Source organism: Arthrobacter sp. PvP103 (assembly GCF_017833075.1).
Classification (GTDB): domain Bacteria; phylum Actinomycetota; class Actinomycetes; order Actinomycetales; family Micrococcaceae; genus Arthrobacter.
In genome coordinates this window covers 972,525-1,029,806 of the sequence record NZ_JAFIBQ010000001.1, presented here as the reverse complement: position 1 = coordinate 1,029,806, position 57,282 = coordinate 972,525, and the positions used below count along the sequence as shown (strand labels likewise).

The 57,282-nt window shown below is 64.6% G+C and carries 53 protein-coding genes (2 of these 53 running past the window's edge); 28 read left to right on the top strand and 25 right to left on the bottom strand.

The window, feature by feature from the left end; genetic code table 11:
• From JOE41_RS04680 to JOE41_RS04625, 12 genes are all read right to left on the bottom strand, one after another.
• Positions 1–82, bottom strand: the beginning of a protein-coding gene (locus tag JOE41_RS04680; RefSeq protein ID WP_209751168.1) for a TadE/TadG family type IV pilus assembly protein. 308 nt of this gene lie to the left of the window's left edge; the window shows 82 of its 390 coding nt (coding positions 1–82); its start codon is at positions 80–82; its stop codon lies off the left edge, out of view.
• Between the two features lie 118 nt (positions 83–200).
• Positions 201–440 (bottom strand): Flp family type IVb pilin, encoded by a 240-nt coding sequence (locus JOE41_RS04675; protein WP_209751166.1) that lies wholly within the window; start codon positions 438–440, stop codon positions 201–203.
• Positions 441–835: 395 nt separating this feature from the next.
• A complete protein-coding gene (locus JOE41_RS04670) occupies positions 836–1,714 on the bottom strand; it encodes a type II secretion system F family protein (RefSeq protein ID WP_209751164.1) in 879 nt (292 codons plus the stop codon).
• Between the two features lie 11 nt (positions 1,715–1,725).
• Positions 1,726–2,667 (bottom strand): type II secretion system F family protein, encoded by a 942-nt coding sequence (locus JOE41_RS04665; RefSeq protein WP_209751162.1) that lies wholly within the window; start codon positions 2,665–2,667, stop codon positions 1,726–1,728.
• A gap of 2 nt (positions 2,668–2,669) precedes the next feature.
• On the bottom strand, positions 2,670–4,151 hold the full coding sequence (locus tag JOE41_RS04660) for a CpaF family protein (RefSeq protein ID WP_209751160.1): 1,482 nt from the start codon (positions 4,149–4,151) through the stop codon (positions 2,670–2,672).
• Positions 4,148–5,347, bottom strand: coding sequence for an AAA family ATPase (locus tag JOE41_RS04655; RefSeq protein WP_209751158.1), 1,200 nt, complete (start codon positions 5,345–5,347; stop codon positions 4,148–4,150). Before JOE41_RS04655 ends, JOE41_RS04660 begins: the two co-directional genes overlap by 4 nt.
• Complete coding sequence (locus tag JOE41_RS04650; protein ID WP_245200627.1) at positions 5,347–6,081, bottom strand: Flp pilus assembly protein CpaB; 735 nt, start codon at positions 6,079–6,081, stop codon at positions 5,347–5,349. Before JOE41_RS04650 ends, JOE41_RS04655 begins: the two co-directional genes overlap by 1 nt.
• Before the next feature lie 93 nt (positions 6,082–6,174).
• Positions 6,175–7,221 carry a Tad domain-containing protein gene (locus tag JOE41_RS04645; protein ID WP_209751154.1) on the bottom strand — a complete coding sequence of 349 codons (1,047 nt, stop codon included), beginning with the start codon at positions 7,219–7,221 and terminating at the stop codon, positions 6,175–6,177.
• Entirely contained in the window at positions 7,209–7,616 is a 408-nt protein-coding gene (locus JOE41_RS04640; RefSeq protein ID WP_209751152.1) for a TadE/TadG family type IV pilus assembly protein, read from the bottom strand. Before JOE41_RS04640 ends, JOE41_RS04645 begins: the two co-directional genes overlap by 13 nt.
• Before the next feature lie 107 nt (positions 7,617–7,723).
• On the bottom strand, positions 7,724–7,915 hold the full coding sequence (locus JOE41_RS04635; protein WP_209751150.1) for a Flp family type IVb pilin: 192 nt from the start codon (positions 7,913–7,915) through the stop codon (positions 7,724–7,726).
• A gap of 122 nt (positions 7,916–8,037) precedes the next feature.
• Positions 8,038–8,232: a Flp family type IVb pilin gene (locus JOE41_RS04630; RefSeq protein WP_209751148.1), complete on the bottom strand. Its 195-nt coding sequence runs from the start codon at positions 8,230–8,232 to the stop codon at positions 8,038–8,040.
• Positions 8,233–8,454: 222 nt separating this feature from the next.
• A complete protein-coding gene (locus JOE41_RS04625) occupies positions 8,455–9,138 on the bottom strand; it encodes an A24 family peptidase (protein ID WP_245200931.1) in 684 nt (227 codons plus the stop codon).
• 322 nt (positions 9,139–9,460) lie between these two features.
• On the opposite strand from JOE41_RS04625, the gene rplM reads away from it, so the two are divergent.
• Both rplM and rpsI read left to right on the top strand, forming a co-directional pair.
• Entirely contained in the window at positions 9,461–9,904 is a 444-nt protein-coding gene (gene rplM, locus JOE41_RS04620; RefSeq protein WP_011692756.1) for a 50S ribosomal protein L13, read from the top strand.
• Positions 9,905–9,942: 38 nt separating this feature from the next.
• A complete protein-coding gene (rpsI, locus tag JOE41_RS04615) occupies positions 9,943–10,449 on the top strand; it encodes a 30S ribosomal protein S9 (RefSeq protein WP_043482963.1) in 507 nt (168 codons plus the stop codon).
• A gap of 53 nt (positions 10,450–10,502) precedes the next feature.
• On the opposite strand, the gene JOE41_RS04610 is transcribed toward rpsI, so the two are convergent.
• Entirely contained in the window at positions 10,503–12,329 is a 1,827-nt protein-coding gene (locus JOE41_RS04610) for a glycosyltransferase family 39 protein (RefSeq protein ID WP_209751143.1), read from the bottom strand.
• 163 nt (positions 12,330–12,492) lie between these two features.
• Here JOE41_RS04610 and glmM point away from each other — a divergent pair, with 163 nt between their 5' ends.
• Entirely contained in the window at positions 12,493–13,839 is a 1,347-nt protein-coding gene (gene glmM, locus JOE41_RS04605) for a phosphoglucosamine mutase (protein ID WP_209751141.1), read from the top strand.
• Here glmM and JOE41_RS04600 read toward each other — a convergent pair.
• The 4 genes from JOE41_RS04600 to coaA all read right to left on the bottom strand — a co-directional run bounded on the left by JOE41_RS04600 (position 13,836) and on the right by coaA (position 17,519).
• Complete coding sequence (locus JOE41_RS04600; RefSeq protein ID WP_209751139.1) at positions 13,836–15,020, bottom strand: hypothetical protein; 1,185 nt, start codon at positions 15,018–15,020, stop codon at positions 13,836–13,838. The genes glmM and JOE41_RS04600 overlap by 4 nt on opposite strands.
• Positions 15,021–15,150: 130 nt before the next feature.
• Positions 15,151–15,546 (bottom strand): large conductance mechanosensitive channel protein MscL, encoded by a 396-nt coding sequence (mscL, locus tag JOE41_RS04595; protein WP_043429950.1) that lies wholly within the window; start codon positions 15,544–15,546, stop codon positions 15,151–15,153.
• A 93-nt stretch (positions 15,547–15,639) separates the two neighbouring features.
• Positions 15,640–16,539 (bottom strand): D-alanyl-D-alanine carboxypeptidase family protein, encoded by a 900-nt coding sequence (locus JOE41_RS04590; RefSeq protein WP_209751137.1) that lies wholly within the window; start codon positions 16,537–16,539, stop codon positions 15,640–15,642.
• A 5-nt stretch (positions 16,540–16,544) separates the two neighbouring features.
• The gene (coaA, locus tag JOE41_RS04585; RefSeq protein ID WP_197024893.1) at positions 16,545–17,519 is read right to left on the bottom strand and encodes a type I pantothenate kinase; all 975 of its coding nucleotides are present in this window, start codon (positions 17,517–17,519) and stop codon (positions 16,545–16,547) included.
• A gap of 124 nt (positions 17,520–17,643) precedes the next feature.
• On the opposite strand from coaA, the gene glmS reads away from it, so the two are divergent.
• From glmS to JOE41_RS04545, 8 genes are all read left to right on the top strand, one after another.
• Positions 17,644–19,536 (top strand): glutamine--fructose-6-phosphate transaminase (isomerizing), encoded by a 1,893-nt coding sequence (gene glmS, locus JOE41_RS04580; RefSeq protein ID WP_209751136.1) that lies wholly within the window; start codon positions 17,644–17,646, stop codon positions 19,534–19,536.
• 5 nt (positions 19,537–19,541) lie between these two features.
• Positions 19,542–19,889 carry a holo-ACP synthase gene (locus JOE41_RS04575; protein ID WP_011692749.1) on the top strand — a complete coding sequence of 116 codons (348 nt, stop codon included), beginning with the start codon at positions 19,542–19,544 and terminating at the stop codon, positions 19,887–19,889.
• 57 nt (positions 19,890–19,946) lie between these two features.
• Positions 19,947–21,461 (top strand): NAD(P)H-hydrate dehydratase, encoded by a 1,515-nt coding sequence (locus JOE41_RS04570; RefSeq protein ID WP_209751134.1) that lies wholly within the window; start codon positions 19,947–19,949, stop codon positions 21,459–21,461.
• Between the two features lie 92 nt (positions 21,462–21,553).
• Positions 21,554–23,809, top strand: coding sequence for a glycogen debranching protein GlgX (gene glgX / locus JOE41_RS04565; RefSeq protein WP_011692747.1), 2,256 nt, complete (start codon positions 21,554–21,556; stop codon positions 23,807–23,809).
• Positions 23,806–26,169 (top strand): malto-oligosyltrehalose synthase, encoded by a 2,364-nt coding sequence (gene treY, locus JOE41_RS04560; protein WP_209751132.1) that lies wholly within the window; start codon positions 23,806–23,808, stop codon positions 26,167–26,169. Before glgX ends, treY begins: the two co-directional genes overlap by 4 nt.
• Positions 26,166–27,920, top strand: a complete 1,755-nt coding sequence (gene treZ / locus JOE41_RS04555) for a malto-oligosyltrehalose trehalohydrolase (protein ID WP_209751129.1) — start codon at positions 26,166–26,168, stop codon at positions 27,918–27,920. The genes treY and treZ overlap by 4 nt, the downstream gene beginning before the upstream one ends.
• 105 nt (positions 27,921–28,025) lie before the next feature.
• Positions 28,026–29,063: an L-glyceraldehyde 3-phosphate reductase gene (gene mgrA, locus JOE41_RS04550; protein WP_011692744.1), complete on the top strand. Its 1,038-nt coding sequence runs from the start codon at positions 28,026–28,028 to the stop codon at positions 29,061–29,063.
• A 199-nt stretch (positions 29,064–29,262) separates the two neighbouring features.
• Positions 29,263–30,348 carry an inositol-3-phosphate synthase gene (locus JOE41_RS04545; RefSeq protein WP_043429946.1) on the top strand — a complete coding sequence of 362 codons (1,086 nt, stop codon included), beginning with the start codon at positions 29,263–29,265 and terminating at the stop codon, positions 30,346–30,348.
• 151 nt (positions 30,349–30,499) lie between these two features.
• Here the strand turns inward: JOE41_RS04545 and JOE41_RS04540 are convergent, their stop codons facing one another.
• Entirely contained in the window at positions 30,500–31,156 is a 657-nt protein-coding gene (locus tag JOE41_RS04540; RefSeq protein ID WP_245200626.1) for a MerR family transcriptional regulator, read from the bottom strand.
• Positions 31,157–31,222: 66 nt separating this feature from the next.
• Between JOE41_RS04540 and JOE41_RS04535 the strand changes: the two genes are divergently transcribed.
• The gene (locus JOE41_RS04535) at positions 31,223–31,732 is read left to right on the top strand and encodes a DUF2306 domain-containing protein (protein ID WP_209751127.1); all 510 of its coding nucleotides are present in this window, start codon (positions 31,223–31,225) and stop codon (positions 31,730–31,732) included.
• Positions 31,733–31,777: 45 nt separating this feature from the next.
• Here the strand turns inward: JOE41_RS04535 and JOE41_RS04530 are convergent, their stop codons facing one another.
• The 3 genes from JOE41_RS04530 to mshA form a co-directional block, all read right to left on the bottom strand.
• Complete coding sequence (locus tag JOE41_RS04530; RefSeq protein ID WP_307800661.1) at positions 31,778–32,458, bottom strand: hypothetical protein; 681 nt, start codon at positions 32,456–32,458, stop codon at positions 31,778–31,780.
• A gap of 587 nt (positions 32,459–33,045) precedes the next feature.
• Complete coding sequence (locus JOE41_RS04525) at positions 33,046–34,743, bottom strand: formate--tetrahydrofolate ligase (RefSeq protein ID WP_209751125.1); 1,698 nt, start codon at positions 34,741–34,743, stop codon at positions 33,046–33,048.
• Positions 34,744–34,807: 64 nt separating this feature from the next.
• Positions 34,808–36,073 carry a D-inositol-3-phosphate glycosyltransferase gene (mshA, locus tag JOE41_RS04520; protein ID WP_209751123.1) on the bottom strand — a complete coding sequence of 422 codons (1,266 nt, stop codon included), beginning with the start codon at positions 36,071–36,073 and terminating at the stop codon, positions 34,808–34,810.
• Between the two features lie 145 nt (positions 36,074–36,218).
• Here mshA and JOE41_RS04515 point away from each other — a divergent pair, with 145 nt between their 5' ends.
• A complete protein-coding gene (locus tag JOE41_RS04515; RefSeq protein ID WP_209751121.1) occupies positions 36,219–36,755 on the top strand; it encodes a GNAT family N-acetyltransferase in 537 nt (178 codons plus the stop codon).
• Positions 36,756–36,780: 25 nt separating this feature from the next.
• Here the strand turns inward: JOE41_RS04515 and JOE41_RS04510 are convergent, their stop codons facing one another.
• Positions 36,781–38,169 (bottom strand): 6-phospho-beta-glucosidase, encoded by a 1,389-nt coding sequence (locus JOE41_RS04510; RefSeq protein WP_209751112.1) that lies wholly within the window; start codon positions 38,167–38,169, stop codon positions 36,781–36,783.
• Positions 38,170–38,285: 116 nt separating this feature from the next.
• Here JOE41_RS04510 and JOE41_RS04505 point away from each other — a divergent pair, with 116 nt between their 5' ends.
• Genes JOE41_RS04505 through tsaD form a run of 6 tightly spaced genes read left to right on the top strand, consistent with a single transcriptional unit; the run spans position 38,286 to position 43,546 of the window.
• A complete protein-coding gene (locus JOE41_RS04505; RefSeq protein ID WP_043429944.1) occupies positions 38,286–39,377 on the top strand; it encodes a PfkB family carbohydrate kinase in 1,092 nt (363 codons plus the stop codon).
• A gap of 42 nt (positions 39,378–39,419) precedes the next feature.
• The gene (alr, locus tag JOE41_RS04500; RefSeq protein ID WP_374068681.1) at positions 39,420–40,673 is read left to right on the top strand and encodes an alanine racemase; all 1,254 of its coding nucleotides are present in this window, start codon (positions 39,420–39,422) and stop codon (positions 40,671–40,673) included.
• Positions 40,670–41,257: a tRNA (adenosine(37)-N6)-threonylcarbamoyltransferase complex ATPase subunit type 1 TsaE gene (gene tsaE, locus JOE41_RS04495; RefSeq protein ID WP_209751109.1), complete on the top strand. Its 588-nt coding sequence runs from the start codon at positions 40,670–40,672 to the stop codon at positions 41,255–41,257. The genes alr and tsaE overlap by 4 nt, the downstream gene beginning before the upstream one ends.
• Positions 41,257–41,928 (top strand): tRNA (adenosine(37)-N6)-threonylcarbamoyltransferase complex dimerization subunit type 1 TsaB, encoded by a 672-nt coding sequence (gene tsaB, locus JOE41_RS04490; protein WP_209751101.1) that lies wholly within the window; start codon positions 41,257–41,259, stop codon positions 41,926–41,928. The genes tsaE and tsaB overlap by 1 nt, the downstream gene beginning before the upstream one ends.
• 5 nt (positions 41,929–41,933) lie before the next feature.
• Positions 41,934–42,479: a ribosomal protein S18-alanine N-acetyltransferase gene (gene rimI / locus JOE41_RS04485; protein ID WP_209753541.1), complete on the top strand. Its 546-nt coding sequence runs from the start codon at positions 41,934–41,936 to the stop codon at positions 42,477–42,479.
• Positions 42,476–43,546 (top strand): tRNA (adenosine(37)-N6)-threonylcarbamoyltransferase complex transferase subunit TsaD, encoded by a 1,071-nt coding sequence (gene tsaD, locus JOE41_RS04480; protein ID WP_209751099.1) that lies wholly within the window; start codon positions 42,476–42,478, stop codon positions 43,544–43,546. Before rimI ends, tsaD begins: the two co-directional genes overlap by 4 nt.
• A 46-nt stretch (positions 43,547–43,592) precedes the next feature.
• Here tsaD and JOE41_RS04475 read toward each other — a convergent pair whose 3' ends face one another.
• On the bottom strand, positions 43,593–44,744 hold the full coding sequence (locus JOE41_RS04475; protein WP_209751097.1) for a glutamate--cysteine ligase: 1,152 nt from the start codon (positions 44,742–44,744) through the stop codon (positions 43,593–43,595).
• 93 nt (positions 44,745–44,837) lie between these two features.
• Here JOE41_RS04475 and JOE41_RS04470 point away from each other — a divergent pair, with 93 nt between their 5' ends.
• Both JOE41_RS04470 and JOE41_RS04465 read left to right on the top strand, forming a co-directional pair.
• Entirely contained in the window at positions 44,838–46,628 is a 1,791-nt protein-coding gene (locus tag JOE41_RS04470) for a glycoside hydrolase family 3 N-terminal domain-containing protein (protein ID WP_307800660.1), read from the top strand.
• A gap of 58 nt (positions 46,629–46,686) precedes the next feature.
• Positions 46,687–47,517, top strand: coding sequence for a shikimate 5-dehydrogenase (locus JOE41_RS04465; RefSeq protein ID WP_011692727.1), 831 nt, complete (start codon positions 46,687–46,689; stop codon positions 47,515–47,517).
• A 13-nt stretch (positions 47,518–47,530) separates the two neighbouring features.
• Here the strand turns inward: JOE41_RS04465 and JOE41_RS04460 are convergent, their stop codons facing one another.
• A complete protein-coding gene (locus tag JOE41_RS04460; protein ID WP_209751095.1) occupies positions 47,531–48,775 on the bottom strand; it encodes a class I SAM-dependent methyltransferase in 1,245 nt (414 codons plus the stop codon).
• A 55-nt stretch (positions 48,776–48,830) separates the two neighbouring features.
• Here JOE41_RS04460 and JOE41_RS04455 point away from each other — a divergent pair, with 55 nt between their 5' ends.
• The 6 genes from JOE41_RS04455 to JOE41_RS04430 all read left to right on the top strand — a co-directional run bounded on the left by JOE41_RS04455 (position 48,831) and on the right by JOE41_RS04430 (position 54,830).
• Entirely contained in the window at positions 48,831–49,229 is a 399-nt protein-coding gene (locus JOE41_RS04455) for a hypothetical protein (protein ID WP_209743202.1), read from the top strand.
• A gap of 206 nt (positions 49,230–49,435) precedes the next feature.
• Positions 49,436–49,729: a co-chaperone GroES gene (gene groES / locus JOE41_RS04450; RefSeq protein ID WP_003805290.1), complete on the top strand. Its 294-nt coding sequence runs from the start codon at positions 49,436–49,438 to the stop codon at positions 49,727–49,729.
• A gap of 79 nt (positions 49,730–49,808) precedes the next feature.
• Positions 49,809–51,419 (top strand): chaperonin GroEL, encoded by a 1,611-nt coding sequence (groL, locus tag JOE41_RS04445; protein ID WP_011692725.1) that lies wholly within the window; start codon positions 49,809–49,811, stop codon positions 51,417–51,419.
• A 216-nt stretch (positions 51,420–51,635) separates the two neighbouring features.
• A complete protein-coding gene (locus tag JOE41_RS04440; protein ID WP_209751092.1) occupies positions 51,636–53,273 on the top strand; it encodes a helix-turn-helix transcriptional regulator in 1,638 nt (545 codons plus the stop codon).
• Between the two features lie 94 nt (positions 53,274–53,367).
• Positions 53,368–53,715, top strand: coding sequence for a hypothetical protein (locus JOE41_RS04435; RefSeq protein WP_209751090.1), 348 nt, complete (start codon positions 53,368–53,370; stop codon positions 53,713–53,715).
• The gene (locus tag JOE41_RS04430) at positions 53,712–54,830 is read left to right on the top strand and encodes an NAD(P)/FAD-dependent oxidoreductase (RefSeq protein ID WP_209751088.1); all 1,119 of its coding nucleotides are present in this window, start codon (positions 53,712–53,714) and stop codon (positions 54,828–54,830) included. Before JOE41_RS04435 ends, JOE41_RS04430 begins: the two co-directional genes overlap by 4 nt.
• Here JOE41_RS04430 and JOE41_RS04425 read toward each other — a convergent pair.
• A complete protein-coding gene (locus JOE41_RS04425) occupies positions 54,827–55,795 on the bottom strand; it encodes a DUF389 domain-containing protein (RefSeq protein WP_209751086.1) in 969 nt (322 codons plus the stop codon). The genes JOE41_RS04430 and JOE41_RS04425 overlap by 4 nt on opposite strands.
• Before the next feature lie 216 nt (positions 55,796–56,011).
• Between JOE41_RS04425 and JOE41_RS04420 the strand changes: the two genes are divergently transcribed.
• Positions 56,012–57,282 carry the 5' portion of an acyltransferase family protein gene (locus JOE41_RS04420; protein WP_209751084.1) on the top strand. The gene runs 775 nt beyond the window's last position, so only the first 1,271 of its 2,046 coding nucleotides appear in the window; its start codon is at positions 56,012–56,014; the stop codon falls past the right edge of the window.

The following is a 57,282-nucleotide window of genomic DNA, read 5'->3' as shown; positions in this document are numbered from 1 at the left end:
TGCCTAGGAGCAACATGACGAGGACAGGCGCCAGGATCGCAAACTCGACCGCAACGGCTCCGCGCTCGGATGCCCTGGACATGGTGGCGCCTTTCCGTTCAGGCCAATAGGGGTGGTGACAGCCAAAGTGGCGGCGGCTTGGATGCCGCCGCCACTTGGTTGGGTGACGTGCCGTGGCACGTCAGAGGTAGGGGAGGGGGTTACGGGGCGCAGGTTCCGCCAGCTGCCGTGGTGGTGGTCTGCGCGACGGCGGTCCACGTGCCACCGCCAACCTGGCACTTCACTTGTTCGAACATCGTGTTCAGCGTCCCGCCCAAGAGGCCGACAGCGACTATGATGACGACGGCGATGAGGCCAACCATGATGCCGTATTCGACGGCGGTGGCGCCCTTTTCGTCGCTGCGAAGGCGGATCATGAGGTTGGTGTAAAGAGAAAGCATGGGGACTCCTGAGCGAGTTTGGGTGGCTGGTCCTGCACCAGCTCTGCCAAAAAAGTAGCAACCATTTACCAGCTCCCGGAGCGATCTTTGAGCATCCTGCGCCAAGCCTGCAACTCTTGCACTCTGCAAGCGGAAAGCCTGCGTTTTCGCTGCGTCTCTGGTGCGAAATCGCGCACGCAAAAGTACTCCCTCAGCCTGTTGAGCTGAGGGAGTACGGATTCCGTGAGTGTGCGTTTCGATTCCCCAGGAAGGCCCTGAACGAGCACTCACACGCGCTCAGGGCCTTCGCCCGGTGCGAGATCCTGCCCCTCGCTGCCGGGTGGCAACGGACTCCTCGGTTCTGGGTGCCAAGGAGGCCGGGTCTGTGTGGCCAGGGCTCCGATCGTTGGAAGGCCCTAGCTAAACGCCTTGATGATGTTGATTGCGGCCGGCCCAAGGATCACGATGAAGAGGACCGGGAAGATGCAAAGCAGCAAGGGAAACAGTACCTTGACCGGAAGCTTCATGGCCTTCTCTTCTGCCCGCTGGCGCCGCTTGATTCTGGATTGCTTGGCCTGCAGCCGGAGGACCTTTGCTATTCCAATGCCATACTTGTCGGCCTGGACCACGGCCCGGACGAAGCTGCGGAGCTCCTGTACAGAAGACCGTGCCGCCAGCGCCGCGTACGCCTCCTGCCGAGGGCGTCCAACCTGGATGTCCTGGAGTGTCCGGACTAACTCCTGGGCCAGTGCACCTTTGCCATTTTGTCCGGCGCGGGCCATGGCTGCCTCAAAACCCAGTCCTGCTTCGACTGAGATGAGCATCTGATCGAGAGTGTTGGGCAGTTCCATTTCGATTTCCTGCTGGCGCTTGATTCCCTTGTTGTAGATCAGCAGGTCCGGGAGAAAATAAAAGAATGCGGTGATTGCCAATCCCAAGGCAAACGTCTGAGGCGACGGGCTATTGCCGAAGAGCAGCAGTCCCAACATGGCGCCGCCAAGCGCGAGACTGGGCTTGGCAACAATTAGCCTGTCTAGCGGCATGGACGCTGGTCTTCCGGCCAGAGACAGCCAGCGGTCGAGCTTTCCGACGTATCCGGTTGGAGTCAATCTCTTCGCTGCACCCAGCAGGGCCGGGGTCCGCTGAATGACGGGTTTTCCATTGACTGTGAATCCCTGGCCCAGGTTCGTTTGGACTGCAACCTGCCCTCTCCGATCAATCGACACCAGCGTCCACGCGAGGAATGTAACTGGCAAAATAATCAACGCAATGAGCGAAAACACCATGATGCTCATCTGGATGCCCCCTAAAACTTGATTTTCACAATGCGGCTAAGCCAGAAGCCGCCGACGATGAACATGATGATGCTGGCCACCATCAGGATGATCCCGACAATGTGCTCGACGAAGACGTTGAGGTATCCAGGGTTGATGACTCCGAGGAAAACAGCGACGCCTAGCGGAAGAGCCATCAGGATGTACGCCGACATCTTTCCCTCGGCGCTCAGCGATCGGATCTGGCCCTTGATGTCGCTTCGCTCGCGAATGGTTCCCGCCACTTGTTCCAGGACTTCGGCCAGATCCCCGCCGACTTCCCGGTTGATTTGGACAGCCTGGGCAATCCAGCGGAAGTCTTCACTGTCCATGCGGTCAGCAGCGTCCTCGATCGCCACTCGGGCGTCCTTTCCAATCTTGGTCTCGTTGACGATGCGGGCAAGTTCCTCCGAAGTAGGTGCATCGGCTTCCTGCGACGCCGCTTCGATCGAACGCATGACGCTGTGTCCGACACGGAGTCCGCCAATGAGCATCTGGATGGTGTCTGTCAGTTGGGCTTCGAACTTTCCGCGGCGCTTATCCGTGAGGATATTGAGGACCAGCTTGGTGACAAACGGCACAGCTGCCGCAACGAGGAATCCGACTAGGATGTGCGTCAGAAACCATGCGAACACCCCTGCGAAGAGGGAAGCTATGCCGACTGCAACGGTGAAGTCAGCCGGCGCCATTTTGACTCCGGCGTTGTAAAGCACCGCCCGGTTGTTGGGCCCGCCCGATTCGCCGATAACTCCGTCCACGGCGGTTACGGCTGATTTCGCGAAGCGGCTAACTGTGGATGTTTCGGCCGCGGAGGAGAGGCGTCGGCGCTCCACAGGGATGGCACCGTACCGGGGCTTGAGCACCACAAGGAAGACCACCACCAATGCCGCGAGACATAGGCAGATGGCAAACGCGAGAACTGCTGGCGAGTCCATGGCTATCGCCTCCCTGAAGGCACCGTCGCGGCACCGAAGACGCCGGGGGATACCGCGATGCCCTGGTCAGCGAAGCGATCCAGGAACCGCGGACGGATTCCAGTGGGAACAGGTTTGCCAAGGAACCTGCCCTGGGCATCCATTCCCGCGGAATAGTCGAAGACGAAGGCATCCTGGAGCGTTACGATTTCTCCCTCCATGCCCTGGACTTCGGTGACATGAGTGACCCGGCGGCTGCCGTCGCGCAGACGGGTCACCTGGATGATCAGGTCAACGGCTGAGGCTATCTGCTCGCGGATGGCGCGCAATGGGAGGTCCATCCCGGCCATGAGGACTAGTGTTTCCAGCCGGGCAACCGCGTCGCGTGGGGTGTTAGCGTGAACCGTTGACAGCGAACCATCATGGCCGGTGTTCATAGCCTGCAGCATGTCCAGCGATTCGCCGCCGCGGACTTCGCCTACGATGATGCGGTCGGGACGCATACGGAGCGAGTTTCTAAGAAGTTCGCGAATGGTAACTGCGCCCTTGCCCTCGATATTCGGTGGCCGGCTTTCCAAGCGGACCACATGGTCCTGCTGTAGCTGTAGTTCCACGGCGTCCTCGATGGTGACGATGCGATCCTCTTCAGGAATGAAGGAGGACAGCACATTGAGCAGAGTCGTTTTACCTGTACCCGTACCGCCGGAAACGATGATGTTCAGGCGCGCACGTACACAGGCGCTGAGCAGTTCCGCCATTTCCGGAGTCATGGAGCCCCAATCGATGAGGTTCTGGACTGTCAGAGGCACGTGGCTGAACTTGCGAATGGTGAGCGATGGCCCGTTCACGGCCAAGGGAGGGATGATCGCATTGACACGCGAGCCGTCCTCCAGTCTTGCGTCCACCAGTGGAGACGATTCGTCGATGCGGCGGCCCACTTTGGAGACGATACGCTCGATTACCTTCCGCAAGTGATCATCCGAGCTGAACTGCGATCCGGTCAGCGACAGATGTCCGTGGCGCTCGACGTAGATCTGGTCGCAACGATTGACCATGATTTCGGTGACGGCCGGATCCTCCAGTAGCCGCTGGAGCGGGCCCAGGCCCATGACTTCGTCGGCAACGTCACGGATGAGGCGGCGTCGTTCTTCCGGCGTGAGTGGAACCTGCTCTTGATCGATCACCGCCGATAGTTCCTCAACGGCGCTCGCGCGGAGTTCTTCTTCGGACGAGGACGACGTGTCTCCGAAACGCGTTCCCATACGTTCAAACAATGCGAGTGCAGCGCGCTGTTTGAGCCCAGCCAACGCGTCGACGACAGGGACAACCGGGCCGCCTCCGAGTGACGGAGCCGTGGCAGGGACGGCCGGGGCACCGGCGGCGACCGGCGACGTGAATGGCAGCGGCGAAACCAAACCTGCCACAGGGACCTCCCCGATTGTTCCGTTGGGAGGCTGCGGGGCACCGTCACTTTGCGTCCTGGACAGACGATCTGAAAGTTTCATGAGACAACCACCCGTCGGTGCAGTTTGTTGTGATTAGTGGAAACCCACTGGGGATCAAAGCGGTCCACCAGTTTCTTAAGGCCTTTGGAAGCTGAGTCTCTGGAGGTGCTCTGCAGAACGGGAATTCCACGGTTCGTCGAGTACGGCAAAGTCCGGGATCGTGGAATCACTGCGTCTATCGGGACCCCAATGGTCGCTTCAACATCCTGCACTGAGAGCCCGCTCTTGCGGTCCGCGAAATTAAGGACGGTATGCCGGCCTTGCGGTAGCAATTGGAGCTCTTTCAAGACAGTGAAACACTTGCGCAGGCCGCGGACGCTGGGAACATCCATGCCACAGACCCACACCCCGTCTGTGGCCAACTCGAGAGTTGCAAGGACGTGTTCTCCGAGACCTGGTGCAGTGTCGACAACTACGTATTTGAACTCGCTCGCCAGCTGATTAAGCAGACGGCTGACGTGATCAGCTGTGATGTAGTCAGATTCGGACGGCGTGCGGGGGGCGCACAGTGCGTAGATGCCCGCTGGATGGACCGTCAGAAAGGCCTTCAGGACCATTGAATCCTGCGATGCGGCGCCGTGCACAGCCTCCGTGATGGAGTGTTCGGGTTCGAGCAGCAATCCTGACGCCACGTCTCCGAACTGAAGGTCCAGATCTACGATAACCACGCTCATGGGCGCAACCTTTCCCAAACCAATGGCCAGGTTCGTTGCGACTGTGGTCTTCCCAACGCCGCCCTTGGGCGACATGACTGCTATGACACGCCCACGGTCCTGGTCAGGTTCGGCTGCGGGGCCCATTCCTCTTCGCCGGCTGGCTGCGGCGAGACACGCCCGCTCCAGGAGCACTCGGAGGTCGTTGACCTCGATTTCTGGCGTGACCACATCGCGGATCCCCGAGTGCATCGCCTTCAAGACCAAATCTGGGCTGGGCTCCGCAACAAGTAGGAGACTGATCTCCGGGTACTGGAGATCGAAGACCGTGGCCAGTTTCAACGCGGCTTCAGCTGTTACGCCGGGCCCGAGGATCAGCACCTCGGGCGGTGCACCGTTGAGCTGCTTGAACACATCGTCCGGACCTCCGGAAAGGACGTCCGGCGTCAGAGTTTGCAGTTCTCCGCTTAATGCGCTAGCAATGGCCTGCCGAACGCGACCCTCGAAGTCACGAACTGCCGTGATAGCTACAAAGCGGCTCATTAGTACAGCCCACCGAATGTCGTGACCGGCGGAGTCGACTTAGCCGTGCTGTCGGTCTGCTTTGCGAGCCACATGGTGCCAAATTCAGCTCCAAACACCATCTTGGCTGCATCGGCGTCACTACGGGCGACGGTGACGAAGGCCGAACCATTCGGCATCGCCACAGTCTTGTCTGTCGAACCGGAGCTCGTGTCCTTGGTTTCCGGTGCCGCCTTCTGAACAGCTGTCACCAGGACATCGTGGAAGAGCAGGCCAGTCGACTGCTTCCAACCTTTAACCTCGGCAGGAACATTGGCGTTGGCAGGCATTTCGTCTTCTGATTTGAAGGACGTGTATACGGTGACCTTGTCGCCAGCTTCAAGCCGGCCGCCCAGGATCCGCTCAGGTGCCAGAAGGAACGTGACCTCGCCCAGGCCCTTGGGAACCGGAACAGTTCCGGGCAACAAGTCCCGCGGGTCCACGAGCCTGGCTGCGAGAAGTTGTTCGCCCGGTTCCAAGGCAACGGAAGTAATCTTGCCTGATTGTTCATTGAGTCGGTCGAGGGCACCTTCCGGTACTGCCGACTGCGGCATCGACTCAAGCTGAACTTTGCCGTTGAGGTCTTCGGCCTTTGTTCCAGCGGGAACAGATTCCTTAACGACTAGCACATTGACGGGATCGAGCCCTTGCAGCGCCCGGTTGTCAGCTCCTTGTACGTACACGACCAGTAGTACGGTTCCGGTGATTGCCAACAACAGTGCTGCAATGCCTCCCAGTAGGCGTGATTTCACTTTGATTCTCCTTCTTGGTGTTAAGTGCGCCCGTTCCGCGGTTAGAACGGTCTGCGTCTACTGCGTGAGTGCAACTACGCTTGCTCCGTAGTTGGGTTGCCCGTTGTTCGATAAGGTGAATTCGTCGAGCGAAACAAAACGGGCAAAGAAGCCCTGAAGGCCTCGACAATTGCCGTTACAAGCCGGTGCGGCGGGATCCAGAATGCCGCCAGTCCCACTGAACTTGTAGCCGGTTACCTGGAAGGCTCCGAAACCGATCAAGGAGTAGACGGCATTGCTTCCGTTCCCGGTGGCCGAACTGAACAGTGGGATGAGCACAGGCTCGTCCATGATCGTGGCGAGCACGGAGTCGCAGGCCGGATCGTTGGGGAAGTGATTTCCCGGCTGGCCGTTGATGGTCGCGCCGATGTTAATGTTCGTGGAGCAACCAGTGTTGGTCACGAGCCAACCAAAGCCGCCAGGCTGGTAGCCATTTTGGGCGGCGCAACCCGGCAGGGCTGTGACATTGGTGTCGTAACGCAGCAGTATGTGAGTGGGCGTTGGGTCTCCCGTAAAGGTTCCGGTCGAGTTCAAGGATGCAAGTTGTGTGGGCGAGAGGTACTTCTTGAAGACGCACTCACTGACGGTCCAGGGCAACGTTGTCCCTTTTGACGGGGTTCCCCAAACTGCCTCGGCGGTCGCGCCAACATTGGCGGACTGGAAGCCCATGACGCGGGCAAAGAAAAGCGAAAATCCATCCGTTGAAGAGCCTGCCGCTCGAGCCTTCGTGACCACCCGAACTGTTGTCGAGTTTGGGAAGGAGACGGTGGCCCCGCTCGTGCTGTCGTTTGCATTGTTGTTGGCGTAGGTTGAGCCAGTCACCGACGGGGTTCCGCAGGCTCCCTTGGCACAGTCGCCGGCGATTGCCAGGGCGGCGGCGTCGGCTCCGTTCTGAAGCTGAGCCTTCTCTGCATACATCGCGCCCACATCAACAGCTAGGGCGGCACAACCCATCAGTACGACGAGGAGGATGGCCACGATAATTGAGGCCGCACCACGCTCGTTGCCTTTGACTGTCCCGGTCGCCCGGTGCCGTCCTTTGCTCTGGGCTCTTAACCGCCGCATCGCATTACTCCTACTCCAGACATGGACAGTGGAAAGATCACAGGCTGGCCAAAGAAGCCGGCGTCAAGGAAGCCGGTCATTGAGTGCAGGGTCACCTTGGTGGTCACTTTGACGCTTCCCCCCGGGGCGCAACTGCTTGCGTTGTCCGTAACCGTGACCGTTAGCCCTGATAGGGAAGGAGCGGCTCCGAGTGCGGCCCCCGAAACGTTGAGGCTTGCGTCGTCGTAGTGGATGGCTGCGTACCTGGCCCCTTCGCGGGCCGCCTGGGTCAGTGAGACCTGAACATTAAGCACTCGGCCGAATTCGATGATGCCGATAAGAATTAGTAGCAGCAGCGGGAGAACGATCGCCATCTCAACGGCCACTGCGCCGCGCTCTTTCCGTTTTGACTTCAAGACCGTCTCCCCAAACCTTTTGTTAGAGCGGTGGATAGTTCCTGATAAGTGGAATGGGCCCTGGCGGCGGTTGTGCCACCGCCAGAGCCCACTGGCTTCGACAATTGCTAAAGAGCTGTCGAAACAGAAGTGAAAAGGTCTGCGACCTTCGGGCCCAGGACTATGACTGCGGCCATTACGATCACGGCAATAAAGGCGACCATAATGCCGTACTCCACCATCGTGGCGCCCTTTTCGTCTTGCAGCTTGCCCTTTGCCGTGTGTAGAACGGCCGTGATTGTTGCGACGAATGAGTTCATGACTTGCTCCTTGTGTGAGACCAAGATTTGTTACCTTAGGACCCGGCCACTCGAAGAGTTCCCCAGCCGGCGGAAGAAGTGGCTCGCTGCGGCGGCCGGGAAGGCCACCGCAGCCAAGGAGCCTAGATGGCGGTCGAAACAGACGTGAAGAGGCCGGCGATCTTCGGGCCGAGGATGATGACTGCAGCCATCACCAAGACTGCGATGAAGGCGACCATGATGCCGTACTCAACCATCGTGGCGCCCTTCTCTTCGCGAGTGAGTCGGTTCTTGACGCCGGCGATAAAGGCAACCATGGAGACCAGTGCAGAGTTCATTTTGTGTTCCTTTAGTGAGTGCTGAATTGGCTTCGAATTCCCAACTCCCCCGAGAAGGTGTTGCTGGAACTTCGATGCACTAAGGAATACAGGAGTCACAAATAGCCACACAATGAGTGGATGTACTCGTCTTTTTGACACCAGAATCGGCCGTCTACTTGGTGTTACAGCCCTTTATCCCGGCCGCCCACGTGCGCGACTACTTGGTGTACTCGGAAACGGTTACTGAGGGAACACGGAGGGCAGGAGAATCCGCCCGATCTCGGCACCCCACAGCACTGCCAGGACACAGCCGGCGAACATGGACGGCCCGAAGGGTACTGACGTCTTCCGCCCCGCAAATCCGCTTGTAACAAGGAGCACACTGGTCACAGCGCCCACAATGAAACCAAGAGCGATACCCAGTATCAAATGCCCCACCGAGAGGTACCCCAAGTACAAACCAAGTGGTGCTGAGAGCTTCACGTCCCCCATCCCCATTCCGCGGGGAGAAATTAGGGCCAAAATCAGGTAAATCACGAAAGTTACGACGCATCCGATGGCTGCTACCAGCAGGTTGCCCCACCGCTGGTTCGTGCCGGCGTCCAAGAGGAGCAGCAAGAGTCCGATTCCGAGCGTGAGAACCACCATCTTGTTGGGCAATAACTTGTGCTCGAGGTCAACCCGGGAGAGCACAAGACCAGCTGCGCAGAGAAATAGGAAGGCCGGAAGCGCCCAGGACCAGCCGAACCGCCACGCCATCGCCCCAAACAGCGCTGCCGTGGCCACAGAGCCGGCAACAGCATGCCAGCGGACGTGCCTCAGCTCGATGCCGGGGAGCAACCGCCGCGTGACTGCAAGGGCACTGGGTGCTGCGGCGAGGCCCGAAAGGGCGCAGGCAGTGACCAGCAAAGCAACCGGGGGCATTTCAGTCAATGGGGCACCTAAGCTTGAAGTTGTATCGCCCGACCTGGCATCAGGACCGGCGCAGGCTGGCTACATAGAGCCTATTTTGACCAGCGGCCTCTGTACCCGCTATTCTTGATAGTCGTTGTGCGTGTCCTTTCTCGATGATGCGTGCCCGCTGAGAATCCGGTTGCAGGATAACTACTCCTCGGGCATATTCGAGACTTCTGGACCACTGGATTCATAGAGCCCTCACCTCTGTTCCGGTAGCGCATAGATAGTAGGTGCACACCCTTACGTGACACCTAAACAAGAACGCCAGAACAAGAACGAGGCAAACACCGTGCGTACGTACACCCCGAAGCCCGGCGATATCAACCGCCAGTGGCACGTCATTGACGCCACCGACGTTGTCCTTGGTCGTCTCGCCAGCCAGACCGCAATCCTGCTGCGCGGCAAGCACAAGGCCACCTTTGCTCCCCACATGGACATGGGCGACTTCGTCATCATCATCAACGCCGAGAAGGTTGCGCTGACCGGCGCCAAGCTCGAACAGAAGCGCGCTTACCGCCACTCCGGCTACCCGGGCGGCCTGACCTCGGTCAACTACGCGGAGCTGCTGGAATCCAACCCGGTTCGCGCCGTGGAGAAAGCCATCAAGGGCATGCTCCCGAAGAACTCCCTCGCTGCACAGCAGCTGGGCAAGCTGAAGGTTTACCGCGGTGCAGAGCACCCGCACGCCGCCCAGCAGCCCAAGACTTTCGAAATTTCCCAGGTCGCCCAGTAGTCCTGGCCACCAAACAACTTATCTATACAAGGAGAACCGTGGCTCAGAACGAAGAGACCACCGAAGCCGTTGAGGCAGAGGAAACCCTGACCAGCTACACCTCGGAAAGCGGAGCTGCTGAAGCTGCTGCGCCGAAGAAGGAGCGCCCGGCACTGACCGTTGCCGGCGCAGCTGTTGGCCGCCGCAAAGAAGCCGTTGCACGCGTTCGCGTTGTGCCCGGCTCCGGCAAGTGGATCATCAACGGCCGCGAGCTGGCGAACTACTTCCCGAACAAGCTGCACCAGCAGGACGTCAACGAGCCCTTCAAGATCCTCGATCTTGACGGCGCTTACGACGTCATTGCCCGCATCCACGGCGGTGGCCCCTCCGGCCAGGCCGGTGCACTGCGCCTCGGCATCGCCCGTTCGCTGAACGAGATCGACGTCGAGAACAACCGCGCCACCCTGAAGAAGGCCGGCTACCTCACCCGTGACGCACGCGTCATCGAGCGTAAGAAGGCCGGTCTTAAGAAGGCCCGCAAGGCTCAGCAGTACTCCAAGCGCTAAATCCGCTTACCGGAAGCCCGTCCCGCAATTTGGTGGGGCGGGCTTCCGCTGTTTCAGGCGTCCTCGGGAGGCCCGGACAAATCAAAAAGTTCCGTATCCCCGTACAATTGTGGCTTGTAGTTTTCGCGCACCCAAGTTGATATTTCATTGGCAAAGCCAGCCTCCGCGGAAATGTCTGTGCCATCCCGGTGCGATATGAAGTACTTTAGTTGTCCTGAGGAAATGAACTCCTGGAATTGCTCGAGAGTAGGAAACGGCGTCCCACCATTGAAGCCTCCTACCGGAAGGACTGGCAACGACGCCGCCAACTGGTAGTTTCCGGCATTGATCGCTCCGGGCGCCGCAGCAGCCCATCTGTGTCGGGACGCATGTAATTTCAGCTCGGAAACGACTGCAGGCTCGGCCGCGTGGCCAAGCGCAGAACCTCGAAGCGCCCTGCTGCTTGTCTCTGGCCACTGACTTGGGTCAGGCGAATCCAGAACCGTTGGGCTGCCGGGCAACGTGGCCGATGGCAACGCACCCGTATGCCGGGCCTGAACTGCAGAAACCGTGAAGGCTATCGGTCCGACGAAACAAACGATCGCTGCTGTAACTGCAGTGAACCGGCTGATTCTGCGCTTGCGAATGCGGAAAACCATGAGCTCGCAGCCGATCAGGCTAGCCACTACGACCAGGATCCCAAGTGCCGGCCCTGCTCCTGCGCCATTGATCAAGTAGCCAAAAGCGAATACAGCTGCAGCGAGCACGGATGCGGCCATGGCAAGACGGAACTGTAACCACCTCCGGGCTGGCCATACGAGCTGCCAACCAACAGCCACAAGAACGGCGATGGGTGGGGCAATGGTGACGAGGTAATAGGGGTGAATGACGCCGTTCATGAAACTGAATGTGGCGGCGTAGGTAAGGAACCAGCCGCCTGCCAAAAGAACCAGCGCTCGTCGCGGGTCAGAACGAACGGCGCGCCGAAGCAGGACCAAGGAGCAAAGAAGGGCCGTTAGGGCGATTGGAATGAGCCATGAGCCCTGCGAACCAAAGGACGGATACACCAGGAGCCTAAGTGCCCCTGGCCTGAGTAGTTCGTTCCCCGCGGTCCCGCCTGCACCGGCACCAAGAATGCGTCCAAGACCATTCTGGCGGAGCAAGACCTCCACAAAGCTATTGCCAAATGAGCCGCCAGCATAGGGCCTATCAGCGGCTCGTGTGCTTTCGGCGATTGCAACCCAGGAGCCCGCAACAAGAACGACTACCAAAAATGCCGTTGCTAGCTGGACTATGCGCTTCCTCATGCGGCCGGGGCCAGCATACATAAACACGAGCCCTAGTGTTGGCAATAACAGGAGGGCTTGGGCCGATTTGGCTAGGAAGCCAATCCCGATAGCGACAGCCGCTAGGAGAATCCACCGCCACCGTCCGTCTTCAGCTGCCCGAAGTGTAAGGTAGACGGCCAACGTCAGCAGGAATGTCAGCAGGGCATCCGGATTGTTGTAGCGGAACATGATTGCCGCCGCCGGTGTTAGGAGGAGGACAACGCCAGAAAGAAGTGCGGTGTTGGCTTTGAAGTGCCGCCTGACAATCAAGTATGTCAGCGCCACCGTTCCGATGCCCATTAGGGCCTGCGGGACGAGCAGGCTCCACGACGACAAACCAAACAGCCTGACTGACAGGGACGCCACCCAGATGCTCCCTGGCAGCTTATCCACGGTGATGCCATTGCCGCCATCAGATGAACCAAAGAAAAACGCCGTCCAGTTGGACGCCCCGGCCTGTGCTGCCGCAGCATAGTAGCCATTGCCCCAACCGTTCAGCGGCAGATTCCATAGATATAGTGCAGCAGCTACCAAGAGCAAGGTTGAAAACCATGCGGTTTCACGACGACTCACGGCCCCCACCTTCTGTGTCGGCGACTCGCGCCTGCTTTGTCTTCTCATGGTGAACATACAGCAGACAGCGCCAGTGTGGGCGAGTGAACGCAGATGTGGCCACAATGCAAGGAGTTACTCGTGAGAGAACCGAACAGACGCTGGCTCGTCTAAACTTGACCCGATGTCTAGATTATTTGGAACAGATGGTGTCCGGGGCCTGGCAAACGGCCTGCTCACAGCAGAGCTGGCGATGCAGTTGGCGCAAGCGGCCGCCGTCGTCCTCGGCCATAAACGCAGCACAGACGGCGCCCGCCCGCGCGCCGTAGTGGCCCGCGACCCGCGTGCCAGCGGTGAGTTCATCTCGGCAGCCGTCTCGGCGGGACTGTCCAGTTCAGGCATCGACGTCTACGATGCCGGCGTCCTCCCCACTCCTGCCGCCGCCTACCTGGTGGCCGACCTCAACGCCGACTTCGGCGTCATGATCTCCGCCTCCCACAATCCGGCCCCGGACAACGGCATCAAATTCTTCGCCAGGGGCGGGCAGAAGCTCCCTGACGAGGTGGAAGATGCCATCGAGGCGCAGATGGGCAAAGATCCTGTCAGACCCACAGGCGGCGACGTAGGCCGAATCCAGACCTTCTCAGACGCCGAGGACCGCTACATCGTCCACCTGCTCGGGACCCTGCCGCACCGCCTGGACGGGCTGAAGGTGGTCCTCGATTGCGCCCACGGTGCCGCCAGCGGCTGTTCACCGCAGCTCTTCAACGACGCCGGTGCCGAGATCGTGGTCATCGGCGCTGAGCCCGATGGCCTGAACATCAACGACGGCGTGGGCTCAACCCACCTCGGCGCCCTCCAGAAGGCCGTAGTGGAACACGGCGCCGACCTGGGCATCGCCCACGACGGCGACGCCGACCGCTGCCTTGCCATCGACCACGAAGGCAACGAGGTGGACGGTGACCAGATCATGGCCATCCTCGCCCTGGCGCTGAAGAAATCCGGCAAGCTCAAGGACAACGTCCTGGTGGCCACCGTCATGAGCAACCTCGGCCTGAAGATCGCCCTCCGCAACGCCGGCATCACGATCCGCGAGACTGCGGTGGGGGACCGCTACGTTCTTGAGGAAATGCGCGACGGCGGCTACAACCTCGGCGGCGAACAGTCCGGCCACGTAATCTTCGCTGACCACGCCACCACCGGCGACGGCCTCCTGACCGGCCTGCAGCTGGCCGCCCAGGTGGCACTCACGGGCAAGTCATTGAAAGAACTCGCTACGGTGATGACCAAGCTTCCGCAGGTTCTCATCAACGTCCGCGGCGTCGATCGTACGCGCGTCACTGGCACCGAATCCCTCGCAGCGGCCGTGGCCGCCGCTGAAGAGGAACTTGGCGACACGGGACGCATCCTACTGCGCCCATCAGGTACTGAGCCGGTTGTACGGGTCATGGTCGAAGCGGGCGACGAGGCAACTGCTGAATCAATCGCCGAGCGCCTAGCTCAGGTGGTCCGCACGGAACTTGCGCTCTAGACCTGGTTACGGACTAGCGAACTGACACTACCTTTTACGAACTGGTCAGCTTTCTGCGAGAGGGTGCGCACCAGCATTCCAACCGTCAAGCACTGAACGATCGAGGCTAGCCACCATGGCCAGAGGTAGTGAAGGCCAGCGAAATACATGTAATACACGACCAAGCCGGTTGCGGCAAACAGCATGGGAACGATGAACAGCTTCTTATGTCCCACGAGAAGCAAGGACGTTACCTCGGCGGCGAAGAAATAGCGCTCATGCATCTGGGGGAGCAAAAGCGGGCAAACGGCCAGCACTGTAACCGCTAGAAGGACCTGCCGTTCAGCGGAATCCGGCCCCCGCCAGTACGCGTATGCCGTCAACAAAAGGACGGAACCACAGATCGCGAGCGCCGGAAGCCTGCCCTCGGAGGCTGAAACAGTGAAGAACCAGGAATAGATATTGGCGGCACCAACCCATAGGTCACCGTCCTGGGTCTGGTTGATGTAGACACCCAATGTACTGCTCAATGAACGACCGAATAACACCGGAGGTATGCTCAACAGCGCCCATACCCCGGCGGCTTGGAGTGGGAGCGCGAGGCTGTAACGATTTCGGAAGGAAATGAGCACCAACGCTGGTAGGAAAAAAACAGCTTGGAGCTTGAATGAAACGGCAACTGCCCACCACAACCAGGCGCCTCGGCCGTCATCCTTCAGTGTTCTCCACATAGCCAGTAGCAGGAACGAGGTGTAGATGGAATCGCTTTGGCCCCACATGCTGGCGTTGAGTAGCACGGTCGGAAGGAAAAGCGCGAGCAAGGCCGCCGTTGCGGGACGAAGCCTCGCAGGCCGGAACTGCCGGACAAGAACGCCGACCGATAGGGCGAGGAGGCAGTCCCCAAGTAAGGAAACCAACTTGATTGCGAACAGGGGTTCCAAAGGGAGCATGCTGGCCAGGAACATCAAGAACAGATAGGGAAAATTGTAGTTGGAGAATTCTCCACCTAATGCCGAGGCACCGTGTTCTCGGAACTCTGACATCCAAGGCAACAGGGAAATGGTGGAATCGTCGCTGACATATGGAAAAAGACAAAACCTGATTACCAAGGCAATGGCGCCTATGAACCAAAGGTAGTAGTGCGGGATTCGCGGGACGACCGGAGTGACTATCGTTTGCTGAATGATTTTAAATTCCCCCATTCCGCAATTATTCGAGCCGTGCCGTTGCCGTGTCAATGGAGCGGCGTAGACCTCTGAACCCGGGGCCGCACCGTCTAAAAAGTGGTCCGCCCCAGTCGGAGACGGACCACTTTTTCGTTGCACTCAGGAGCTAAGCCCGTGTGCTGCCGCTCCGGAGTGAGTCGCGGATTTCAGTGAGGAGGGCGATTTGTGGGTCCTCGGCGGCCTCTTCCTTGACCTCGGTACCAATTCCGAGCCTGCGGTTGCGGCGTTCGATCATGTGGTTCATCGGCAGGACGACCACGAAATAGATGGAAGCGCCGACGAGCAGGAACGAAATGACGGAGGAGATGACGGAGCCATACATGAACCCTTCCCACTGCATGTCCTCAATGCCCTTGGCATTGAACAGGCGGCCGATCAGCGGGGTCAGCAACCCTTCAACGATTGAGGTCACGACGGCGCTGAAAGCCGCACCCATGACCACGGCCACGGCAAGGTCTACGACGTTGCCCTTCATGATGAAATTCTTAAATCCGGTCAACATGCGACCCAGACTAGCGCGGCCCTGTGAACACGATGTGACTGCAGGGTAATTTCGCAGAGCCGTGTCGGCTGTCAACCCGAGTGCGAAGCAGCCCTAGAGATACCCCGGCGCCGCTTCCAGTCCGAAGTACTCCTCCAGCGTCGCAATGCCCTTGGCTGACATGTCCGCTGCCGCCTCCACGCCGATGAACCGCAAGTGCCAGGATTCGTAGTAGTAACCCGTGACCTCGTGGGACATCCACGGATACCGCACCACGAAACCAAAGCGGTGCGCGTTGGCCTTGGCCCACACCGCCGCCGGCTGTTCGGCGAAACACGGCTGGAAGCTGCACGCCCCGCCGCCGTCGCCGATGTCAAAGGCCCAGCCGGTCTGGTGTTCCGAGAAGCCCGGCCTGGCCGAGGCCGTGTCCGCTTCTGCCTGCCCGCGGGACGCCACATAGCTGTTGTACGTCGCCACCTGTGTGCCGTAGGAGCGGTAGCCGCTCGCCAGGGTCATGGTGACGCCGTCGCCGGCCGCCGCGGCGAACATCTGCTCCGCGGCGGCCGCCGTCGTGCTGTTCAGCTGGGCTGCCTCGCCGGAAACTGCCAGAGCGATGTTCGGCTGGACGAGGTCCGCCGGGACATAGTCGGCGGGGGAGAGCGGGCGGTGCTTGTTGACTACCAGCCACGGACTGGCGGGGTCCGTCAGGGAATGCTGTTGAGCCAGGCCGGCCGCAGGCGAAGTGGGCGTCGGTGCGGAGGTGGGAACCGCCGGCGGCGTCGTGCCCGGTTCCGTGACCGTGGGGGACGTCGCCGGCCCTGCAGTCGACGGCGCTACCGCCTGCGAGGCGGAGGCGGACGTTGCAGACGCGGAGGACGACGACGGCGGCCGGGTCCCGGCGTCGGGCGTGCAGGCTGCCAGGGCGGTCAGTCCTGCGCCTGCGGCCAGGAACCTGGCGACGGACCGCCTGCTCGGCGCCGCGGCGGCGACAGCGGGGGAACAGTTGTGGCACACGTGTGCTAGACCTTCCGCAGCAGCATGCGGCGGATCGAATGATCTGCTTCCTTGGTGAGCACCAGTTGTGCCCGGCCCCGCGTGGGGAGCACGTTTTCCTCGAGGTTGGGCTCGTTGATGCGCTTCCAGATATCGCGGGCGGTGCTTTCGGCTTCCTCATCGGACAGAGTGGCATAGCGGTGGAAGTAGGACTCCGGCTGGGCAAAGGCGGTGGTGCGCAGTTTGCGGAACCGGTCCACATACCATTCCTCGATGTAGGAGGTCTTGGCGTCCACATAGATGGAGAAATCGAAGAAATCGCTCAGCGCCAGCCCCTGCTTGCCGTCGTGGCGGGGACGGGCCGGGGCCAGGACGTTCAGCCCCTCCACGATCAGCACGTCGGGCCGGCGGACCACCACTTCCTTGCCCGGCACGATGTCGTACGTGACGTGGGAGTACCACGGCGCCCGGACCTCTTCCGCGCCGCCCTTGATCTCACTCACAAAGCGGAGGAGTGCGCGGCGGTCATACGACTCCGGAAAACCCTTCCGCTCCAGGAGGTGCCGGCGCTTGAGCTCGGCCAGGGGATACAGGAAACCGTCAGTGGTAATGAGCTCCACGTTGGGCGTGCCGGGCCAGCGGCGGAGCATCTCGCGGAGCACGCGGGCGATGGTGGACTTGCCCACAGCTACGGAACCGGCCACGCCGATCACAAAGGGCGTGCGCTGCGTCTGTTCGCCGAGGAACGTGGTGGTGGCTGCGTGCAGCTGGCCCGCAGCCTCCACATAGAGGTGAAGCAGCCGGGAGAGCGGCAAATAGACTTCGCGGACTTCCTTCATGTCCAGCGGATCGCCGAGCCCTCTGAGACGGACCACGTCCTCTTCGTTCAGAGGCTGTTCCATCTGGGCTGCGAGCCGGGACCAGGTCTGCCTGTCCAGCTCCACGAACGGGGAGACACCCTCTCCATTCGCTTCATTGCGTTGCAAAGTCACGTTAGAGATTCTGCCCTCCGCGACGCTGAGAGCGAAATGGAGCCCGACGCATCCGCTGTCAGGGGCCCGGGCGCTGCCCCGCCGCGGCCGCAACGAACGTCAGCGGACCGCTCCGCCATATAAGCTTGGCTCTATGTGTGGAATCGTAGGATACGTAGGCCATTCATCGGGCCGGGTAAATGGTGGGCACAACGCGTTGAACGTTGTCCTTGAGGGGCTTCGCCGCCTGGAGTACCGGGGTTATGACTCGGCTGGCGTTGCCGTGGTCTCGGACGGAATCATCTCGTCCCGCAAGAAATCAGGGAAGCTCAGCAACCTGCTCGCGGAGCTGGAGGCCAGGCCACTGCCTGATTCCGTCACCGGAATCGGCCACACCCGCTGGGCCACGCACGGTGGGCCCACGGACCAGAATGCGCACCCGCACCTGTCCGACGGCGGCAAGCTGGCCCTGATCCACAACGGCATCATCGAAAACTTCGCCGAGCTCAAGCTGGAGCTGCTCGAAAAGGGCGCTGTGTTCGCGTCCGAGACGGACACCGAGGTGGCCGCGGCGCTGATCGGCGACATCTTCCGCAACCAGCTGAACGGCAATGCCGCCAACGGCGGTCTGACGAAAGCCATGCAGCTTGCCTGCCAGCGGCTCGAAGGCGCCTTCACGCTGCTGGCCGTGCACGCGGACCAGCCCGACGTCGTCGTGGCCGCCCGGCGCAACTCGCCGCTCGTGGTGGGCCTGGGTGACGGGGAGAATTTCCTCGGCTCTGACGTTTCCGGCTTCATTGACTACACTCGCCGGGCGGTGGAACTGGGCCAGGACCAGATCGTGACCATCACCGCGGACACCGTGGCGATCACCGATTTCTTCGGCGCCCCTGCCCACGGCAAGGAATACCACGTGGACTGGGACCCGTCCTCGGCGGAAAAGGGTGGTTTCCCCTCCTTTATGGAGAAGGAAATCCACGACCAGCCGGACGCCGTGGCCAAGACCCTCCTGGGCCGCTACGACCTGGACGGCAAGCTCACGCTCAACGAGATGCGTATTGACCCCGAGCACCTGAAGGGCATCACCAAGATCATCGTGCTGGCCTGCGGCACGTCCGCGTACGCTGGCCAGGTGGCCAAGTACGCCATTGAGCACTGGTGCCGGATTGCCACGGAAGTGGAGCTCTCCCACGAGTTCCGCTACCGCGACCCCATCGTGGACGAGAACACCCTGGTGGTGTCCATTTCGCAGTCCGGCGAGACCATGGACACCCTGATGGCCGTGCGGTACGCCAAGGAACAGGGCGCCAAGACCCTCTCCATCTGCAACACCAACGGGTCCACCATCCCGCGTGAATCAGACGCCGTGCTCTACACGCACGCCGGTCCGGAGATCGCGGTGGCTTCCACCAAGGCGTTCCTGGCGCAGATCGCGGCGGCGTACCTGCTGGGACTGTATTTGGCACAGCTGCGCGGTAACAAGTTCCAGGGCGAGATCAAGGACATCCTGGCCGATCTCGGTAAGATCCCGGCCAAGATCCAGGAGATCCTGGACCACGAGGGCGAGATCAAGGAACTTGCCCGCTCCATGGCCGGCGCCAAGTCGGTACTGTTCCTGGGCCGTCACGTCGGGTTCCCCGTTGCCATGGAAGGCGCGCTCAAGCTCAAGGAGCTCGCCTACATCCACGCCGAAGGCTTCGCCGCCGGCGAGCTGAAGCACGGCCCGATCGCGCTGATCGAGGAAGGCCAGCCGGTGTTCGTGGTGGTTCCCTCTCCGCGAGGCCGGAACTCGCTGCACGCCAAGGTGGTCTCCAACATCCAGGAGGTCCGGGCCCGCGGCGCGAAGACCATCGTGATCGCCGAAGAGGGTGACGAGGCCGTGAAGGCGTACGCCGAGCACGTCTTCTACATCCCCGAAACCCCCACGCTCCTGGCGCCCCTGCTGGCCACCGTGCCGCTGCAGATCTTCGCCCTCGAACTTGCCACGGCCAAGGGATATGACGTGGACCAGCCACGCAACCTGGCCAAGAGCGTGACCGTAGAATAAGCCGCATGATTGTTGGTATTGGCGTAGACGTCGTAGACATTGAACGGTTCGGCCGGCAGCTGGAACGGACCCCAGGACTCCGGGACAGGCTGTTCGTCCCTGCCGAGCGCGAGCTGAACACGCGCTCCTTGGCCGCGCGCTTTGCGGCCAAGGAAGCCGTGGCCAAGGTCCTGGGCGCTCCCGCCGGCATGAACTGGCAGGACTGCTGGATCGGCCTTGACCAGAACGGACCCACCATCCAGGTCAAGGGCACCGTGCTGGCCGTCGCCGAGTCCAAGGGCGTCAAGCGCTGGCACTTGTCGATGAGCCACGACGGCGGAATCGCCACGGCGACCGTCCTCGCGGAAGGGTAAGCGCGCACTCTCCACCTGACGGCCCGCAGCGGACCCAGCACCGATTGGACTGAACCAATGATCAGCGCCTACACCGGCATCCAGATTCGTGAGGCCGAAAAGCCCCTTCTTCTTTCCGGGGCAGGCGCTGTTCTGATGCAGCGGGCCGCCTACGGCCTGGCCAACGCCGTTGTCCGTGAACTCGTTGCCCGGGGGATCCGCCCCTACGGGGCCAGCGTGGCGGTTCTTACCGGCAAAGGCAACAACGGGGGAGACGGGCTCTTCGCCGCCGCCTTCCTGGCCGCCCGCGGACTGCGTACGACGGCGGTGCTCACCGCCGGTGAGGCCCACCCGGACGGGCTGGCCGCCTTTGAACGGGCCGGCGGGCGCGCCCGGACCCTCACCGACCACAACGCCGGTGAGCTGGCAGCGGCAGCCGCCAGTGCCGACGTCGTGATCGACGCGGTGCTGGGGACCGGAGCCCAAGGCGGGCTCCACGGCGCCACGGCATCCCTCATCGGGAAGCTGCGCGCCGCCGCGCACGGGTTTGTGGTGGCCTGCGACATTCCCAGCGGCGTGAACGCCGACACCGGCGAGGCCTATGATCCGGTCCTTCCGGCCGATCTCACCGTGACGTTCGGCGGAGCGAAAGCCGGGCTGCTCGCCGATCCCGGCGCCGACCATGCCGGGCGCGTCCTGGTCATTCCCATAGGCATTGAAACCGAACTGCCGTCGCCGGTGCTGAGGCGCCTGGAATCCGCCGACCTTGCCCGGTTGCTGCCCCCGCCGACGCGCCGCTCCCACAAATACACCCGGGGCGTCCTGGGCGTCGTGGCGGGATCGCAACAGTATCCGGGAGCTGCCGTCCTCGCCTGCCGCGGCGCCCTCGCAGCGGGCGCCGGGATGGTGCGGTACCTTGGCCCGCCCGAGCCGACCCGTCTGGTGCGCCAGGCCTGCCCGGAGGTGGTGTGCGGACCGGACAACGTGGCTGACGCGCACGTCCAGGCGTGGCTGGTCGGTTCAGGGATCGCCGAAGGCGACCGCGAGCAGCTGCAGCGGGTCCGCGACGCCGTGGAGACGGGACTGCCAGTGGCCGCCGACGCCGGTGCGCTGCCTGCCCTTCCTGATGCCCTGCCTCCGCACGTGGTGCTGACACCGCACGGCGGCGAGCTGGCCCGCGTCCTGCAGCGGTACGGGATCGACCTGGGGCGGCAGGGAATTGACGGTGCCACCCTCGACGCCGTGCGCCAGGCGGCTGAAAGGACCGGAGCCACAGTCCTGCTCAAGGGCGCCACCACGCTGGTGGCTGCGCCGTACGGCCCTGTTTTCAGCCAGGCTGAAGCCACGCCGTGGATGGCAACTGCCGGAAGCGGTGACGTGCTGGCCGGGGTGCTCGGGTCCCTGCTGGCCCAGCATTCGGATGACGAGGAAAGATTTGCGGCCTGCGGGATCTCCGCGGACCAGCGCTGGGCGGCCATCGGCGCCATGGCGGCGAGCCTGCACGGCCGCGCAGGGACCCTTGCCTCAGCCGGCGGCCCTGTGACCGCCGGTGCCATCGCTCAATCCCTGCCCGAGGTGATGCGGACCTTGTAATCATTCTGCGTAAACCGCGGCAACAAACAATTACTAAACCTACTTACTAGTAGTCTGTCTAGAGATTTATTCGTCACGCACGAGGAGAACACATGGAAGTCTGGCCCGGATCGGCATACCCGCTGGGAGCCACCTTTAACGGCACTGGCACGAACTTTGCGCTTTTTAGCGAACGGGCCGAAAAGGTTGAACTGTGCCTCTTCGACGACGAAGGCGGGGAGACGCGGATCGAACTCCTGGAAGTCGACGGTTACGTCTGGCACTGCTACCTGCCGCACATCCAGCCCGGACAGAAATACGGTTACCGCGTCCACGGTCCCTATGACCCCGACTCCGGCAACCGGTTCAATCCGAACAAGCTGCTTCTGGATCCCTACGCGAAGGCCGTGCACGGGCAGATCGACTGGGACCCCGCGCTGTTCTCCTACAACATGGGCGACCCCGATTCCCGTAACGACGCCGATTCGGCCCCGCACATGATGATGGGCGTGGTGATCAACCCGTTCTTCGACTGGGACGGGGACCACCTGCCCCGCGTGCCGTACCACAAGTCGGTCATCTACGAGGCCCACGTCAAGGGCCTGACCCAGCTGCACCCCGAGGTTCCGGAAGACCAGCGCGGCACCTACGCCGGCGTTGCACACCCCTCGGTTATCTCCCACCTGCAAAAGCTGGGCATCACCGCGATCGAGCTCATGCCTGTACACCAGTTCGTCAACGACGGCATCCTCGAAGACAAGGGCCTGAACAACTACTGGGGCTACAACACCATCGGCTTCTTCGCCCCGCACAACAGCTACAGTTCCACCGGCGACACCGGCCAGCAGGTCCAGGACTTCAAGGCCATGGTCCGCTCGCTGCACCAGGCAGGCATCGAAGTGATCCTCGACGTCGTGTACAACCACACGGCCGAAGGAAACCACCTGGGGCCCACCCTGTCCTTCAAGGGCATCGACAACGCCGCCTACTACCGGCTCATGGACGGCGACGAGAAGCACTACATGGACTACACGGGCACAGGGAACTCGCTCAACGTCCGGCACCCCCACTCCCTGCAGCTCCTGATGGACTCCCTGCGCTACTGGGTCACCGAAATGCACGTGGACGGTTTCAGGTTCGACCTCGCCTCCACCCTGGCCCGGGAATTCTATGACGTGGATAAGCTGTCCACCTTCTTCGAACTCATCCAGCAGGACCCGGTTGTGTCCCAGGTCAAGCTGATTGCGGAGCCGTGGGACGTTGGCCCCGGCGGCTACCAGGTGGGGAACTTCCCGCCGCAGTGGACGGAATGGAACGGAAAGTACCGCGACACCGTCCGCGATTTCTGGCGTGGGGAACCGGCCACCTTGGGTGAATTTGCTTCCAGGATCACCGGCTCTGCCGACCTGTACGAGCACTCCGGCCGCCGTCCGGTCGCCTCGATCAACTTCGTTACCGCCCACGACGGCTTTACGCTCCACGACCTGGTGTCCTACAACGAGAAGCACAACGAGGCCAACGGCGAGGACAACAACGACGGCGAATCGCACAACCGCTCCTGGAACTGCGGCGCCGAAGGCCCCACCGACGACCCCAAGGTCCTGGGCCTCCGCGCCCGGCAGCAGCGCAACTTCATCGCCTCTCTGTTGCTCTCGCAGGGTGTGCCGATGATCCTGCACGGCGACGAGATGGGCCGCACCCAGCAGGGCAACAACAACGGCTACTGCCAGGATTCCGAACTGACCTGGATCAACTGGGATGCGGTGGACCAGCCGCTGGTGGAATTCACCGCCGCCGTCAACGCCCTCCGGCACAAGCACCCCACCTTCCGCCGCAGCCGCTTTTTCGATGGCAGGCCGGTCCTGCGAGGTGAAGGTGAACGGCTTCCGGACATCGAATGGCTGGACGTGGACGGCTCCACCATGAAACCCGAAGACTGGGACAGCGGCTTCGGCCGCTCGGTGGGCATGTTCCTCAACGGCGACGGCATCCGTGGCCGCGACGAACGCGGCCGCCGCATCACGGACGTCAACTTCGTGCTCTACTTCAATGCGCACGACGACGAAGTAAAGTTCACGCTGCCCTCCGACGAATATGCTCCGGCCTGGGACATCATCATCGACACCGCAGGACATAACGCCGACACTGAACCAGTGGAGGCGGGAGGATCGCTGCCCGTCGATGCGAAGTCCCTCGTGGTCCTGCGGGCCCACAGCACCCCCGAAGTGGAACCGGATCATTCAGTGGCGGCTTCGCTCGCTGCCTTGTCCCAGACGACTACCAGTGAAACCGAGGCGCTGACTACGCCGATTGTCCCTGAGCCGCCGCACACCAAGAAGGTCAGGTCGAAGGGGCAGGAGGATTCATGAGGACCCCTGTCTCCACATACCGCCTCCAGATCCGCCCGTCCTTCACGCTCCAGGACGCTGCCGCCGAGGTCCCTTACCTGAAATCGCTGGGCGTGGACTGGATCTACCTGTCCCCGATCCTGACGGCGGAAAAAGGATCAGACCACGGCTACGACGTCACGGACCCGTCCACGGTGGACGCCGACCGCGGCGGCCCCGAGGGCCTCGCAGCGGTGTCCCGGGCGGCCCGCGCAGCCGGCATGGGCGTCCTCGTGGACATTGTGCCCAACCACGTCGGGGTCGCGTCGCCGTACCAGAACCCCTGGTGGTGGTCCCTGCTCAAGGAGGGCCGGAAGTCCCCTTACGCCGAGGCGTTCGACGTCGACTGGGACTTCGGCGGCGGACGGGTCCGGCTCCCAGTGCTGGGGAGCGATGACGACCTGGACAAGCTGGAGATCCGCGACGGCGAACTCCGCTACTACGACCACCGGTTCCCGCTTGCCGAGGGCAGCTTTGCCGACGGCGATGACCCCCGTGACGTCCACGCCCGCCAGAACTACGAACTGGTGGGCTGGCGCCGCGCGGATACGGACCTCAACTACCGACGTTTCTTCGCCGTGAATACTCTGGCCGGCGTCCGGGTGGAAGTTCCCCGGGTGTTCGACGAAGCCCATGCTGAAGTGATCCGCTGGTTCCGCGAAGGTCTGGCGGACGGGCTGCGGATCGACCACCCGGACGGGCTCGCTGACCCCGAGGGCTACCTCCGGCGGCTCCGCGAAGCCACCGGCGGCAGCTACTTGCTGATCGAGAAGATCCTGGAACCGGGGGAGGAGCTGCCGGCTTCCTTCGAATGCGAAGGCACCACCGGCTACGACGCCTTGGCTGACGTGGACCGCCTCTTCGTCGACGCCTCGGCGCAGACGGCCCTGGACCAGCTCGACGGCAGGCTCCGCGGCGGAGAACCCGCAGACTATGAGGAAATGATCCGCGGAACCAAACGCCGGATCACCGACGGCATCCTGCACTCCGAGATCCTCCGGCTGGGAAGGCTCATTCCGGCCGGGACAGAACTAGGTGGGACGGCGCTGGATACCGAACTCGCAGCCGACGCGATCTCCGAGATCATCGCTTCCTTTCCCGTCTATCGGACCTACCTGCCGTACGGCGAGGAAGTCCTCAGGGAAGCCTGCAGCCTCGCCGCACGGAACCGGCCGGACCTCGCTGCGGCCATCGAACTGCTGCAGCCGCTGCTGCTGGACGCCGGCTCGGCGCTGGCACAGCGGTTCCAGCAGACCTCCGGCATGGTGATGGCCAAGGGCGTGGAGGACACGGCGTTCTTCCGCTACACCCGGCTGGGCACACTGACGGAGGTGGGCGCCGACCCCACCGAGTTCGCCCTCGACCCGGCCGAGTTCCACCTGCGGATGGCGCGGCGGGAAGCCGAACTGCCGTTGTCCATGACCACGCTGAGCACGCACGACACCAAACGCAGCGAGGACACCCGGGCCCGGATCTCCGTGATTTCCGAGTTCGTGGCGGAATGGGACAAGGTGCTGACCAAGCTGCAGGAACTTGTGCCGCTGCCCGACGGGCCGCTGGCCAGCCTCCTGTGGCAGGCCATCGCCGGCGCGTGGCCGGCGTCCCGTGAGCGACTCCAGCAGTACGCCACCAAGGCCGCCCGGGAGGCCGGCAATTCGACCGACTGGCTGGACCCGAACGAAGCGTTCGAGCAGAAGCTGGCTGCCGCCGTCGACGCCGCGTTCGACAACCCGGAAGTCCGTGCGGAACTGGAGGCCTTCGTGGCGCTCCTGGAACCGTACGGCGCGGCGAACGCGCTGTCCGCGAAACTCGTGCAGCTGACCATGCCGGGCGTACCGGACGTGTACCAGGGCACCGAGTTCTGGGACCGTTCCCTCACCGACCCTGACAACCGCCGGACTGTCGACTTTGCCGAGCGGCGTAAGTCGCTGGCGGCACTCGACTCCGGCGAGCGTCCGGCGTCGTACCAGGACGACGCCGCCAAGCTGCTGGTGACTTCGCGGGCGCTCCGGCTCAGGCGCGACCGGCCCGAGCTTTTCACCGCCTACACGGCGGTCACCGCGTCCGGGCCGGCCGCGGCGCACCTCGTGGCGTTCAGCCGCGGAGCCAGTGAGGCTGCGGGCGCTCTGACGCTGGCCACGAGGCTGCCGCGCCGGCTGGAACAGTCCGGCGGGTGGCAGGACACGTCGGTGGCATTGCCGGCGGAAATGACGGACGAACTCACGGGCACCAGCTTCGGACCCGGGCCGGTACCGGTCGCGGACATCCTGGCAAGCTACCCGGTTGCACTGCTTGTTCCAGCTGGCCCGGCTGGCACCGACGGAACGGAGAACCACGGATGACCCACCCCGCAAGCGGAAGCGGACGCTTCGACATCTGGGCCCCGGAGGTCACTGCCATCACGTTGTTGGCCGACGGCTCTGAATACCCCATGAGCCAGCGCGGCGACGGCTGGTGGACGGCCTCGGACGCCCCGGCCGGGGGAGAGGTGGACTACGGCTACCTGCCGGGGACGGACACCACCCCCTTGCCGGATCCCCGGTCCCGCCGCCAGCCGGCCGGCGTGCACTCTCTGTCCCGCACCTTCGACCCCGCCGCCCACGCGTGGGCCGACGGGAACTGGGCGGGCCGGGAGCTGCAGGGTGCCGTCATCTACGAACTGCACATTGGCACGTTCACGCCGGAGGGCACCCTGGAAGCCGCAGCCGGAAAGCTGGGCTACCTCAAGGACCTCGGCGTCGACTTCGTGGAACTCCTGCCCGTCAACGGCTTTAACGGCACCCACAACTGGGGCTACGACGGGGTCCTCTGGTACACCGTCCATGAGGGCTACGGCGGCCCTGCCGCTTACCAACGTTTCGTGGACGCCGCCCACGGCGCAGGCCTGGGCGTCATCCAGGACGTCGTCTACAACCACCTCGGTCCCAGCGGAAACTATCTGCCGAAGTTCGGGCCCTACTTGAAGTCCGGCGAAGGGAACACCTGGGGCGACTCGGTGAACCTGGACGGCAACGGATCAGACGAGGTCCGCCGTTACATCCTGGACAACGCGGCCATGTGGCTCAGGGACTACCACGTCGACGGGCTGCGGATCGACGCCGTGCACGCCTTCAAGGACGAGCGGGCGGTCCACCTCCTGGAGGAGTTCGGTGCCCTGGGCGACACTGTGGCCGCGGAAACCGGCCGCCCGATCACCATGATCGCGGAGTCGGACCTCAACAACCCCCGCCTGCTGTACCCCCGCGACGTCAACGGGTACGGACTGGAGGGCCAGTGGAGCGACGACTTCCACCACGCCGTCCACGTGAACATCAGCGGCGAGACGGAGGGGTACTACAGCGACTTCGATTCGCTGGGCGCCCTGGCCAAGGTGCTGCGCGACGGGTTCTTCCACGACGGCAGCTACTCCAGCTTCCGCGGCCGGCACCACGGGCGGCCCATTAACACCGGGCTGGTGCACCCCGCAGCCCTGGTGGTGTGCAGCCAGAACCACGACCAGATCGGCAACCGCGCCACCGGCGACAGACTTTCCCAGTCGCTGTCCTACGGCCGGTTGGCTTTGGCGGCCGTCCTCACGCTGACGTCCCCGTTCACGCCCATGCTCTTTATGGGGGAGGAATACGGCGCCACCACGCCGTGGCAGTTCTTCACCTCCCACCCCGAGCCGGAGCTGGGCAAGGCGACGGCGGAAGGCCGCATCAAGGAGTTCGAACGCATGGGGTGGGATCCCGCCGTCGTACCCGATCCCCAGGATCCGGAGACCTTCAACCGTTCGAAACTGAACTGGGCCGAGGCCACCGAGGGTGACCATGCCCGCCTCCTGGACCTCTACCGGACCCTGACGGCGCTCCGCCGTTCCACCCCGGAACTTGCGGGGCTGGGCTTCACGGACACCGCGGTGGACTACAGCGAAGAGGAGGGGTGGCTGCGGTTCCGGCGTGGAGACGTGCTGGTGGCGCTGAACTTCTCCGAACAGACGGTTAAGCTCGAAGATGCGGCCGGATCAGTGTTGCTTTCCACCGACGAGGCATCAGTGCCCGACGGCGGCTCGCTCTTGCTGGCGCCGTGGAGTGCCGTCATCGTGAGGGCCTGACCCGCTTGATTGCTGTTGCTGCGCCGCGGGCTATTTGTGTCAGCCCGCGGCGTAACAACGGATTTGTTGGCTGTAGCCTGCGTCACAGCTGGCAGGATTGCAGGTATGACTTATTCTGCAGCGGAGAACCGCTATGAATCCATGCCCTACCGCCGCGTCGGACGCAGCGGCCTGAAGCTTCCGGCCATCTCCCTGGGGCTCTGGCACAACTTCGGCGACGACAAGCGCTTCGACGAGCAGCGCGCCATCCTCCGCCGCGCCTTCGACCTGGGCGTCAACCACTTTGACCTGGCGAACAACTACGGCCCGCCGGACGGCTCCGCGGAAACCAACTTCGGCCGCCACCTGCAGGACGACTTCAAGCCGTACCGCGACGAGCTGGTCATCTCCACGAAGGCCGGTTACTACATGTGGCCGGGGCCGTACGGCGAGTGGGGCTCCCGCAAATACCTGATCTCCAGCCTGGACCAGTCGCTGCAGCGCATGGGCCTGGACTACGTGGACATCTTCTACAGCCACCGCCCGGACCCTGAAACGCCGATGGAAGAGACCATGGGTGCGCTGGACTACGCCGTCCGCTCCGGGAAGGCACTCTATGCAGGCATCTCCTCCTACACCCCGGAACAGACCATCGAGGCCGCCCGGATCCTGAAGGAGCTCGGCACCCCGCTGCTCATCCACCAGCCCAGCTACTCCATGCTGAACCGCTGGACCGAAGACGGCGCACCGAACCTCTACGAGGCGCTGGACCAGGTGGGCGCGGGTTCCATTGCGTTCTCCCCGCTGGCACAGGGCATGCTGACGGACCGCTACCTGAACGGCGTCCCGGCCGATTCGCGTGCAGCCAAGGAACGGTTCCTGTCTGAATCGGCGCTCACCGAGGACAAGCTGGACCGGGTGCGCGCGCTCAACAATATCGCCGCAGGCCGCGGCCAGTCGCTCGCGCAGATGGCCATCGCCTGGATCCTCCGCGACCAGCCCAAGGGCTCACCCGTGACGTCCGCGCTGGTGGGCGCGTCCAGCGTCAAACAGTTGGAGGACACCCTGTCCGCCATCAACAACCTGGCGTTCTCGCAGGAGGAGCTGAAGGCGATCGACGAGTTCGCCGTCGAATCCGACATCAACCTCTGGGCGCAGAAGTAGCGCGCCCTAACAGGGCCGACGCGTATCAGGGCCGCGTAACAGAACCGTCCATGTCATAAAGCCGGGGCCGGGAACAACTCCGGCCCCGGCGGCGTTGGCTACAATGCAAGGGCGCCCAATGGCGCCGTGCCCATCAGCCGCCGTCGCTCATCAGAGCGCTGCCGCGCCGGGCACTGAAGTTTGTTCTCAAAGGAGTTCCGTGTCTTCAAATCCGATTCGTGTTGCCATCGTCGGTGTGGGTAACTGCGCCGCGTCCCTGGTCCAGGGTGTCCACTACTACCGGGATGCCGACCCCCAGGCCACGATTCCCGGTCTGATGCACGTGGAGTTCGGCAAGTACCACGTCAACGATGTTGAATTCGTTGCAGCCTTCGATGTCGACGGCAAGAAGGTCGGCGTTGACCTGGCCGACGCCATCCTGGCCAGCGAAAACAACACCATCAAGATCGCCGACGTCCCGCCCACCGGCGTAACGGTCCAGCGCGGCCCCACCCTGGACGGCCTCGGCAAGTACTACCTTGAGACCATTGAGCAGTCCCCGTCAGAGCCGGTCGATGTTGTCCAGGCACTGAAGGACGCCAAGGTTGACGTCATGGTCTGCTACCTGCCCGTTGGATCGCAGGAAGCCGCCGAATTCTACGCACAGGCCGCAATCGACGCCGGCGTGGCCTTCGTCAACGCCCTGCCCGTCTTCATCGCCGGAACCAAGGAGTGGGCGGACAAGTTCACGGCCGCCGGTGTCCCGATCGTGGGCGACGACATCAAGAGCCAGATCGGTGCCACCATCACGCACCGCGTCATGGCCAAGCTCTTCGAAGACCGCGGCGTCACGCTGGACCGCACCTACCAGCTGAACGTCGGCGGCAACATGGACTTCAAGAACATGCTGGAGCGCGACCGCCTCGAGTCCAAGAAGATCTCCAAGACCCAGGCCGTCACGTCCAACGTCGAAGCTGAACTGGCCGCCAAGGACGTGCACATCGGCCCGTCCGACTACGTCCAGTGGCTCGATGACCGCAAGTGGGCCTTCGTGCGCCTCGAAGGACGCAACTTCGGTGACGCCCCGGTGTCGCTCGAATACAAGCTGGAGGTCTGGGACTCACCCAACTCCGCCGGCGTGATCATCGACGCCATCCGCGCGGCCAAGATCGGCCTGGACCGCGGTATCGGCGGCCCGCTGCTCTCGGCGTCCAGCTACTTCATGAAGTCCCCGCCGGAACAGTTCAACGACGACCTCGCCCGTGAAAAGGTTGAGGCCTTCATCCGCGGAGACCTGGAGCGCTAAGCCCTCCCGTATTCCCCGCGACGCTCTCTCACTTTTGGTGGGTTTTGGCGCGACGCTCTCTCACTTCCGGTGGGTTTTGGCGCGACGCTCTCTCACTTCCGGTGGGTTTTGCCGCGACGCTCTCTCACTTCCGGTGGGGGAGCGTCGCGCTTTAAACGTCATTTTCATATCTGCGGATGGCGTGGCTGGCCTGTGCAAGCGCCAGAAGCCTGAGCAGCAGCCGGCTGTGCATGTGCATCCCGACTGCGGCAGTGAGAATAAGCTGGTCGACGCTGTCCGGCGCCGTCGTGGCCGCGATATCGATCCCGGCGACGTCATCCATAGCCTTGCTGTACGTGTCCAGCACCTCAGGTGAGACACGGATGTTGAGGCTTTCCATCAACTCGACATGCGCATTGAGCGCGTTCCGGGCGTCGCTCGGAGCATCGGGCCAGCCCCGAAGACGTACGACGGCGTCAGCCGCCGGCGTGCCGACGCCGCCACCCGCTGTGGCGTAGCTGTCCAGCTCCAGCACCACGCGCTGGACTGCCGCCAACAGGTCAAGCCGCGGTGCGCCGTCGTCGGCCATTCTGAGCAGACCGCGGATCTGTTCGATGGTCAGTCCGACTATCCGGCGGAGCGCCTGGATCAATTCGAGTCGCTCGACGTGCCGCGCTGAATACTGCGCGCGGGTTGGGTGGACGGCCGCCCCGGCGGGCAACAGGCCCTCACGCAGGTAATACTTGATGCTGGCGGCCGAAACCCCCGACCGCTCACTGAGTTCCTTGAGCTGCATCCGCGCCTTCTTGGGTCCGAGGCTTGGGTCCATTGGATAGTGGATCCGGCGCCGACTATCCTGATGTACATGCCTGGATAGTGGCTCTATCCTAAGGCTATGGAGCACTGGAATGTACTGCTTGTCAGTCATGTGATCGCAGCGTTGTTCGTCCTCGTCATTGGCCCCTTTCAAATACTTCGCCGGCGACGCGACCGCATCCACCGCACCATGGGCTACCTGTGGGTGGCCGCCATGTACTACGTCTGCTTCAGCAGTTTCTGGATTGTGACCGCCGGACATTTCACCTGGCTGCACGGGCTGTCCGCCTTCACCATCGTGACCGTTACCCTCGGCCTTGTCAGCGCAATTCGCGGCAACGGTCCGTCGCACCTGGGAAACATGGTGGGTAGCTATATCGGCATCTCCGTGGCGTTCATTTTCGCCGTCGCGGTGCCGGGACGGGCCATCCCGCAACTTCTTGCCGAGGACCCGGCCTCCGCGGCGTACGTTGCCGGGCTGGTGGTGCTGAGCGTGGTGGTGATGTTCGTTTCACTCAAGCGCGGCGGCCGTATCGGGGTGGCAGCCAAAGCGAAGGACCAGACGCTCTCTCACTCCCTACAGGTTTAAGACTGATCCTCTCTCACTTTTGGCGGGTTTTGGCGCAACGCTCTCTCACCCGGCGTCGGCAAAACCGGACGCTTGGGGATGATCGAGCCATGCGGTGCGCAGCAGTCGTTTGATCTTGCTGACGGCCGGCCGGCAACCATCAGCAAGATCGTCCTTGCCGAGGATCAGGACCGTCCAGCCAGCCGACTCAAATGCCTTGTCCCGCCGCCGGTCGCTAAGGATCTGGGTGTCGAGAAGGTGATGTTCGCCGTCGTACTGGATGGCGAGACGCCGGTGACGGTAGCCCAGATCAGCCGTGGGCGACACGGCATCCGTTGGGCGCAACGCCAACTGGAGCTCCGGCTCAGGGAGGCCGGCGTCGGCCATTGCCAGGCGGAGAAGCGATTCGGGCGCGGAATCCGCACCGACCCGCATGAGGTGCAGCGCCTCCCGGGCACGGACTACACCCTGCAGGTTTGGGTGGCGGCCAACCAAGGTGCGGAGACCGTCCAAAGTGTCATAAGGCCGGGTGCGTCCCTCGAACGCCACTCGCGGGACACGGATTAGCTGATCCCCCATGCACACCAGATCGCTCACCGGCAGCCGTCGCGCCAGATCCAGCCAGGTCCGCGAACGGGTGCTTACGCGGAGGCCATCGATCGATTCAATCTCGTCCTCGAGGGCCACCACCGTGTGGCCGATAACGCCGTTTCGGCGCACAGAGGGCAGGGCCCGGGGCTTGCTCAAGTGCAACTCCGTCGAGTCAGGCTAGCCAGGGTGGCAGGAGTTGGCAGTGAAGCCGGGCTGCCGTGACGTGGGATATCCAAGCCCCTGGCGACGCGGTAGATAACGCCCTTGCAGCGGCCTCCAGTTCGAAGTTCCAGTCTGACGGCCGGTAGAGTCCGCGTCCCACATGAACCACATCTTTCCGCCGCAGCCTGGCCCTGGAAACTCCGGACGCCCGCGCTGAATCCAACGTGAATGGAGCCACCGCCAGAGGGCCGGGCAATTCGTTGCGCTTTTGCATGCTGGCATTGTTACCCGAAAACCACTCGCGCTGCAGAAGTTATCCACAGGCAGCTGTTTGGTCGAGAGGAAGTGAGAGAGCGTCTGGGAAAAACCGGCAGGAAGTGAGAGAGCGTTTGGGAAAAACCGGCAGGAAGTGAGAGAGCGTTTGGGAAAAACCGGCAGGAAGTGAGAGAGCGTCTGGGAAAAACCGGCAGGAAGTTAGAGAGCGTCTGGGAAAGACCGGCAGGAAGTGAGAGAGCGTTTGGGAAAAACCGGCAGGAAGTGAGAGAGCGTCTGGGAAAGACCGGCAGGAAGTGAGAGAGCGTCTAGAAGAGGCCGAGGGGCTTGCCGGTGTCGTCCACGTCCATCCGCAGGGCTGCCGGAACCTTGGGCAGACCCGGCATCGTCATCACCGCGCCGGTCAGGGCCACGATGAAACCCGCCCCGGTCTTGGGGATGAGGTCCCGTACATGGACCGTGAAGCCTTTCGGTGCGCCCAGGCGGGTGGCGTCGTCGCTGAAGGAGTACTGGGTCTTGGCCATGCAGACGGGCATGCCGGCCCAGCCGTTCTTCTCGATTTCGGCAAGGCGCTTGAGGGCGGGAACGGAGAAGTCCACGCCGTCGGCCCCGTACATTTCCTGCACGATGGTGCGGATCTTGTCCTCCACAGACAGGTCCAGCGGGTAGAGGTGCCGGAAGCTGTGCGGCGCCTCGAGCGCCGCGAGCACCTTGGCCGCGAGCTCGTCGCCGCCGTCGCCGCCGCCGCCGCGACCCCAGACATCTGCCACCGCGGCCTGCACCCCTTCGCCGGCGCACCACTCCAGCAGCCAGTCCAACTCCTCCGGGGTGTCAGTGGCGAACTTGTTGACGGCCACCACGGGAGTGATTCCGAACTTCTCCACGTTGCGGATGTGCCGCCGGAGATTTGCCGTTCCGGCGGCCAGCGCCTCCACGTTGGGCTCCTGCAGCCGATCCTTGGCCACACCGCCGTGCATCTTCAGCGCCCGTACGGTTGCCACGAGCACGACGGCGGACGGCGCCACGTCAGCCACCCTCGCCTTGATGTCCATGAACTTTTCCGCGCCCAGGTCGGCGCCGAAACCGGCTTCGGTGACCACGATGTCCGCGAGCCGGCGGGCGGTCTGGGTGGCGATCAGCGAGTTGCAGCCGTGTGCGATGTTGGCAAACGGGCCGCCGTGCACCAGGGCAGGAGTGCCGGCGATGGTCTGCACGAGGTTGGGCTTGATCGCATCCCTGAGCAGCATGGTCAGTGCACCCTGGACCCCGAGGTCCGCCACCGTGACGGGTTCGCGGTCATAGGTATAGCCGAAGGTGATGCGGCCCAGCCGGGCACGGAGATCGGCGATGTCCGTGGCCAGGCAGAAGACCGCCATGATCTCCGAAGCCACGGTGATGTCGAAGCCGTCCTGCCGCGGGACGCCCTGGGCCGGACCGCCGAGGCCGATGATCACTTCGCGGAGGGAGCGGTCGTTCATGTCGAGGACCCGTTTGAAGGTCATCCTGCGGGGATCGATGTTGAGTTCGTTGCCCTGGAAAATATGGTTGTCCACCAGGGCCATGAGGGCGTTGTTCGCCGAGGTGATGGCGTGGAAGTCGCCCGTGAAATGCAGGTTGATTTCCTCCATGGGCAGCACCTGGGAGTAGCCACCGCCGGTGGCCCCGCCCTTCATCCCCAGGACGGGACCCAGGGACGGCTCACGCAGCGCAATCATCACGTTCCGGCCCGCCCGGGCGAGGGAATCCGCCAGGCCCACCGTGGTGGTGGACTTCCCCTCGCCCGCCGGAGTGGGGGACATCGCGGAGACGAGCACCACCTTGCCCGGCAGGCGCTTCGGTGCCACTGCCGGATCTATGAGCTTCGCCGGATCGATTTTCGCCTTGTACCGGCCATAGAGTTCCACGGCGTCGGCGTTGATGCCTGCCGCGGCGGCGATGTCACCGATGGGGCGCATGGTGGCGCGCTGGGCGATTTCCAGGTCACTCATGACGTTGTTGTCAGACATCGTTGTCCTTCAGTTCGTGGCTTCAGGGAAAACCGTTCGGGGGTCCCGCCCGGCGCTGCCCGGCTCAAGGCGAGTGGCCCACCGGAATTCTGTGACTATCAATGTACTGGTCGACGGCGGCGTGGTAGCTCTCCAGCGTGATGGCGGCAGTGCGCTGCCAGCCGAAACCCTGGGCGTGCAGGGCTGCAGCCCGCCCCATGTCCCCGCGGGTGGCGGGGTCGTCATAGAGCGCTTCCAGAACGTCGGCCCAGTCAGCGGCTTTGTGCCCGTCCACCAGCAGCCCGGTCCGTCCGTCGAAAATGGCCCGGGACAGTCCGCCCACCCGGGTTGCCACCACCGGAGTCCCGCATGCCTGGGCTTCCAACGCCACCAGGCCGAAGGATTCACTGTAGGACGGCATCACCACGACGTCGGCGGAGCGGAACCAGCCGGCCAGCTCCGGTGCGTTCACCGGCGGGTGGTGGGTGACGACGTCGTCCATTCCGGCAGCGCTGATCAGCGACTTCAGGTCGAAGTCCTTGGCCCCGCTCAGTGCGCCCAGGATGGTCACCTGCAGGTCGATGTCCGGGCGGCGCGAGCGGAGCAGGGCAGCTGCCTTGACGAGGACCTGCGGGCCCTTGAGCCGTTGGATGCGTCCGGCGAACAGTAGGTGGAACTTGCCGGAAGGTACGCCGAGCTGTGCCCGGGACCTGGGGCGGAAGGCCGGCGTAAAAACAGTCAAGTCCACACCTGGGGGAGCCACATCGATGTGGTCGAAGTCGGCGTTGTAATGCGACACGAGTTCGGCGGCTTCGGCGGGGGTGTTCGCGATCAGCCGGGTGGCGCCGTCGACGATCCGGAGTTCGCCGTCCTCGCGCCGCCGCGGTTCGGGCTTCTCACCGGACTGCAGGAGGAGGTTCTTGACCTTGGCCATGGTGTGCATGGTGTGCACCAGCGGCACGCCCCACAGCCGGGAAAGCTCCAGCCCGGCCACGCCGGACACCCAGTAGTGCGAATGGATGAGGTCGTACCGGCCGTGCGGCTGGCGCTGCCGGATGCGCTCAATTTCCGCCACCATGCTGTGCAGCAGCTCCGGAAGCTCCTCTTTGGGCAGCTTCCGCGGCGGTCCGGAGATCACGTTGTGGACGCACACGCCGGGATCCGGGTGTTCGACGGCGGGTTGTCCCGACGACGTGGACCGGGTGAAGATTTCCACCTCAACGCCGCTGGCAGCCAGCGCCGACGCCAGTGCCCGCACGTATACGTTCATGCCGCCGGCGTCGCCGGAACCGGGTTGTTCCATGGGCGAGGTGTGCAGGGAAAGGAACGCGACACGGCGGATCAGAGTCACGGCTCTCCTTTCGGCTGGCGGAACTGCATCCGATAAAACACTACTCCTCAAGTGCCCCGGCCTTCACAGTGTCCCGAACACGCTCCCGAACACGCTCCCGAACACCCTCGCGAACACCGGAAGCACTCCTGCTAACGTGGCGGCTGTGAGCGCAACCGAAGACGCAGCAGCAGATTCAAACCAGCACCCGGTCGGCATCGAAATCCGCCCCGCCACCGCAGCCGACTGGGCCGGTATGTGGGCCATCCTGGAGCCGGTCATCCGGGCCGGGGAGACCTTCACCTGGGACCGCGGCACCACGGAGGACGAGGCCCGCGCGCGCTGGTTCAAGGACGCCCCGGGCCAGGCATTCGTGGCTGTCCAGGACGGGGCGGTGCTGGGGACGGGAGAACTGCACGCCAACCAGGGCGGGGGAGGGAGCCACGTGGCCAACGCAGGCTACATGGTCCACCCGGACCACGCCGGCAAGGGGCTCGCCAAGGCCCTCTGCGCCTACTCGCTGGACGCGGCCCGGGCGGCAGGATTCCGTGCCATGCAGTTCAACGCCGTGGTGGAGAGCAACGTCCGCGCCGTCGCGGCCTGGCAGGCCATGGGCTTTGAGGTGCTGGCCACCATCCCGGAAGCCTTCAACCACCCGACGCTGGGATACGTGGGCCTGAAGGTGCTGTACCGCAAGCTGTAGAGGCCGTCGGCATCAACATCCGGACTCAGGCCCCGCCGCGCCACAGCTGCCCGAGCGCCGGAAACGCCGCCTCGTAGCCGGCCAGGAGTTTCACAGCCAGTTCCTCGGAGTCGATCAGCGGATGGAGCCCGAAAGCCCGCAGAGCGTCGGACCGTCGTCCCTGCACCACGGACGACACCGTGAGCCGCTCCACCTCCTTGACCCGCTGCATGAGGGCAAGCTGCGCGTCTCCGGGCCGGTCCTGCGGCAGCGGCATGGCGCCGTCGGGCGTCACCTGGCAGGGTACCTCGACGACGGCGTCCGCCGGCAGCCCGGGAACCGCACCTTCGTTGGGGGTGTTCAGGATGAGCTCCGTGCTCCCGGCAGCAATGCCACCGCTGAGGGGCGCTGCACCGCCGGCCAGGGCGCGCATAACCGCGAGGGCAACGCGCTCATACCCGCCGCCCGCGAGGTCCTCCTCGTCCCGTTGTTCGCCGCCGGCGCGTGCCTCGGCGAGGTAGCCTTCCTCGCGCGAACGGCGGGCCGCGTCCCACAGTTCGTAGGCGCGGGATCCGGCCGCGGCCAGCGCCGGGTAGAGCCCCGACTGCTGCTCGTGGATCGACTCGCCGCGTGTCTGCCGCATGGCGCGGATGGCGCCGACGGCCCGGGCGGTGTCGTAGTAGTAATAGAGGTACTCGTTGGGCAGGCAGCCGAGTGCCTGGAGGAACGGCTGCGGAAAGAGCCGGCCCTCCTCGAAGCCGGACAGGGCCTGCGCGTCCGCCAGCAGTCCGGGCAGCAGGTCCTTTCCGCCGGATTCCAGCCGGTACAGCCAGCCCAGGTGGTTGAGCCCGTAGTAGCCCACGCCGTCGAGCCTTCCCTCCGGCAAAGCGGCTCCGGCCGCCCGGGCCGCCCGGTGGACCAGGCCGCCGGCCGAGTCGCAGATGCCGATCACCCGGTTTCCCAGCACGGGCACCAGCGCCTCGGTGACCATTCCGGCCGGGTTGGTGAAGTTAACCAACCATGCCCCGGGGCATCGCTGCTTCATTTCGCGGGCCAAGGCCAGCATCCCGGGGATGGATCGCAGCGCGTAGGAGATTCCGCCGGCGCCCGTGGTCTCCTGGCCCAGCAGACCCAGGCCGATTGCCACGCGTTCGTCAGCGGTGCGGCCAGCTGTTCCTCCGGGCCGGATGGCCGCGAACACCATGTCGGTGCCTTCGAGCCCCTCGGCCAGCGAGGTGGTGGTGCCGACTGCAGGGCCGCGTGCACCGTTGGAAGGGGCCATCGACGCCAGGACGGCCTTGATGGCGGCCAGCCGCAGGGGATCGACGTCGTAGAGCACAAGCTCGCGCACCAGCCCCGCGAAGGGGCCGGAGGTGAGCGCCCGGTACACGAGCGGGACACGGAATCCGCCGCCACCGGCAATCATGAGCCGCATACCACGCAGTCTATTCGGCTACGGCGGGCCCCTCACGGGGACACGTGTCCAAGCGCTTCGGGCGACCCGCGACGGGGACCTTTGCAGGGGTGGCGCGAGGGCGTAGTCTGCCGAACATGGACGCGATACCAGAGCGCCGGTTCGATCCGCTCTCCGCCGTCCGCACTCCCGCGGACGGGAGCTTTGACCTGCTCCTGACGGGGACTGTCTTCCAGGACATCATCTTCACCGGGCTGCCCCACGCACCGGAGCCAGGCACTGAAATCTGGAGCGAGGGAATGGGCAGCTGCCCGGGCGGGGTGGCCAACCAGGCCATTGCCGCCGCGCGCCTGGGACTGCGCACCGGGCTGGCGGCTGCCTTCGGCGATGACGGCTATGGGGATTACAACTGGAAGATCCTGGCCGCCCAGGAGCATGTGGACCTGTCCCTCTCCAAGCGGGTACCCGGCTGGCACTCGCCCGTGACCGTCTCGCTGAGCGTGCAGCACGACCGCTCCATGGTGACCCACGGCCACCCGGCCCCGGTCACGTCCTCGGAACTGATCGGCACGCCGCCGGCCGCACTCGCCGCCGTCGCCGACCTGGACGAAGAACTCGCCCCGTGGGCGGTTGCTGCCCACGGCGCGGGAGTCAAACTCTTCGGCGACGTCGGCTGGGACGCCACCGGCAAATGGTCCTCCACCAGGCTGGACAACCTCGAGTACTTCCACGCTTTTATGCCCAACCAGCGCGAGGCCATGGCGTTCACCGGCCGGGACACACCCTGGGCGGCGCTGTACGCGCTCGCCGACCGGGTTCCGGTGGCCGTGGTGACCTTGGGGCCGCAGGGTGCGATGGCCGTGGATTCCGAAACGGGCGAGGAGGAATGGGTGCCGTCGCTGCCAGTCTCGGCCTTTGACCCCACCGGCGCCGGGGACTGCTTCGGGGCGGCCTTCATTGTGGGCAGCCTGGCGCGCTGGCCGCTGGCGGACCGGCTCCGGTTCGCCAACCTGTGCGCGTCGCTGGCAGTCCAGGAAGTGGGCGGTTCCCTCGCAGCACCCGGCTGGGGCGACATCGCCGACTGGTGGAAACGGGCCAACGCCAGGCCGGAACGGCAAAGCAGCCAGTGGCTGCGGCGTTTCAGCTTCCTTGAGGAAATTGTCCGCGATGTTCCGCCGCAGGCCCTGCGCCGGGCCACGGCAACCATCGCCCACCTCTCCGACGCCTAGCTGAATTAAGCCACCCGCCGCGCCGCCACTAGAATCACTAGGGTGACTTACCCAGCAGCAACCGGTGACTCCCGGCCCGTCCCGGACGCAACATCTGGCCCCGCCATTGAACGTTCCGCGAGCGGGCGTTCCGCTGGCGAACGTTCAGCAGTGATCGACCTCGACGCCATCCGGCACAACGTGCGCCATCTGGCCGCTGTTGCCTCGCCGGCGCAGGTCATGGCCGTGGTGAAAGCGGATGCCTACGGGCACGGTGCCGTTCCGGTGGCACGCGCTGCGCTGGAAGCCGGGGCGCGCTGGCTTGGCGTTGCACACATTTCAGAGGCTCTCGCCCTGCGGGCTGCGGGAATCGAGGCGCCGCTGCTCGCCTGGCTGCACACGCCGGACAGCAACTTCGGTGCCGCCGTCGCAGCCGGAATCGACATTGGCTGCTCCGGCTGGGAGCTGGAAAAGATCGTCCTGGCGGCCCGGGAACAGGAACGCCCCGCGCGCGTCCACCTGAAGGTGGACACCGGCCTGGGCCGGAACGGCGCCACGCTTGAAGCATGGGACAGCCTGGTGGGCGAAGCGATGGAATACCAGGACGAAGGCCTGCTCCGCGTGGTGGGCATTTTCTCCCACCTTGCCGTGGCGGATGAACCGCACCGTCCGGAAACGGACCTGCAGCTGCAGGCCTTCCGCGAAGTCCTGGCCATCGCGGAGGACGCCGGCGTGGATCCCGAAGTGCGGCATCTGGCCAACACCCCCGCCACGCTGTCCCGTCCGGACACGCACTTCGACCTGGTCCGCGTGGGACTCGGCATCTATGGGCTCTCGCCGTTCGAGGGCCAGTCGCCGGCCGAGCTGGGCCTTCGCCCGGCGATGACCGTCCGCACCAAGGTGTCCCACTGCAAGGACGTCCCCGCCGGCCAGGGCGTGTCCTACGGGCTCAACTACCGAACCGCCGGCGCCAGCACCCTGGGACTGATCCCGCTCGGTTATGCCGACGGGGTGCCCCGCGTGGCCACAGGCGGCCCCGTCCGGGTGGAGGGCCGTAACTACCCGGTGGTGGGCAGGATCGCGATGGACCAGATGGTGATCGACCTCGGACCCCGCGGGGTGTCGTCCGGCGGGGCCAGCGTGCTGGGTGCCGAGGCCGTCCTCTTCGGCGACGGAACGGACGGCGGCCCGACGGCGGACGACTGGGCCCGCGCGGCGGGCACCATCAACTACGAGATCGTGACGCGGATCAGCCCGCGGGTACCGAGGCGGTTTATGAACGAAAGCCACACGGACGGACCGGGTGAGGCGCAATGAGTGATCCGCAGTGGGAGCTGTCCCTGACGGTGCAGAGCGCCGAGGAAACCCATGCCCTTGGGGCCGCCCTTGGCGCCGTTCTTGACTCGGGCGACCTCGTCATCCTGACCGGAGAGCTCGGAGCCGGCAAGACCACCTTTACCCAGGGACTCGGCGAGGGCCTGGGGGTGCGGGCAGGCATTATTTCCCCCACGTTCGTCCTGGTCCGCATCCATCCCAACCTTCCGGACGGCCCGCGTCCCGGCGGCCCCGACCTGGTGCACGTGGATGCCTACCGGCTGGAGAGCGCGGCGGAGATCGATGACATCGACCTCGAAAACACCATGGACAGCACCGTCACGGTGGTGGAGTGGGGGCGCGGACGGGTGGAACACCTCAGCGATAGCGTGCTCGACGTCGAACTGCACCGTCCGCTGGGCTCCTCATCCGGCGCCGCGGGAGCCTCCGCGCCGGGCGCCGCTGACGGCGTGCTGGACTTCGATACGGACGACGACGACGAACCCCGCACGATTATGATCCGGGGCTACGGCCCGCGCTGGGCTGAGCAGCCCCTGCTGCCGGCCGCCCTGAAAGGGAATTCCTGATGCTCATCCTTGCCATCGACACCTCAGCCGTGGCCAGTGCGGCGCTGGTTTCGGACGATGCGCCGGAGGGCGTGCTGGCGAGTTTCTCCACCGAGGACACCCGCAGCCATGCCGAAGTGCTGGCCCCGGGCATCGACGCCCTGCTCGCCGATGCCGGGGTCACGGGGGCGGACATCGACGCGATCGTGACCGGTGTGGGCCCGGGGCCGTTCACCGGGCTGCGGTCCGGGATCGCCACGGCTCGGACCCTGTCCTACGTCTGGGGTAAACCGCTGTACGGCCTGATGAGCCTGGACGCCATGGCGCTGGAAGTGGCCGAATCGACTGCTGCCGTGCCGGAATTCCTGGTGGCAACGGATGCCCGGCGCAAAGAGGTCTATTGGGCGCGCTATTCACTCACCGACGGCCAGCTGCCCCTGCTCGTTGACGGACCGCACGTGGGCTTCGCGGCCGATCTTCCCGACCTCCCGGCCTACGGCGCCGGAGCGGGCATCTACGAGGACGTCCTGAAAGCCGATCCGGATTTCAGCGCCGAGCAGCCGGACGCCCTGTATCTTGGCCAGTTCGCCCTGGCGAGGCTGGCCGCGGGGGAGCAGCTGCTGGATTCCACGCCGCTGTACCTCCGCGAGTCCGATGCCCAGGTTCCCGGGCCCCGGAAGCGTGCGCTGTGACCGGGATGGCGGCCGGCGCCGCGCCGGCAGGGGTGACGCTGCGCAGCATGAACGGGACGGACATCCCCGCCGTGCACACCCTCGAATGCAGGCTGTTCCCGGTGGACGCGTGGCCGCTCCAGATGTTCCATGAAGAACTGGCCCAGACCGGGACCCGCCACTACGTTGTGGCCGAAGCTGCCGGTGAAATTGTGGGTTACGCCGGACTGATGTGCATCGAACCCATCGCGGATGTGCAGACCATCGCCGTGGTACCCGAGTGCGAAGGCAAGGGGATCGGCTCGGCCCTGCTGACCGAGCTCATCTCCGAAAGCCGGCGGCGCCGCGCGGCGGACGTGCTGCTGGAGGTCAGGGCGGACAACCCCCGGGCCCAGGACCTCTACCGCCGCTTCGGCTTCGAGCAGATCCATGTCCGGCCAAGGTATTACCGGGACGGCGTTGACGCCCTGATCATGCGGCTCCAGCTTCAGGATGCCAGCCCGCCACCCGGGCCCGCGGCCATCGATGCGACCCCAGACCAACCGCCGGCCACGGAGGCAGACGCACCATGAACCGAACACAGCCCCTAGTCCTGGGCATCGAGTCCTCCTGCGATGAGACAGGTGTGGGAATCGTGCGAGGAACTGCGCTGCTCAGCAACACTGTGTCATCCTCCATGGAAGAGCATGTCCGCTTCGGCGGAGTCATCCCCGAGATCGCCTCCCGTGCACACCTGGACGCCTTCGTGCCCACCCTCCAGGAAGCCCTCGCGGACGCGGGAGTCCAGCTTGACGACGTGGACGCGATCGCCGTCACTTCCGGTCCCGGGCTGGCCGGGGCGCTGATGGTGGGCGTGTGCGCCGCCAAGGCGCTCGCGGTGGCCACGGGCAAACCGCTATATGCCATCAACCACCTGGTGGCCCACGTCGGCGTCGGCCTGCTGCAGGAGGAGAACACCCTGCCTGAACACCTGGGCGCCCTGCTGGTTTCCGGCGGCCACACCGAGATCCTCCGGATCAGGAGCATCACCGACGACGTCGAGCTGCTGGGCTCCACGATTGACGACGCTGCCGGGGAAGCCTACGACAAAGTGGCGCGGCTCCTGGGGCTCGGCTACCCGGGCGGCCCGGCCATCGACAAACTAGCCCGGACAGGCAACGCCAAGGCCATCCGGTTCCCGCGCGGACTGACGCAGCCCAAGTACATGGGCGCCGCGGACGAACCCGGCCCGCACCGCTACGACTGGTCCTTCAGCGGATTGAAGACCGCCGTCGCCCGTTGCGTGGAGCAGTTCGAAGCCCGGGGCGACGAAGTGCCGGTCGCGGACATCGCGGCCGCCTTCCAGGAAGCCGTTGTGGACGTCATCACGTCCAAGGCGGTGCTCGCCTGCACGGAAAACGGCATCACCGAGCTCCTGCTGGGCGGCGGGGTAGCCGCGAACTCGCGGCTGCGCCAGCTCACCGAACAGCGGTGCAGGGCGGCCGGAATCCGGCTGACTGTTCCGCCGCTTGAGCTGTGCACAGACAACGGTGCCATGGTGGCCGCCCTCGGTGCCCAGCTGGTCATGGCCGGCATCGAGCCCAGCGGCATCAGCTTCGCCCCGGATTCGTCCATGCCGGTCACGACGGTTTCGGCGTAGCCCGCACAGCGCCGCGGCGCCCGGCCCGGCGCTGCAGCCAAGGAGTTCAGGCGGTGGGGCCGTTCCGCATCTGCTTGACGAGGTCCAGCACCACGGCCCGGAGGTCTCCGCCGTGTTCCGCGGCCACGCGGCGCTGCCGCTGGTATCCGGCACCGCGGCTGATGATCTTTTCGACGTCGGCAAGCTCGTCGGAGCAGCCGAGCTTCGCGGCCACGGGCTCGAGCCGGTTCAGGGTTTCCAGCAGGTGGTCGGTGACCAGCTGCTCGTTGCCCTCGGCATCGAGGATGATGATCGCCTCGAGGCCGTACCGGGCGGCACGCCATTTGTTCTCCTGGACGTGCCAGGGAGGCATGGTGGGAATGGTACCGCCGTTGTCCAGGATGGTGGAGAACTCGTCCACCAGGCACTGGGTCAGGGCCGCGATCGCACCGACCTCTTCCAGCGTGGCCAGGCCGTCGCAAATGCGCATCTCGATGGTGCCCAGGTTGGGGACCGGGCGGATATCCCAGCGGATCTCCGAGATTGTGTCGATCACTCCGGTGGTAAACATGTCCTGGACGTAGGACTCGTACTCCGCCCAGGTAGAGAACTGGAACGGCAGCCCGGCGGTCGGCAGTTGCTGGAACATCAGCGCGCGCTGGGAAGCGTAGCCGGTGTCCTCGCCGCCCCAGAACGGACTCGACGCGGAGAGCGCCTGGAAGTGCGGGAAGTAGTTCACCAGGCCGTCCAGCACCGGCAGGACTTTGTCGCGGCTGTCCAGGCCCACATGGACGTGGACTCCGTAGATCACCATCTGGCGGCCCCACCACTGGGTGCGGTCGATGAGCTTGGCGTAGCGGGCCTTGTCCGTGACCGGCTGCAGCTGGGGAGGGCTGAAAGGATGGCTTCCGGCGCAGAAGACCTCAACACCCATGGGGTCTGTGACCTCCCGCACTGCGGCAAGGGAACTGCTGAGATCGGCCTTGGCCTGCGCCACCGTTTCGCAGATGCCGGTGACAAGCTCCACTGTGTTCAGCAGGAGTTCCTGCTTGATGTGGGGGTGTTCGTCGTCCTCGTTGAGTTCGGGATGGTTGGCCGCGACGCCGCGCAGCACTTCATTGGCCACGGACGCCAGTTCGCCGGTTTGCGCATTGACCAGCGCCAGCTCCCATTCCACACCAAGAGTTGATTGCCTGGATGAAGCGAAATCAATCTTCATGTGGTCCCTTCACTGTTCCGCCGTCCGTTGCCGAAGCCGCCTACGGGCGGGCAACGGGTGGTTCAAGTCTAGTGCAGGGGTAGCATCGAGTTGATGGCTTGGTTTCGAGGACGCAGTGACAGTTCCCACAAAAAGACGCCCCACAAAAAGACGCCGCACAAAAAGACGCCGCACACAAAGACTTTCCACAAGTCAGCGCCGGCCCTCGCGATGACGGCGGCCATGCTCGCGACCGCAGCCTGCACCGGTGTGCCTTCTCCGTCCACCTCGGGAACGCCGTCGGGAACGTCCCCCGGCACGGCATCACCGTCCGGCGGAGCCGTGCGGTCCGAACCCGGTGCTTCGGGAGCCCCGCGATCCTCCGGGCCTCCCACCCCGGCACCTGGGGAGCGCCAGCTGGGCTGGGGGCCGCAGCAGCAGGATGAAGACTCGGCCCGCGCCGCTGTCGCAGCAATGAGCCTTGAACAGAAGGCCGGGCAGGTGATGATGCCGTTCTTTACCGGAACGGATTTTGCTTCGCACGCGGCAACCATGGAACGGCTGCACCTGGGCGGCGCGATCATCATGGGTGACAACGTGCCCCTCTCCGCCGACGGAACCGTGGACACCGCCGCCATGGCGGCAGGCATCAGCCGCCTCCGGAACGCGGCCAAGGCGGACGGACGCACCTGGCCTGCACTGGTCGGGGTGGACCAGGAGGGCGGGGTCGTGGCGAGGCTGCGCGCTCCGTTGACGGAATGGCCGGCACCCATGAGCTTCGGCGCCGCAGGGAACGTCGGGCTGGCAACCGACGCCGGCAAGGCGCTCGCGGCGGAGCTGGCCGGGCTGGGCTTCACTGCGGATTTCGCGCCGGACACGGATGTCACAGCGGGGCCGCAGGATCCGACGATCGGCGCCAGGGCCATGTCCGGCGACCCGGACGCGGCAGCAAGCCTGGGCGTCGGCTTTGCGCAGGGAATGCTGGCGGCCGGGATCCTGCCTTCCGCCAAGCACTTCCCGGGGCACGGCTCCGTTGCCGTCGACTCGCACGAGAACCTGCCGGTGCAGAAAGCAACGGTGGCGCAGCTCCGCGCGAAGGACTGGAAACCTTTCCAAGCCGCCATCGATGCCGGGCTGCCCATGATCATGACCGGCCACATCTCCGTGCCGGCCCTGGAACCGGGGGTTCCGGCGTCGTTGTCCAAACAGAGCTACGCCACCCTCCGCGGCATGGGTTTCAAGGGCGTTGCCGTGACCGACGCACTCAACATGGGTGCCATCACGAAGCAATACCCCGGGGAGTCCGCCGCACCGCTGGCCCTGGCAGCGGGGGCGGATCTGCTGCTCATGCCCGGGGACGTGGCCGCCGCCCACGCGGCAGTGGTCAGCGCCGTCAAGACCGGCGCGCTCCCGGCGTCGCGCCTCAACGACGCGGCACAGCGGGTGGTGACCATGATGATTTGGCGCGCACGGACCCCTGCTCCACAGGGTGCAGCCCCGGGAAGCGGCTCTGCCCTCTCCGAACGTATTTCCGCGGCCGCGGTGACCGTCGTGGCCGGACCGTGCCACGGGCCGGTGGTGCCCGGCAGCGTCCGCGTTGCCGGCGGCAGTGAACAGGACCGTGCCCGGTTTGCCCGGGCTGCCAGGGCTGCCGGCATTACCCTCGGCGCCGGGCCGCTCGTGACGCTGATCGGCTATGAAGGGCCGCCCGCCACGGGCGACGTCGTGGTGGCCCTTGATGCGCCGTGGCCGCTGGCCGGCTCGACGGCACCCGCCAAGGTGGCCCTCTACGGGCGGAGCCAGGAGGCCTTCAACGCCCTGGTTGCCGTTCTGGCGGGCAAGGCGCCGGCACCCGGAAAGCTGCCTGCCGCCGTCGGCCCCCACGCCCCCGGAAGCGGGTGCTGACGCCCCTGCCGTGTGGCGTAACAGTGCTGCCCGGGCTCCGGGGGCGTTTAATGGACGAGTGCCAATTCTGAATAAAGACATGACCCTGTGCATCTCGCTCTCGGCCCGGCCGAGCAACAACGGGACCCGCTTCCACAACCATCTTTACGAGCAGCTGGGCCTGAACTGGATCTACAAGGCTTTCGCGCCAACGGACCTGGCCCAAGCCATCGCCGGCGTCAGGGGCCTGGGCATCCGGGGCTGCGCTGTGTCCATGCCGTACAAGGAAGACGTCATCGCGCTGGTCGACGTCATGGACCCCTCCGCCAAGGCCATCGATTCCGTCAACACGATCGTGAATGACGGAGGCCGGCTCACGGCGTACAACACCGACTACACGGCCATCGAGCAGCTGCTGCAGCGTAACGCCGTCCCCACCAACTATTCAGTGCTGCTCAAGGGTTCCGGGGGCATGGCCAAAGCCACCGCCGCCGCCCTCCGTGACGCAGGCTTCACGGACGTCACCATCGTGGCCCGGAACGAGGCATCCGGTAAGCCGCTGGCGGACCTCTACGGATTCAAGTGGAGGCCCGAGCTCCCGGCGGCGGACGCCGGCGGCACGGCGGACATGATCATCAACGTCACGCCCGTCGGCATGGCGGGAGGGCCGGATGCTGACTCGCTGTCCTTCCCGCAGGAGGCCGTGGACGCCGCGAAGGTGGTGTTCGACGTCGTTGCTCTGCCCGCCGAGACGCCGCTCATCAAGGCGGCCCGCGCCGCCGGCAAGACCGTGATCACCGGAGCGGAAGTGGCCACCATCCAGGCCCTGGAGCAGTTTGTGCTGTACACCGGTGTCCGGCCCACGGACGAGCAGGTCCGGGCGGCGGAAGAGTTCATGCGGGCCCAGTAGCTTTGGGCCGCAGCTAGACCCGGGGCTGCACAGGCTCCACCGAGATGGCCACCCGGTCCTCGCCGATCCTGGTGAGGACCAGGGTGGCTGTCTTTTTGCCCTTCGAACCCTTGCCGCCGTTTTTTCCTCCGGCAAAGAGCTGCTTGCGGAGTTCTTCCGGGGTGACGGACGTGCCGCGCTTCTTGATGTCCAGCACGCCGATGTTGTTCTGCTTCACCCAGGCCTTGAGGGCCTTGACGTTGAACGGCATGACCTCAAGGACCTTATAGGCCCTGGCAAACGGGGTGTCCACGAGCTCGGGGGCACAGATGTAGGCAATGTGCTCATCCAGGAGGTGGCCGCCCAGCCGGGCAGCGACATCCGCCACGAGCCCGGCCCGGATGACGGCTCCGTCCGGTTCGTACAGGTATCCCTCCACAGGACCCACGGGCGCCACCGGGCCGCCGTCGAACTCTTCCGCGCTGGTGATTTCCGCCGCGCCCTGCGGGCCCAGCAGCAGCGCCGCCCGCCGGATGCCGGGCCGGCTGACCGCGTTGAACCACAGCGTCACTTCGGTGACGTCGCCGCCCACGGACACCCACTGCGCTTCGCAGCCGGCGGGGACGGAATCATGCGGGATGCCGGGACCCATCTTTACGCCCACGGCCCGCCCGGACTCAGCGAGGGACTCCACGAAGGACAGCGGCGGGGAGAATTCCTCCGGATCCCAGATCCGCCGCGTGCCGGACGTCGAGGTGGTGCGGCGGGCCGGATCCAGCCAGACGCCGCCCACGCCCTCGAGCGGGACGGAGGTCGCATCGGAGTGGACCACGCTGGCGTGCGGGAAAGGAATCAGGTTCATGGTGGCGCAGGCAGCGGTGGTCTCATCCATTTCCACGGCGGTAACCCTGATGTCCATGGAGGCCAGGGCCATCGAATCGGCACCCAGCCCGCAGCCGAGATCGGCCACATGCTCGATCCCGGCGGACGCGAACCGTTCTGCGTGCCGGGCGGCGACGTTGAGGCGGGTTGCCTGCTCCAGCCCGGCGGGCGTGAAGATCATCTGCCGGGCGAATTCGCCGAATTTGGCCTCGGCCTTGGTCCGCAGCCTGGACTGGGTGAGGACGGCGGACACCAGTGCGGGGGAGTGGCCGGCCTTCCGGAGCGACTCGTTGAGCCGGAACGCGTGGTCCTCCCGGTAGGGCCCCAGCGACGCCAGCAGCTCCCAGCCTTCGCTGGTCAGGAGCGGGGCGATCAGGTCCTGCAATGCGTCAGCCATGTCATCAAGCCTAATCGAGGAGCCCTGCACCCGCGGTGCGGCTAGGGTTGAAGGCATGGAAGACAGCGCAGTGCAGCAGCCACCCGTCGATGACCAGGGCAATGACCGCCCGCAGCACACCGGACTTGCCAAATATGCCCGGACTGCGCTGATCGCCGGTTCCGCCATCGCCGTGGTCTGCCTGGCACTTCTGGTCATCATCTTCTTCCTGGATTCCTTCAACGCAACGGTGTACTCGGTGGGCGGCAAGAACATCCAGGACGCCACCGACGAGGCTCGGGAAATCCGCGAGTCCTATGCGGCAGTCCGAACGGGCGGCCTCGTGTTCCTCATTGCCTCTGTGGTTACGGCGCTCGCCGCCGCCGTCGTGCTTTACCGGAACCGCAACGTTACGAACGACGACGACACGGACGACGGTGACGACGTCGATTTTGAGGACCTGGCAGGGCGCTAGCCGTTCACCGGGGACGAAATTCTGGCACTCGCCTTGACCGAGTGCTAACCACTTACATAGAGTCATCATTAGCACTCTCCCTAGGAGGGTGCTAACACATGAAGAACTGCCAGCCACGCTGCTGCCGGCACCGCGACGACGGTTTGTATGCTCAGGCGCAACAGTTTTCCAGTCCATAAATTTGCTGACGTAAAGGAGAGGTCCGAGTGTCGGTCTCTATTAAGCCTCTTGAGGATCGTATTGTTGTCCGCCCGCTCGAAGCAGAGCAGACCACGGCTTCCGGCCTGGTTATCCCGGACTCCGCGCAGGAGAAGCCGCAGGAAGGTGAAGTTGTTGCAGTCGGCCCCGGCCGCTTTGAAGATGGCAACCGCGTTCCGGTCGACGTAGCCGTTGGCGACGTCGTTATCTACTCCAAGTACGGCGGAACCGAAGTCAAGACCGGCGGCACCGAGTACCTCGTGCTGTCCGCCCGCGACGTTCTGGCGATCGTCGTAAAGTAACTCTTGGACCCCCGCGCAGCCGTTTCGTCGTTAGCGATGAATCTGCTGCGCGGGGTTTCTGTCTTGAAAGGACAAAACCATGGCAAAGCAGCTTGCGTTTAACGACGCTGCCCGCCGGTCGCTTGAAGCCGGCATCGATAAGCTCGCCAACACTGTCAAGGTGACGCTTGGCCCGCGCGGCCGCAACGTCGTGCTGGACAAGAAGTGGGGCGCTCCCACCATTACGAACGACGGCGTGACCATCGCCCGCGAAGTCGAACTGGATGACCCGTTCGAGAACCTCGGCGCGCAGCTGGCCAAGGAAGTCGCCACCAAGACCAACGATGTTGCCGGCGACGGCACCACCACCGCCACCGTGCTGGCACAGGCACTGGTCAAGGAAGGCCTGCGCAACGTGGCGGCTGGCGCCGCCCCGGGCCAGATCAAGCGCGGCATCGAGGTTTCCGTCGAAGCCGTCGCAGCACGCCTGCTGGAGAACGCCCGCCCGGTCGAAGGCTCCCAGGTTGCGAACGTTGCAGCCATCTCCGCCCAGAGCGACGAGATCGGCGAGCTCCTGGCCGAGGCTTTCGGCAAGGTCGGCAAGGATGGTGTGATCACCATCGAGGAGTCCTCCACCACGCAGACCGAGCTCGTCCTCACCGAGGGCATGCAGTTCGACAAGGGCTACCTTTCCCCGTACTTCGTCACCGACGCGGAACGCCAGGAGGCAGTCCTCGAAGACGCCCTTATCCTGATCAACCAGGGCAAGATCTCCTCGGTGCAGGAATTCCTGCCCCTCCTGGAGAAGGCGCTGCAGAGCTCCAAGCCGCTGTTCATCATTGCCGAGGACGTCGAGGGCGAGGCCCTGTCCACGCTCATCGTCAACCGCATCCGCGGCACCCTGAACGTCGTTGCCGTCAAGGCTCCGGGCTTCGGTGACCGCCGCAAGGCCATGCTGCAGGACATCGCCACCCTCACCGGTGCGCAGGTTGTCTCCCCGGAACTGGGCCTCAGCCTTGATTCCGTTGGCCTCGAGGTGCTGGGCACGGCCCGCCGCATCACGGTGACCAAGGACAACACCACCATTGTTGACGGCGCCGGCACGGCCGAGGACGTAGCGGCACGCGTTGCCCAGCTGCGCGCCGAGCTGACCCGCACCGACTCCGACTGGGACAAGGAAAAGCTCCAGGAGCGCCTAGCCAAGCTGGCCGGCGGCATCGGTGTGATCAAGGTTGGCGCAGCCACCGAGGTGGAGCTGAAGGAAAAGAAGCACCGCATCGAGGACGCAGTCTCCTCCACCCGCGCTGCCCTCGAAGAAGGCATCGTTGCCGGTGGCGGTTCGGCCCTCATCCACGCCCTGAAGGCGCTGGACGAGGACCCTGCAGTCACCGCACTCGAAGGCGATGCAGCCTCGGCTGTGGGCATCGTTCGCCGGGCACTCGTCCAGCCGCTGCGCTGGATCGCCCAGAACGCCGGTTTCGACGGCTACGTCGTTGCCGCAAAGGTTGCCGAGTCGGCTGTCAACCAGGGCTTCAACGCCAAGAGCGGCGATTACGAAGACCTGATCGCTGCAGGCGTCATCGACCCCGTGAAGGTGACGCGCGCAGCCCTCCGCAACGCCGCTTCCATCGCAGCGCTGGTTCTCACCACAGAGACCCTCGTTGTCGAGAAGCCGGCCGACGAGGACGAGCACGCTGGCCACAAGCACTAGCTCGCAGCCAACGCCCTAAAGGCCGGCCCGGCCGGACGGTTTCCAGAAACCGCCCGCGCCGGGCCGGCTTTTTGGTGCCCTTTTGCATCCCGCTCCCTGGCCCTTCGCCGGTGCTTGTGCCCCCGGCGACACCCGGCGTACCGTGGCGCTTAGAGCAACCGCGGGCGCTTAGGGACGGGCCCGGCCACAGGGCCGCCGGATCCGCGGGGAGGCATCATGGCAACGTCTGAAGCCGGTCTTGACCGGGGCCGCTCCGCCTTCGAAGGGCATCGCTGGACCGAGGCCGTCGAACAGTTCCTTGACGCCGACCGGCGTGGCGGGCTCACCGCGCCCGATCTCGAACGCCTGGCCACAGTGGAAATCCTGACGGGCAAGACTGACACGGGAATCGACAACCTCACCCGCGCGCACGAGGAGTACCTCGTCGTCGGCGACGTGCCCGGTGCGGCGCGCTGCGCCGGATGGATCGGCATGCATCTGATGAACACGGGCCAGATGGCCCGCAGCACCGGCTGGTTTGCACGCGCCGGACGGCTGGTGGCTGAACTGAACGAGCCCTGCGTGGTGGAGGGCCTGCTGCTGCTTCCGACGGCTCTGGGCATGCTATACGGCGGCGACCCTGACGGTGCCAACCGGGTCTTCGCGGACGCCCTGGCCGTCGGGGAACGGTTCCAGGACCGGGACCTCATCTCCCTCTCCTTACTGGGCAGGGGGCAGGCCAGCCTGATGCTCGGTGACATCAGCAGCGGCGTTCGGCTCTTTGACGAGGTGATGGTGGCAGTGATCGCGGGGGAGGTTTCGCCGGTGCCCTCGGGCATCATCTACTGCGCCGTCATCGGCAACTGCCACCTGGCCTTCGACCTGCGCCGCGCCCTGGAGTGGACGACTGCGCTGGACCGCTGGTGCGCGGGACGGCCGGACATGGTCCTGTTCAGCGGCCAGTGCCAGGCCCACCGCGCCGAACTGTACCGGCTGCACGGGGCCTGGGATGACGCCATCAGCGCGGCCAAGGACGCGCAGCGCCTGGCTGCGGCAGGGGACTATCATGCGCTCTACGGCGGCCTCTACCAGGAGGGCGAAGTAGAGCGCCTGAGGGGGGACTTCGCTGCGGCGGAGGAATGCTACCGTCACGCCGGACGCAGTGGTTACGAGCCCCAGCCAGGACTTGCCCTGCTGAAGCTGGCCCTTGGCGATATCCCTGCCGCGCGCGCCCTCATCCGGAGGGCGGCCGATTCCGCCGACCTCGCCACCCGCCGCCACCTGCTGCCGGCGCTTGTGGAAATAGAGCTGGCCGCGGGGGACACCGCCGCGGCCAGGCGGTCCGCGGACGAGCTGGCCGCCGTTGCGCAGGACTGCGCGATGCCGATGGTGCAGGCTGCCTCCTGCCAGGCCGGGGGCGCCGTCCTCCTCGCCGAAGGAGAGCCCGCCCGGGCGCAGCCGGTCCTGCGACGCGCGTGGATGCTCTGGCGGGAACTGGGCGTTCCGTTCGAGGCAGCACGCTGCCGAACCCTTGTGGGCCGGGCCTGCCGTGCATCCGGCGACGAGGATGCGGCGGAGATGGACTTCGAGGCGGCGCGGGCCGAGTTCCTCGCCCTCGGCGCAGCCCCGGCGGCTGTCTGGACCTCACTCGAACACACGCCGGTGCAGGAGAAGGACGCCGGACCCCTCACGCCGCGCGAGATCGAAGTGCTCCGGCTCGTTGCGGCGGGAAAGGCCAACCGTGTGATCGCCGGTGAGCTTTACCTGAGTGAAAAGACTGTTGCCCGGCATATCAGCAACATCTTCCTCAAACTTGGACTCCGGTCCAGGGTAGCCGCCACCAGGTACGCCTTCGAGCACGGGCTCGCCGGGTAGGTATCAGGCTGCATACAACTACCCACCCGTGGCCCGGGCAAAATGCATAATTCTGCCGACGCGGACCGTGCGGATGCCGACCTAGTGTCGAACTATGAACCTTCCCGTCCTGGCCGGTACGTGCTCCACCGTACTGTTCGCCCTTGGCATGCTGCCGATGCTTCTCAAAGCGGCGCGGACCAAGGATCTGGCGTCCTATAGCCTCAGCAGCCTGGTCCTGAGCAATGTGGCCAACGCTGTCCACTCCGTGTACGTCTTCCACCTGCCGGCCGGTCCGATCTGGCTGCTCCATGTGGTGTACGTTCTGGCGTCCGCGCTGATGCTCGTGTGGTGGCTGCGCTACAGGAGCGAATCGCACGGTCGGGATGCAGGGCGGCCGGGAACCAGCCGGGACGGTTCATCCAATCAATCCGCAGCGGCTGAACAGGAGGCAGCGCAATGAACAACATACGAGAAGAAGGCGTGTCCGGTGACATGCTTGACACGCTGGTGATCGGAGGGGGACAGGCCGGCCTGGCCATCGGCCACTACCTCAAGCGCCAAGGCCGGAGATTCCTGATCCTGGACGCGAATCCGAGGATCGGAGATGCCTGGCGGCAGCGGTGGGACACGCTGAGGCTGTTCACTCCGGCAAAGTACGACGGCCTGCCCGGCATGCGTTTTCCGGGGGACGGGTTGTCCTTCCCGACCAAGGACGAGCTGGCGGACTACCTGGAAGCCTACGCCGCCACTTTTGCGCTCCCGGTCCGCACCGGCACCCGGGTGGAGAAGTTGTGGCGCGAGCAAGGACGGTACGTTGCCGTTTCGGACGGAAAGCGATGGGAAGCAGGCAACGTCGTTGTGGCGACCGGTTGCACGCAGGCGCCCAGGCTGCCGGACTTTGCGACAGACCTCGCGCCGTCGACCGTGCAGCTCCACTCCAGCGAATACCGGAACCCGGACCAGCTCCGGGCCGGCCGTGTCCTGGTGGTGGGGCTGGGCAACTCGGGAGCGGAAATTGCCCTTGAAGTGAGCCGGACGCACCACACAGTGGTAGCAGGCAAGCCGGGCGGCGAGCTGCCAGTGCGGCACGGAAGGGCCGCGGCCCGCTTCGTCCTGCCCGTGGTGCGGTTCGTGGGGCTCCACGTGCTGACACTTGACTCGCCAATTGGCCGTAAAGCCGCACCGCTAAAACTAGGGCACGCGGACCCGCTGATCAGGACCAAAAGCAAGGACCTCGCTGCCGCCGGCGTCGAACGTGTGCCGCGGGTGACCGGCGTGCAGGATGGCCTGCCTGTGGTGGCGGGAAGACCCCTCGATGACGTGTCCAACGTGATCTGGTGCACCGGCTACCGGGAGTCATTCGACTGGATCGCAATGCCAGTGTTCGACGGCGACGGACGGCCAAGGCAGCACCGCGGCGTGGCGCTCGACAAGCCCGGGCTGTTCTTCCTGGGAGAGGAATTCATGTACTCAGCGGCTTCGGCCACCCTTCCCGGTGTATGCAGGGACGCCCGATACGTGGCCGGGAAGATCCCGGCCGTGGTGTCGCCGGTGAAAGCGGTGGCGCGGGGCTAGCTCCGGGCGCGCAAGGCCTGTCGCCTCAGCCGCCGGGCCATGCCCTCCGGCAGTCGCTTGGTGATGATCCGGTAGAAAATGAGGACCGCAACCGCAGAAACCACGATACCCAGGAGGTTCAGCAGCAGCTGAAGCGCAGACCCCGCGGCTTTCTGGTACTCGCCCAGGACCAGCGCGACGGCGACGAACCCTGCGGCGGGAACGGTGGTCACCGAAATGAAGACCCCGATCAGGGCCGCAGAGCGCCGGCTGATCACGGAGAGCATCCCGGCCGTACCGGCCAGCACCGCAACGATCAGCGAGTAAGGCCCCGGATGGTAAATGAATTCCACGGCTGACCCGGTGTCGAGGGTGTCGGCAGGGAAGAGCCCCAACGGAACTGACAACCAGGCCGTCAAGGCTGCCAGGAGCATTGCTATGGGAAAGCCGACACCCAGAGCCAGCGCGGCGCTGCGTCCCAGCTTCCATTTGCGCTGCGCGAGCGCAACAGCCAGGGCAGCCAGCGGCCCGAACTCCGGCCCGACGGCCATGGCCCCGACGATGGCGATGGTTGAATCCGTGACGATCCCGATCGCGGCCAGTTGCGTGGCCAGGACGAGGAAGGCCAGATAGCTCCAGGTGAGCCGCGAATCCTCGCCTGTCTGGCGCGTCACCTCGTCCCAGATCATGGCGTCGGCCCCGTCGCCGGGCGCCGCTGCTTCAGCCCGGTCGGCACGCCGGGAGAGCATGAGCTCCGGCATTGAAATGGCGATGGAGCCGACCTCCTGGACGTTCAGGGCATGCAGCTTTTCCAGCAGCTCCTCGACTGATTCCCTGGCCACGTGGACCACCACCACATCCCCGGGCGGCTGGATGGACGCTCCCTTATGCACGGCCACTTCAGCCGCGCCGGTTTGCTGTGTGCAGCTTTCCACCACCAGGTCGGAGAGCTCCGCGGGTATGCATATCCGTACCTGAACGATCACTATGGCCACTCCTCCGTGTTTTCCGGTTCCGCGATCCGGCGTCGGCACCAGCCTAGTTTCCCGGCCGGCCCGTAACCGCCGCCTTCCTCTGGAAACTCCCAGCTTGCGGTGCCTTAATGGGAGGCGGGGGTCCTTCCCGAATGCGCCGGCGATTGGCGATGAAAATTACGATTCGGTAACATGGATGCTTTGGTTGTCCGCCTGAGGGGTTTTTCTATGTCTGTAGCGAGAGCCCTGGCCTCGCCGCGCCGCAGCGGCACCGGTGTCGAGGCGGGCCGAAAATCGAAGTTCCGGCCGGAAATCCAAGGTTTGCGGTCCTTGGCCGTGCTGATGGTGGTGACCTACCACGTCTGGTTCGGACGGGTCTCCGGCGGAGTGGACGTATTCCTCCTTATTTCGGCCTTCCTGATGACCCTGCAGTTCGTCGGCCGGTATGAGCAGCGCCGGCCGATGGCTCTATTCAAACATTGGCTTCACTTGTTCCGGCGCCTCCTGCCGGCAGCCGTCACAGTTATCATCGCTGTCCTCGCGGCGAGCTCACTATTTCTGCCGCGCACACGCTGGCTCAGCATCATTTCCGAAGGCTGGGCGTCACTTTTCTACGTCGAAAACCGGCTACTGCAGTCACAGGCCACTGACTACTATGCGACGGACCACAGCGGCGCCAGCCCTTTCCAGCATTTCTGGTCGCTCTCGATCCAGGGGCAAGTCTTCATCCTTTGGCCCTTGATTTTTGCCGGCGCAGCCCTCCTTGCGAAGCGGTACCGGCTGCACTACCGCATCCTGCTGTGCTACGTCTTTGTTGGCGTCTTCTTGGCGTCGCTGGCATACTCCATCTTCTTTACCGCCACAAACCAGGCCGAGGCCTATTTCGATACCGGCGCGCGGCTCTGGGAATTCGCCCTCGGCACACTCGTGGCTCTGATTCTCCCCGGTTTTCGGGTTCCGCGGACCGGCCGGATAATACTTGGCTGGCTCGGTGTAGTGGCTATGCTCAGCTGTGGAATCCTGCTGAATGTTCAGGCTGCCTTCCCCGGCGTTGCCGCGCTGTGGCCCACACTTGCAGCCGCCTGCGTCATCGCTGCCGGCCAGACGGGGAGCCGATTCGGCGTGGACAGGATCCTCAGCGCCGGGCCGCTGGTCCGGTTGGGGGACAACTCCTACGCCCTGTACTTATGGCATTGGCCGATCCTTGTCATTGCCCTCGCGGCGACGGGACGGGATCACGCCGGTCCACTCTCCGGGATGGTCATCATCCTCGTCTCGATGACGCTGGCTTACCTCACCACCCGTTTCATTGAGAAACCATGGCGCGAATGGCAATGGCCGGAGGTCAACCGCCGGCGTGCCGTCGTCTCGATCGCCCTCGTTCTCACGCTTGCTGCGGGTTCGCTGGGGGGAGCGCGATATGCAATCCAGTTGCAGGCGGACGCCGCACTTGCCCAGGCTGAACACAATAATCCGGGCGCCAGGAGCCTGATGCCCGG

What these genes read in the sequence shown, in the direction of transcription:
- JOE41_RS04675 (WP_209751166.1), bottom strand. Translation starts at nt 440, where the DNA reads ATGCTTTCTCTTTACACCAACCTCATGATCCGCCTTCGCAGCGACGAA.
- JOE41_RS04670 (WP_209751164.1), bottom strand. Translation starts at nt 1,714, where the DNA reads ATGAGCATCATGGTGTTTTCGCTCATTGCGTTGATTATTTTGCCAGTT.
- JOE41_RS04665 (WP_209751162.1), bottom strand. Translation starts at nt 2,667, where the DNA reads ATGGACTCGCCAGCAGTTCTCGCGTTTGCCATCTGCCTATGTCTCGCG.
- JOE41_RS04660 (WP_209751160.1), bottom strand. Translation starts at nt 4,151, where the DNA reads ATGAAACTTTCAGATCGTCTGTCCAGGACGCAAAGTGACGGTGCCCCG.
- JOE41_RS04655 (WP_209751158.1), bottom strand. Translation starts at nt 5,347, where the DNA reads ATGAGCCGCTTTGTAGCTATCACGGCAGTTCGTGACTTCGAGGGTCGC.
- JOE41_RS04645 (WP_209751154.1), bottom strand. Translation starts at nt 7,221, where the DNA reads ATGCGGCGGTTAAGAGCCCAGAGCAAAGGACGGCACCGGGCGACCGGG.
- JOE41_RS04635 (WP_209751150.1), bottom strand. Translation starts at nt 7,915, where the DNA reads ATGAACTCATTCGTCGCAACAATCACGGCCGTTCTACACACGGCAAAG.
- JOE41_RS04630 (WP_209751148.1), bottom strand. Translation starts at nt 8,232, where the DNA reads ATGAACTCTGCACTGGTCTCCATGGTTGCCTTTATCGCCGGCGTCAAG.
- JOE41_RS04625 (WP_245200931.1), bottom strand. Translation starts at nt 9,138, where the DNA reads ATGCCCCCGGTTGCTTTGCTGGTCACTGCCTGCGCCCTTTCGGGCCTC.
- glmM (WP_209751141.1), top strand. Translation starts at nt 12,493, where the DNA reads ATGTCTAGATTATTTGGAACAGATGGTGTCCGGGGCCTGGCAAACGGC.
- JOE41_RS04600 (WP_209751139.1), bottom strand. Translation starts at nt 15,020, where the DNA reads ATGGGGGAATTTAAAATCATTCAGCAAACGATAGTCACTCCGGTCGTC.
- mscL (WP_043429950.1), bottom strand. Translation starts at nt 15,546, where the DNA reads ATGTTGACCGGATTTAAGAATTTCATCATGAAGGGCAACGTCGTAGAC.
- glmS (WP_209751136.1), top strand. Translation starts at nt 17,644, where the DNA reads ATGTGTGGAATCGTAGGATACGTAGGCCATTCATCGGGCCGGGTAAAT.
- JOE41_RS04575 (WP_011692749.1), top strand. Translation starts at nt 19,542, where the DNA reads ATGATTGTTGGTATTGGCGTAGACGTCGTAGACATTGAACGGTTCGGC.
- JOE41_RS04570 (WP_209751134.1), top strand. Translation starts at nt 19,947, where the DNA reads ATGATCAGCGCCTACACCGGCATCCAGATTCGTGAGGCCGAAAAGCCC.
- glgX (WP_011692747.1), top strand. Translation starts at nt 21,554, where the DNA reads ATGGAAGTCTGGCCCGGATCGGCATACCCGCTGGGAGCCACCTTTAAC.
- treY (WP_209751132.1), top strand. Translation starts at nt 23,806, where the DNA reads ATGAGGACCCCTGTCTCCACATACCGCCTCCAGATCCGCCCGTCCTTC.
- treZ (WP_209751129.1), top strand. Translation starts at nt 26,166, where the DNA reads ATGACCCACCCCGCAAGCGGAAGCGGACGCTTCGACATCTGGGCCCCG.
- mgrA (WP_011692744.1), top strand. Translation starts at nt 28,026, where the DNA reads ATGACTTATTCTGCAGCGGAGAACCGCTATGAATCCATGCCCTACCGC.
- JOE41_RS04540 (WP_245200626.1), bottom strand. Translation starts at nt 31,156, where the DNA reads ATGGACCCAAGCCTCGGACCCAAGAAGGCGCGGATGCAGCTCAAGGAA.
- JOE41_RS04535 (WP_209751127.1), top strand. Translation starts at nt 31,223, where the DNA reads ATGGAGCACTGGAATGTACTGCTTGTCAGTCATGTGATCGCAGCGTTG.
- JOE41_RS04525 (WP_209751125.1), bottom strand. Translation starts at nt 34,743, where the DNA reads ATGTCTGACAACAACGTCATGAGTGACCTGGAAATCGCCCAGCGCGCC.
- JOE41_RS04510 (WP_209751112.1), bottom strand. Translation starts at nt 38,169, where the DNA reads ATGCGGCTCATGATTGCCGGTGGCGGCGGATTCCGTGTCCCGCTCGTG.
- JOE41_RS04505 (WP_043429944.1), top strand. Translation starts at nt 38,286, where the DNA reads ATGGACGCGATACCAGAGCGCCGGTTCGATCCGCTCTCCGCCGTCCGC.
- tsaE (WP_209751109.1), top strand. Translation starts at nt 40,670, where the DNA reads ATGAGTGATCCGCAGTGGGAGCTGTCCCTGACGGTGCAGAGCGCCGAG.
- tsaB (WP_209751101.1), top strand. Translation starts at nt 41,257, where the DNA reads ATGCTCATCCTTGCCATCGACACCTCAGCCGTGGCCAGTGCGGCGCTG.
- rimI (WP_209753541.1), top strand. Translation starts at nt 41,934, where the DNA reads ATGGCGGCCGGCGCCGCGCCGGCAGGGGTGACGCTGCGCAGCATGAAC.
- tsaD (WP_209751099.1), top strand. Translation starts at nt 42,476, where the DNA reads ATGAACCGAACACAGCCCCTAGTCCTGGGCATCGAGTCCTCCTGCGAT.
- JOE41_RS04475 (WP_209751097.1), bottom strand. Translation starts at nt 44,744, where the DNA reads ATGAAGATTGATTTCGCTTCATCCAGGCAATCAACTCTTGGTGTGGAA.
- JOE41_RS04470 (WP_307800660.1), top strand. Translation starts at nt 44,838, where the DNA reads ATGGCTTGGTTTCGAGGACGCAGTGACAGTTCCCACAAAAAGACGCCC.
- JOE41_RS04460 (WP_209751095.1), bottom strand. Translation starts at nt 48,775, where the DNA reads ATGGCTGACGCATTGCAGGACCTGATCGCCCCGCTCCTGACCAGCGAA.
- JOE41_RS04455 (WP_209743202.1), top strand. Translation starts at nt 48,831, where the DNA reads ATGGAAGACAGCGCAGTGCAGCAGCCACCCGTCGATGACCAGGGCAAT.
- groL (WP_011692725.1), top strand. Translation starts at nt 49,809, where the DNA reads ATGGCAAAGCAGCTTGCGTTTAACGACGCTGCCCGCCGGTCGCTTGAA.
- JOE41_RS04440 (WP_209751092.1), top strand. Translation starts at nt 51,636, where the DNA reads ATGGCAACGTCTGAAGCCGGTCTTGACCGGGGCCGCTCCGCCTTCGAA.
- JOE41_RS04435 (WP_209751090.1), top strand. Translation starts at nt 53,368, where the DNA reads ATGAACCTTCCCGTCCTGGCCGGTACGTGCTCCACCGTACTGTTCGCC.
- JOE41_RS04430 (WP_209751088.1), top strand. Translation starts at nt 53,712, where the DNA reads ATGAACAACATACGAGAAGAAGGCGTGTCCGGTGACATGCTTGACACG.